The 55,907-nt window shown below is 59.2% G+C and carries 60 protein-coding genes and 1 pseudogene (2 of these 61 cut by a window edge); 33 read left to right on the plus strand and 28 right to left on the minus strand.

Annotated features, from left to right (window positions below; genetic code table 11):
• The 8 genes from JWQ24_RS23390 to JWQ24_RS23425 form a co-directional block, all read right to left on the minus strand.
• Positions 1 to 352, minus strand: the 5' portion of a protein-coding gene (locus JWQ24_RS23390; RefSeq protein ID WP_299813182.1) for a methylated-DNA--[protein]-cysteine S-methyltransferase. Its footprint begins 221 nt before the window's first position; only the first 352 of its 573 coding nucleotides appear in the window; its start codon is at positions 350 to 352; the stop codon falls past the left edge of the window.
• 150 nt (positions 353 to 502) lie between these two features.
• Positions 503 to 754 (minus strand): hypothetical protein, encoded by a 252-nt coding sequence (locus JWQ24_RS23395; RefSeq protein WP_299813185.1) that lies wholly within the window; start codon positions 752 to 754, stop codon positions 503 to 505.
• A gap of 153 nt (positions 755 to 907) precedes the next feature.
• Positions 908 to 1,558, minus strand: a complete 651-nt coding sequence (alkB, locus tag JWQ24_RS23400; RefSeq protein WP_299813188.1) for a DNA oxidative demethylase AlkB — start codon at positions 1,556 to 1,558, stop codon at positions 908 to 910.
• Positions 1,559 to 1,581: 23 nt separating this feature from the next.
• A complete protein-coding gene (locus JWQ24_RS23405; protein ID WP_299813191.1) occupies positions 1,582 to 2,388 on the minus strand; it encodes a DUF72 domain-containing protein in 807 nt (268 codons plus the stop codon).
• Between the two features lie 61 nt (positions 2,389 to 2,449).
• Positions 2,450 to 3,091 (minus strand): DNA-3-methyladenine glycosylase, encoded by a 642-nt coding sequence (locus JWQ24_RS23410; RefSeq protein WP_299813194.1) that lies wholly within the window; start codon positions 3,089 to 3,091, stop codon positions 2,450 to 2,452.
• The gene (locus tag JWQ24_RS23415) at positions 3,088 to 3,777 is read right to left on the minus strand and encodes a CDP-alcohol phosphatidyltransferase family protein (RefSeq protein WP_299813196.1); all 690 of its coding nucleotides are present in this window, start codon (positions 3,775 to 3,777) and stop codon (positions 3,088 to 3,090) included. Before JWQ24_RS23415 ends, JWQ24_RS23410 begins: the two co-directional genes overlap by 4 nt.
• Before the next feature lie 59 nt (positions 3,778 to 3,836).
• On the minus strand, positions 3,837 to 4,937 hold the full coding sequence (ada, locus tag JWQ24_RS23420; protein ID WP_299813357.1) for a bifunctional DNA-binding transcriptional regulator/O6-methylguanine-DNA methyltransferase Ada: 1,101 nt from the start codon (positions 4,935 to 4,937) through the stop codon (positions 3,837 to 3,839).
• A gap of 162 nt (positions 4,938 to 5,099) precedes the next feature.
• Positions 5,100 to 5,627, minus strand: a complete 528-nt coding sequence (locus tag JWQ24_RS23425) for an adenylyltransferase/cytidyltransferase family protein (protein ID WP_299813199.1) — start codon at positions 5,625 to 5,627, stop codon at positions 5,100 to 5,102.
• A gap of 201 nt (positions 5,628 to 5,828) precedes the next feature.
• Here JWQ24_RS23425 and JWQ24_RS23430 point away from each other — a divergent pair, with 201 nt between their 5' ends.
• The 5 genes from JWQ24_RS23430 to JWQ24_RS23450 all read left to right on the plus strand — a co-directional run bounded on the left by JWQ24_RS23430 (position 5,829) and on the right by JWQ24_RS23450 (position 11,820).
• The gene (locus JWQ24_RS23430; protein ID WP_299813202.1) at positions 5,829 to 6,839 is read left to right on the plus strand and encodes a hypothetical protein; all 1,011 of its coding nucleotides are present in this window, start codon (positions 5,829 to 5,831) and stop codon (positions 6,837 to 6,839) included.
• Between the two features lie 169 nt (positions 6,840 to 7,008).
• Positions 7,009 to 8,115, plus strand: a complete 1,107-nt coding sequence (locus JWQ24_RS23435) for a DUF3800 domain-containing protein (RefSeq protein ID WP_299813205.1) — start codon at positions 7,009 to 7,011, stop codon at positions 8,113 to 8,115.
• Between the two features lie 114 nt (positions 8,116 to 8,229).
• On the plus strand, positions 8,230 to 9,822 hold the full coding sequence (locus JWQ24_RS23440) for an AAA family ATPase (protein WP_299813208.1): 1,593 nt from the start codon (positions 8,230 to 8,232) through the stop codon (positions 9,820 to 9,822).
• Positions 9,809 to 10,894: a UvrD-helicase domain-containing protein gene (locus JWQ24_RS23445; protein WP_299813211.1), complete on the plus strand. Its 1,086-nt coding sequence runs from the start codon at positions 9,809 to 9,811 to the stop codon at positions 10,892 to 10,894. Before JWQ24_RS23440 ends, JWQ24_RS23445 begins: the two co-directional genes overlap by 14 nt.
• Before the next feature lie 104 nt (positions 10,895 to 10,998).
• Positions 10,999 to 11,820: a DUF4917 family protein gene (locus JWQ24_RS23450; RefSeq protein WP_299813213.1), complete on the plus strand. Its 822-nt coding sequence runs from the start codon at positions 10,999 to 11,001 to the stop codon at positions 11,818 to 11,820.
• Positions 11,821 to 12,059: 239 nt separating this feature from the next.
• Here the strand turns inward: JWQ24_RS23450 and JWQ24_RS23455 are convergent.
• The 5 genes and pseudogenes from JWQ24_RS23455 to JWQ24_RS23475 form a co-directional block, all read right to left on the minus strand.
• A pseudogene (locus JWQ24_RS23455) lies at positions 12,060 to 12,961 on the minus strand (SDR family oxidoreductase).
• A 55-nt stretch (positions 12,962 to 13,016) separates the two neighbouring features.
• Positions 13,017 to 13,757, minus strand: a complete 741-nt coding sequence (locus JWQ24_RS23460; protein ID WP_299813216.1) for an SDR family oxidoreductase — start codon at positions 13,755 to 13,757, stop codon at positions 13,017 to 13,019.
• 178 nt (positions 13,758 to 13,935) lie between these two features.
• A complete protein-coding gene (locus JWQ24_RS23465) occupies positions 13,936 to 14,385 on the minus strand; it encodes an ester cyclase (protein WP_299813218.1) in 450 nt (149 codons plus the stop codon).
• A gap of 417 nt (positions 14,386 to 14,802) precedes the next feature.
• A complete protein-coding gene (locus JWQ24_RS23470) occupies positions 14,803 to 15,189 on the minus strand; it encodes a hypothetical protein (RefSeq protein WP_299813221.1) in 387 nt (128 codons plus the stop codon).
• Positions 15,186 to 15,410: a hypothetical protein gene (locus JWQ24_RS23475; protein ID WP_299813224.1), complete on the minus strand. Its 225-nt coding sequence runs from the start codon at positions 15,408 to 15,410 to the stop codon at positions 15,186 to 15,188. Before JWQ24_RS23475 ends, JWQ24_RS23470 begins: the two co-directional genes overlap by 4 nt.
• 193 nt (positions 15,411 to 15,603) lie before the next feature.
• Here JWQ24_RS23475 and JWQ24_RS23480 point away from each other — a divergent pair, with 193 nt between their 5' ends.
• From JWQ24_RS23480 to JWQ24_RS23495, 4 genes are all read left to right on the plus strand, one after another.
• Positions 15,604 to 15,981 (plus strand): hypothetical protein, encoded by a 378-nt coding sequence (locus JWQ24_RS23480; protein WP_299813227.1) that lies wholly within the window; start codon positions 15,604 to 15,606, stop codon positions 15,979 to 15,981.
• A gap of 385 nt (positions 15,982 to 16,366) precedes the next feature.
• Positions 16,367 to 16,621 (plus strand): hypothetical protein, encoded by a 255-nt coding sequence (locus tag JWQ24_RS23485; protein WP_299813230.1) that lies wholly within the window; start codon positions 16,367 to 16,369, stop codon positions 16,619 to 16,621.
• Positions 16,622 to 16,832: 211 nt separating this feature from the next.
• Complete coding sequence (locus tag JWQ24_RS23490) at positions 16,833 to 18,254, plus strand: hypothetical protein (protein WP_299813233.1); 1,422 nt, start codon at positions 16,833 to 16,835, stop codon at positions 18,252 to 18,254.
• A gap of 18 nt (positions 18,255 to 18,272) precedes the next feature.
• A complete protein-coding gene (locus JWQ24_RS23495) occupies positions 18,273 to 19,535 on the plus strand; it encodes a DUF2235 domain-containing protein (RefSeq protein ID WP_299813236.1) in 1,263 nt (420 codons plus the stop codon).
• Between the two features lie 260 nt (positions 19,536 to 19,795).
• On the opposite strand, the gene JWQ24_RS23500 is transcribed toward JWQ24_RS23495, so the two are convergent.
• From JWQ24_RS23500 to JWQ24_RS23530, 7 genes are all read right to left on the minus strand, one after another.
• A complete protein-coding gene (locus tag JWQ24_RS23500) occupies positions 19,796 to 21,007 on the minus strand; it encodes an RES family NAD+ phosphorylase (protein ID WP_299813239.1) in 1,212 nt (403 codons plus the stop codon).
• Positions 21,008 to 21,015: 8 nt separating this feature from the next.
• The gene (locus JWQ24_RS23505; protein ID WP_299813360.1) at positions 21,016 to 21,735 is read right to left on the minus strand and encodes an SOS response-associated peptidase family protein; all 720 of its coding nucleotides are present in this window, start codon (positions 21,733 to 21,735) and stop codon (positions 21,016 to 21,018) included.
• A 5-nt stretch (positions 21,736 to 21,740) separates the two neighbouring features.
• On the minus strand, positions 21,741 to 22,181 hold the full coding sequence (locus tag JWQ24_RS23510) for a hypothetical protein (protein ID WP_299813242.1): 441 nt from the start codon (positions 22,179 to 22,181) through the stop codon (positions 21,741 to 21,743).
• Between the two features lie 44 nt (positions 22,182 to 22,225).
• The gene (locus JWQ24_RS23515) at positions 22,226 to 22,633 is read right to left on the minus strand and encodes a hypothetical protein (protein ID WP_299813245.1); all 408 of its coding nucleotides are present in this window, start codon (positions 22,631 to 22,633) and stop codon (positions 22,226 to 22,228) included.
• Positions 22,634 to 22,953: 320 nt separating this feature from the next.
• Complete coding sequence (locus tag JWQ24_RS23520) at positions 22,954 to 23,712, minus strand: ImmA/IrrE family metallo-endopeptidase (RefSeq protein WP_299813248.1); 759 nt, start codon at positions 23,710 to 23,712, stop codon at positions 22,954 to 22,956.
• 10 nt (positions 23,713 to 23,722) lie between these two features.
• Positions 23,723 to 24,127, minus strand: a complete 405-nt coding sequence (locus JWQ24_RS23525) for a hypothetical protein (protein ID WP_299813250.1) — start codon at positions 24,125 to 24,127, stop codon at positions 23,723 to 23,725.
• Positions 24,124 to 24,684: a hypothetical protein gene (locus JWQ24_RS23530; RefSeq protein ID WP_299813253.1), complete on the minus strand. Its 561-nt coding sequence runs from the start codon at positions 24,682 to 24,684 to the stop codon at positions 24,124 to 24,126. Before JWQ24_RS23530 ends, JWQ24_RS23525 begins: the two co-directional genes overlap by 4 nt.
• A 213-nt stretch (positions 24,685 to 24,897) precedes the next feature.
• Here JWQ24_RS23530 and JWQ24_RS23535 point away from each other — a divergent pair, with 213 nt between their 5' ends.
• The 3 genes from JWQ24_RS23535 to JWQ24_RS23545 are packed head-to-tail and all read left to right on the plus strand — an operon-like array spanning position 24,898 to position 29,156.
• Entirely contained in the window at positions 24,898 to 26,049 is a 1,152-nt protein-coding gene (locus JWQ24_RS23535; RefSeq protein ID WP_299813256.1) for a metallohydrolase, read from the plus strand.
• Between the two features lie 4 nt (positions 26,050 to 26,053).
• Positions 26,054 to 28,375 (plus strand): ThiF family adenylyltransferase, encoded by a 2,322-nt coding sequence (locus tag JWQ24_RS23540; protein ID WP_299813259.1) that lies wholly within the window; start codon positions 26,054 to 26,056, stop codon positions 28,373 to 28,375.
• Positions 28,359 to 29,156, plus strand: a complete 798-nt coding sequence (locus JWQ24_RS23545) for a hypothetical protein (RefSeq protein WP_299813262.1) — start codon at positions 28,359 to 28,361, stop codon at positions 29,154 to 29,156. The genes JWQ24_RS23540 and JWQ24_RS23545 overlap by 17 nt, the downstream gene beginning before the upstream one ends.
• 199 nt (positions 29,157 to 29,355) lie before the next feature.
• Here JWQ24_RS23545 and JWQ24_RS23550 read toward each other — a convergent pair whose 3' ends face one another.
• Together JWQ24_RS23550 and JWQ24_RS23555 are read right to left on the minus strand one after the other, a co-directional pair.
• The gene (locus JWQ24_RS23550; RefSeq protein WP_299813265.1) at positions 29,356 to 29,940 is read right to left on the minus strand and encodes a hypothetical protein; all 585 of its coding nucleotides are present in this window, start codon (positions 29,938 to 29,940) and stop codon (positions 29,356 to 29,358) included.
• A gap of 521 nt (positions 29,941 to 30,461) precedes the next feature.
• On the minus strand, positions 30,462 to 30,725 hold the full coding sequence (locus tag JWQ24_RS23555) for a hypothetical protein (RefSeq protein ID WP_299813268.1): 264 nt from the start codon (positions 30,723 to 30,725) through the stop codon (positions 30,462 to 30,464).
• Between the two features lie 1,317 nt (positions 30,726 to 32,042).
• Here JWQ24_RS23555 and JWQ24_RS23560 point away from each other — a divergent pair.
• From JWQ24_RS23560 to JWQ24_RS23575, 4 genes are all read left to right on the plus strand, one after another.
• Positions 32,043 to 33,788, plus strand: a complete 1,746-nt coding sequence (locus JWQ24_RS23560; protein ID WP_299813271.1) for an SIR2 family protein — start codon at positions 32,043 to 32,045, stop codon at positions 33,786 to 33,788.
• Positions 33,785 to 34,411: a hypothetical protein gene (locus JWQ24_RS23565; RefSeq protein ID WP_299813274.1), complete on the plus strand. Its 627-nt coding sequence runs from the start codon at positions 33,785 to 33,787 to the stop codon at positions 34,409 to 34,411. The genes JWQ24_RS23560 and JWQ24_RS23565 overlap by 4 nt, the downstream gene beginning before the upstream one ends.
• Entirely contained in the window at positions 34,408 to 36,849 is a 2,442-nt protein-coding gene (locus tag JWQ24_RS23570) for an AAA family ATPase (protein ID WP_299813277.1), read from the plus strand. Before JWQ24_RS23565 ends, JWQ24_RS23570 begins: the two co-directional genes overlap by 4 nt.
• 336 nt (positions 36,850 to 37,185) lie before the next feature.
• Positions 37,186 to 37,335 (plus strand): hypothetical protein, encoded by a 150-nt coding sequence (locus JWQ24_RS23575; RefSeq protein WP_299813280.1) that lies wholly within the window; start codon positions 37,186 to 37,188, stop codon positions 37,333 to 37,335.
• Positions 37,336 to 37,430: 95 nt separating this feature from the next.
• Here JWQ24_RS23575 and JWQ24_RS23580 read toward each other — a convergent pair whose 3' ends face one another.
• The 5 genes from JWQ24_RS23580 to JWQ24_RS23600 all read right to left on the minus strand — a co-directional run bounded on the left by JWQ24_RS23580 (position 37,431) and on the right by JWQ24_RS23600 (position 40,563).
• Entirely contained in the window at positions 37,431 to 37,913 is a 483-nt protein-coding gene (locus JWQ24_RS23580; RefSeq protein WP_299813283.1) for a hypothetical protein, read from the minus strand.
• A gap of 175 nt (positions 37,914 to 38,088) precedes the next feature.
• A complete protein-coding gene (locus tag JWQ24_RS23585) occupies positions 38,089 to 38,529 on the minus strand; it encodes a hypothetical protein (protein WP_299813286.1) in 441 nt (146 codons plus the stop codon).
• Positions 38,526 to 39,836 carry a recombinase family protein gene (locus JWQ24_RS23590; protein WP_299813362.1) on the minus strand — a complete coding sequence of 437 codons (1,311 nt, stop codon included), beginning with the start codon at positions 39,834 to 39,836 and terminating at the stop codon, positions 38,526 to 38,528. The genes JWQ24_RS23585 and JWQ24_RS23590 overlap by 4 nt, the downstream gene beginning before the upstream one ends.
• Positions 39,837 to 39,919: 83 nt before the next feature.
• Complete coding sequence (locus JWQ24_RS23595; protein WP_299813289.1) at positions 39,920 to 40,366, minus strand: DUF2924 domain-containing protein; 447 nt, start codon at positions 40,364 to 40,366, stop codon at positions 39,920 to 39,922.
• The gene (locus JWQ24_RS23600) at positions 40,363 to 40,563 is read right to left on the minus strand and encodes a hypothetical protein (protein WP_299813292.1); all 201 of its coding nucleotides are present in this window, start codon (positions 40,561 to 40,563) and stop codon (positions 40,363 to 40,365) included. The genes JWQ24_RS23595 and JWQ24_RS23600 overlap by 4 nt, the downstream gene beginning before the upstream one ends.
• A 402-nt stretch (positions 40,564 to 40,965) precedes the next feature.
• Here JWQ24_RS23600 and JWQ24_RS23605 point away from each other — a divergent pair, with 402 nt between their 5' ends.
• From JWQ24_RS23605 to JWQ24_RS23670, 14 genes are all read left to right on the plus strand, one after another.
• Positions 40,966 to 41,523 (plus strand): hypothetical protein, encoded by a 558-nt coding sequence (locus JWQ24_RS23605; RefSeq protein ID WP_299813295.1) that lies wholly within the window; start codon positions 40,966 to 40,968, stop codon positions 41,521 to 41,523.
• 81 nt (positions 41,524 to 41,604) lie between these two features.
• Positions 41,605 to 41,922 carry a hypothetical protein gene (locus tag JWQ24_RS23610; protein ID WP_299813298.1) on the plus strand — a complete coding sequence of 106 codons (318 nt, stop codon included), beginning with the start codon at positions 41,605 to 41,607 and terminating at the stop codon, positions 41,920 to 41,922.
• Complete coding sequence (locus JWQ24_RS23615; protein WP_299813301.1) at positions 41,919 to 42,566, plus strand: helix-turn-helix domain-containing protein; 648 nt, start codon at positions 41,919 to 41,921, stop codon at positions 42,564 to 42,566. The genes JWQ24_RS23610 and JWQ24_RS23615 overlap by 4 nt, the downstream gene beginning before the upstream one ends.
• Positions 42,567 to 42,574: 8 nt before the next feature.
• Entirely contained in the window at positions 42,575 to 42,832 is a 258-nt protein-coding gene (locus JWQ24_RS23620) for a hypothetical protein (RefSeq protein WP_299813304.1), read from the plus strand.
• Between the two features lie 424 nt (positions 42,833 to 43,256).
• Complete coding sequence (locus tag JWQ24_RS23625) at positions 43,257 to 43,592, plus strand: hypothetical protein (RefSeq protein ID WP_299813307.1); 336 nt, start codon at positions 43,257 to 43,259, stop codon at positions 43,590 to 43,592.
• Positions 43,593 to 43,600: 8 nt separating this feature from the next.
• Positions 43,601 to 43,795 (plus strand): hypothetical protein, encoded by a 195-nt coding sequence (locus JWQ24_RS23630; protein WP_299813309.1) that lies wholly within the window; start codon positions 43,601 to 43,603, stop codon positions 43,793 to 43,795.
• Positions 43,796 to 44,089: 294 nt separating this feature from the next.
• Positions 44,090 to 44,326: a hypothetical protein gene (locus tag JWQ24_RS23635; protein ID WP_299813312.1), complete on the plus strand. Its 237-nt coding sequence runs from the start codon at positions 44,090 to 44,092 to the stop codon at positions 44,324 to 44,326.
• A 241-nt stretch (positions 44,327 to 44,567) separates the two neighbouring features.
• Positions 44,568 to 46,076, plus strand: coding sequence for a glucan biosynthesis protein G (locus JWQ24_RS23640; protein WP_299813314.1), 1,509 nt, complete (start codon positions 44,568 to 44,570; stop codon positions 46,074 to 46,076).
• Positions 46,064 to 48,247 carry a glucans biosynthesis glucosyltransferase MdoH gene (gene mdoH / locus JWQ24_RS23645; RefSeq protein WP_299813317.1) on the plus strand — a complete coding sequence of 728 codons (2,184 nt, stop codon included), beginning with the start codon at positions 46,064 to 46,066 and terminating at the stop codon, positions 48,245 to 48,247. Before JWQ24_RS23640 ends, mdoH begins: the two co-directional genes overlap by 13 nt.
• A gap of 166 nt (positions 48,248 to 48,413) precedes the next feature.
• Entirely contained in the window at positions 48,414 to 48,737 is a 324-nt protein-coding gene (locus JWQ24_RS23650; RefSeq protein ID WP_299813320.1) for a hypothetical protein, read from the plus strand.
• A 16-nt stretch (positions 48,738 to 48,753) separates the two neighbouring features.
• The gene (locus tag JWQ24_RS23655; protein ID WP_299813323.1) at positions 48,754 to 49,362 is read left to right on the plus strand and encodes a general stress protein; all 609 of its coding nucleotides are present in this window, start codon (positions 48,754 to 48,756) and stop codon (positions 49,360 to 49,362) included.
• A gap of 189 nt (positions 49,363 to 49,551) precedes the next feature.
• Positions 49,552 to 49,959, plus strand: a complete 408-nt coding sequence (locus JWQ24_RS23660; protein ID WP_299813326.1) for a DUF1236 domain-containing protein — start codon at positions 49,552 to 49,554, stop codon at positions 49,957 to 49,959.
• Between the two features lie 72 nt (positions 49,960 to 50,031).
• Complete coding sequence (locus JWQ24_RS23665) at positions 50,032 to 50,613, plus strand: hypothetical protein (protein ID WP_299813329.1); 582 nt, start codon at positions 50,032 to 50,034, stop codon at positions 50,611 to 50,613.
• A gap of 542 nt (positions 50,614 to 51,155) precedes the next feature.
• Positions 51,156 to 51,359, plus strand: coding sequence for a hypothetical protein (locus JWQ24_RS23670; RefSeq protein WP_299813332.1), 204 nt, complete (start codon positions 51,156 to 51,158; stop codon positions 51,357 to 51,359).
• Here the strand turns inward: JWQ24_RS23670 and JWQ24_RS23675 are convergent.
• Positions 51,356 to 52,690 (minus strand): histidine kinase, encoded by a 1,335-nt coding sequence (locus tag JWQ24_RS23675; RefSeq protein WP_299813336.1) that lies wholly within the window; start codon positions 52,688 to 52,690, stop codon positions 51,356 to 51,358. The two genes, JWQ24_RS23670 and JWQ24_RS23675, sit on opposite strands and share 4 nt — an antisense overlap.
• A gap of 93 nt (positions 52,691 to 52,783) precedes the next feature.
• On the opposite strand from JWQ24_RS23675, the gene JWQ24_RS23680 reads away from it, so the two are divergent.
• From JWQ24_RS23680 to JWQ24_RS23690, 3 genes are all read left to right on the plus strand, one after another.
• The gene (locus JWQ24_RS23680) at positions 52,784 to 53,404 is read left to right on the plus strand and encodes a response regulator transcription factor (RefSeq protein WP_299813339.1); all 621 of its coding nucleotides are present in this window, start codon (positions 52,784 to 52,786) and stop codon (positions 53,402 to 53,404) included.
• Positions 53,405 to 54,597: 1,193 nt separating this feature from the next.
• Complete coding sequence (locus JWQ24_RS28625; RefSeq protein ID WP_366521463.1) at positions 54,598 to 55,041, plus strand: DUF1236 domain-containing protein; 444 nt, start codon at positions 54,598 to 54,600, stop codon at positions 55,039 to 55,041.
• An 828-nt stretch (positions 55,042 to 55,869) separates the two neighbouring features.
• Positions 55,870 to 55,907 carry part of the coding region annotated (locus JWQ24_RS23690) for a HAMP domain-containing protein (protein WP_299813345.1) on the plus strand (this coding region is incomplete at its 3' end). Its footprint extends 4,976 nt past the window's final position, so 38 of the 5,014 annotated nt are shown.

Here is a 55,907-nt window from a genome sequence, read left to right on the forward strand (position 1 = left end):
GCGCGTCCCATACGCGCCGCTGGAATAGCGTTCCGTGACGCATGTCGAGCGGGAGCGTGAATCCGTCGGTCGGATGCTCGAGATACTGCGCGACCTTCTCGAGCTCGTCGTTGAGTTGCGACCCGGTCCATGTCAATTTTCTGTCCGGAAAGCGCGCCTTGAGATCGCTCCGGAGTGCTTCTTCGTCCGCGCCGATCAGGACGGCGCAGATGCCGACGATGGTGCGTCCAATGAGGATCTTGCCCGCGCTGCTGTCTCCGATCGAGAAAACGATATCGTGCGAGGCGACTGCGTCTGGATTGGTCGCGGGCGGGAGGGATCGTGAAAGTGTGTCTGTATCAGCCATGTACATCTTCGTCACTCCTTGGTTCGTTGCTGTTTCGAACGTAGGGGCGATGTACGTGGCCTTCACTCCGGTCCTTGCTTTCAAAAAGATTTGCTCGCACGGACACTAGCTTCGTGCGCAGGGATTCGCGCATCGGCCATCTTGTGATCAGCCGTGTCACATGACGCGCGTGATCGTCGTCTCAGCGAGGAGAAATACCTCGCCCGACACGAAGCGCAGTTCGACTTCATCATTTGCGAGCATGCGCCATTCTGCGAAGCCGTCGCTGACGAGTTGGCTAAGATATTTCATCACCAGCGACTTCGCGGAGTCGTGGCGAAATCGCTTCGGAAGGCCGACGAGAGTCGCCGCCGTACCGCACGATTTTTCACGCCTTGTTTTGGCGTCCCGCTCGCCGATCGCAGACATCGAATGGAAACCTTCATTATATCGGCAGGATCGGCCTGAAATTGCTCTGCGGCTCCTAAGACACGCAACGCGGAAACCGCACAATTAATGAAAGGAACACGGCACCGGTTTTGCAGCACTCCGGATACTGTCTTCAAATCCGAAGCGCGCCGCTCACAATGCCCCACGAAAGGTAAGATTCAGCCGCATCCGCCCGACGGTCCCGTGCTCGCCGTCCTTCAATTTGGGAACTCCGTGGTAGCGGAGCCGGGACGGTCCTCCCCACACGGCGACATCGCCGTGCCGCAGCGCGAACTTCCGGACGGGATCATTCCGCTTCAAGCCTCCGAACTGGAAGGTCGCGGGAAGACCCAATGAAACCGAAACGATAGGATTCGCGAAATCGCGCTCGTTCTTGTCCTGGTGCAAAGAGAGCCGTGCTCCTGGTTCGTAGCGATTGATCAGGCAGGCATCAGGCATGAAATCCGGATATCCCGCCTCCGTAGCCGCGGAAACCGCGAGATCGAGGAAGCTGGCCGGCATCACCGGCCACGGCTGTCCGCTTTCCGGATCCAAGGCGTCGTATCGATATCCAGTCCGGTCCGTCACCCAGCCTGCGGCGCCGCAGTTGGTCATGGCGACGGACATGACGTAGCCGCCGGGCGTGACCATGTGCCGGAAGGGCGACCGGGTCGCGATCGTCTGGATCGCGGTCAAAATATCCGTTTCATACGGGAGGGCTGCACCGCGCAGGAGCATCGCACCGTCCGCCATGACCTCCCGGGGAGGGTTGGGAGGAATGATCAAGTCGAAGAGGTCGCTCATCAGCTATTCGTCCTGCATTGCCGTCACGCGACGCGCTTCGACAGCGACATCGCCGCTTCCGGATTGGCGACTTTGTGGCCACTGATGACGTAGAGGTAGACGTCGCGCGGGCTCCCGTCGTGTTGCACCGGCTCGACGCGGGCGAGGCCGTCGGGCGTGCCGCCCGATGCCCAGGTCCGGGCCCTCTCCGCCCACAAGTCCAAGGCCGACTCCGGATAGCCCAGCGGCTGTCCCTCCTGCGTCCCCATGATGCGGGCGTAGACGAACGGCGCGGTGACGTCGGCAATCAGGGGGTGCTGGGAGTCGGCAGCCAATACGACGGCAACGCCATACCTGCGGACGAGAGTTACGAACTCCGGCGACAGGAAGCTTTCGTGGCGAACCTCGACCGCGTGCCGCAGCGCGATGCCGCCGGCTTCATTCGGAAGCAGTTTCAGGAATTCCTCGAAGTCCTCGGGATCGAATTTCTTCGTCGGCATGAATTGCCAATTGGTAGCACCCAGCTTGTGCTTCAATTCCAAGACCCCGCCCGAGAAGAAGCGCTGGATCGTCTCGCCCGCATCCGCGAGGACCTTGCGGTTGGTCGCATATCGCGGCGCTTTCAGCGAAAAGACAAAATCGTCGGGCGTTTCTTCAAACCATTTTGCGAAGCTCTCGGGCTTCTGCGCGCCGTAGTACGTGCCGTTGATCTCGATCGAAGAGAGCCGGCGGCTCGCATACTCGAGCTCCCATTTTTGGGGGTGCTTCTCGGGGTAGAACACGCCGCGCCATGGCTCATAGGTCCATCCCCCGATGCCGGTCCGAATGATGCCGCTGCTTGTCTTCGCCATGTGCCTCTGAATCCTGCTGGAGTTGCCGTCGGAATGAGATCGTCCGTCTTGCGATATTGGGCTATTTGAGGACGTTGCCGCGATCCCGCGGCATCCGCCAAAGATACCAGGACGCGACGGTCCGATGCGGCGCCCACGCGTTGCTGATCTCGCGCAGCGCCTTGGGCTTCGGCTGCTCTTCCAGCGACTTGAGAGCACGATAGCCCTCGCGAACGCCGAAATCGTCGACCGGCAGAATGTCCATCCGCTCCAGCGAATACATCAGCAGCATCTCGACGGTCCATCGTCCGATGCCCTTGATGGCGACGATCCGCTCGATGAGCTCTTCGTCGCCCATATCGACGGCAATTTCCCTGCGCGGAACGAGGCCCGAAAGCGCTCCTTCGGAGATGGCCTTGATGGTCGCGATCTTGCTGCCTGAAAAGCCGCAGGCGCGCAGCGCGTCGAAATCGGCGGCGACAATATGCTCGGGCGCCGGGAACGGCACGTCGGGGTGCAGCGCCTTAAGCCGGGCGATGATGGCGTCCCCAGCCTTGGCCGTGAGTTGCTGATACCCGATCGCCCTGACCAGCGCTTCGTAGGGCTCGCGTGCGGCCTTCGGATCATGAAGACACGGACCGACAAGCTTGATCAGTGCCGCCCAGTCGCGGTCGAGCTTGCGCAGGAAAGCTACGGATTTTTCGTAACGCGTGAAAGTCTTCATGATTCCCCGTGGAAGACGGCCGACGCCGCGGCGAAGCGCAGCCGGTTGCCAATCGTGAGCAGAAGCAGGATTGCGAAGAGCGGGAGAAGAATGCTGGCGCTATCCGGCAAGGGACCGAGGCAGGCAAGCCAGACGCCGATCGCCCCGACGGCAAGGGCCCGGTCCACTTTCCCGAAAGGGCCTTCGAGACGCCGGGAGCCGCCGAAGGCGTGTCCGACGATTCCGGCAATCTCCGTCACCGCCGTCAGCAGGACCACAGCAGCGATCCATGCTCCCGAGAACGGCGGCAGCCAGACCAGAGGCAAGAACATCGCGATGTCCGAAACGACGTCGCCGACCTCGTTCAGGATGCCTCCCAGTCTGCTCTTCTGACCGAAATCAATCGCGAGTGTGCCGTCGATGGTGGCGAACGCCATGCGGGCCAGCGTCCAGGCCGGAAGTAGTCCCCAGATGGCTTTCCCGTCGGTGTGGACCGAAAGCCAGGAGCCGACAGCGACCGATCCGGCCAGGGATGTAATGGTGACCTGATTCGCGGTGACCCCGACCCGTGCCAGCTTTTCGACGACCGGGTAGAGGGCGCGCTTGAGCAGAGGCTTTAGGGGATCGAGCAAGGTGGCCGCCAGTAACGCCGCGCCCGGCCGGGAACGGCGCTCCGGAGCGAGTGTGATCGATGAGAGCAACGTCATGAATTCCAGTGGACAGAGATAAATACGGGAGCGACAGAGCGCAAGATCGACCTTCGACGTCAGGCGGCGATCATGGTATTGGCGGCCTCCCGATCCAACAGCGTGCGCTTGCGTTCGACGCCCCATGCGTATCCGGAAAGCGAGCCGTCGTTTCTCACGACGCGGTGGCAAGGAATCGCGACCGCCAGATGGTTGGCGGCACAGGCGCCTGCAACGGCACGGACCGCCTTCGGGGATCCGATGCGCTGCGCCACTTCCGCATACGATACGGTCTGGCCGACCGGAATCTGCTGGAGTGCCTGCCAGACGCGCTGCTGGAACGCGGTCCCGCGAACGTCCAAAGGCAGGTCGAGGCCGAGACCGGGCGCTTCGATGAACCCGACGACGCGCGCCACAAGCGCTTCGTAATCGCTGTCGGCCCCGATCAGATGGGCCTTCGGGAAGCGGTCCTGGAGATTTCGCACCAGTTCTTCAGGGTCGTCGCCCAGAAGGATGGACGCCACTCCCTTCTTGCTCGATGCCACCAGAATGGCGCCGAGCGACGTCTGTCCCACCGCGAACAGGATCTGCTCGTTGGCGCCGCCGGCGCGATACTGGGTCGGCGTCATGCCAAGCATGTCCGTCGACTTGGCGTAGAACCGGCCGCTGGAATTGAAACCTGCGTCGTACATCGCTTCGGTCACGCTGTTGCCGGATTCTAGCCCTTGGCGGACCTTCGCGGCCCGGTGCGCCGCGGCGTAGTCCTTGGGGGTGAGACCGGTGGCAGCCTTGAACATCCGATGAAAATAGCTGGCGCTTCGTCCGACCGCGTGGGCAAGGTCGTTCAGCGATGGCTCTTCTTCGCGCTCCTCGATCAAGCGGCACGCCTTCGCGACCAGAGCGGCGTTTTCGCAATCGAGCGACAGTCCGTCCGGATTGCAGCGCTTGCAGGACCTGAAGCCGGTCGCCTTCGCGCTCTCGATCGTGTCGTGTAGCTGGACGTTCTTGGGATTGGCGGTCCGCGAAGGGCAGGACGGACGGCAGTATACGCCGGTCGTTGCTACCGAGTACCACAAATGGCCATCGGCGGTCTTGTCGCGAGAAAGAATGCGGGCCCATCGCGGATCATCTACCACGCTCAAGCGGGCTTTCTTCGGAGTAAGTGATTGGATTGGGGCCATGTCATTTCGATTCATCATCAGTGATGTGGAATTAGGATGCCGCGAAGGGTGGAAAATGGCACTCCGGTCCTTGCTTTCAAACCGAGACCGATTGGACTCGTCCCGAATCCTGATGGGCCACAGTGGCGGCTGGGACGGCGGCGAGCCACCCGATTTCCGTTTTCATTCCCGCGCCGAACGACTTAGGCGCGCGCCGACATTGGGGGCAGCCTGCGTGAGTCGTCGGGAGGCGTGGATTCCTGCCTGAATGCTCGGCGACAGACCGTCCGCCATCGCGTCGATGTTGTGCAGCGTGCGCCGCAGCTTCTTGCTCGACGTTGAAGATGTGTATCGGAAGTAGACGACGTCCACGCCGACGGCGGCGAAATCCCGTTCCAGGCGGTCGCCCTTGTTCGAGCCGCGCCAGTCGTCTCCCTTGAAGAGCACGTTGAAGCGGAGGTCGCGCCAAATCTCGATCTTGTCGTTCGTCATCGCGGGGTGCGCGGCATCGACAAAGCGGACGTTGCGCACGATTTCAAGGCGTTCAGAGAGAGGGACGACGGGGGTGACGCCCTTGTGCATGGTCAGAACCTCGTCCGAGACCACTCCAGCGATGAGGAAATCGCACATGAGCTTGGCCTCACGGAGAAGATTGAGATGCCCTACGTGAAATAAATCGAAAGCGCCTGGCGCATAGCCGATGCGGATCATGTGGGTCGCCTTCCGGATTTTGTCAGCAATTCGATGAGGCAGACAATCGCAGTTCGGATAGGCAGCAGCGCTCCGCTTCATATTCCGGAATCGCATTGACTTTTGATAGAGCGGCAAACGATCGTTGGCGGAGCCAATTCAACCGTTGACATGCAATACCCGCCATAGTTGAGTTTCCGGACAGGCAACGGGGGTTGGCAAATGAAACGCCGTGATTTTCTCGGATTTTTTGGTGCGGCGCTCGTTGCATCGCCCAATATCTCGTTCGGTCAGGCCGCGGCGCCCTTCTCCGGAACGAAACCGCTCCGAATCGTCGTCATAGCGAACACCTACTATGAGGGAGACGGCCTCATGACAGCCCTGTGCAATAGGATGGCTCGAAACCCCAAACTCGATGTTCCGCGTGATTTAGCATGGCCGCGCAAGGTGCCCCAAGCCGATGCCGACGTCATGCCTAGACCGCGATGTTTGATCGACGCTCATGCCCAAACCGCAAACGCTGCCGCCGTTGTCGAGATTTGGTGCCTTGATGACCTGATGTCGGCCGCAATCTCGCACGGGGCCAGTGACAACAAGGCGAAGGCTATGAAACTGATTACCGATTACGGTGCCACACCAGATGGCGTGGTCGCGTTCGGGACGGCTGGGTATCCCGGAGATATATCCTACGATGGATGCGCCACCATCGGCGGAACGATCTTTATTCGAGATGCGGCGAATGATGGCGGACCTATCCATAGCAACTGGACCTGGCCAGGCCATGTGGGAGTTCTTGTGCCGAGCAGCACGCCCGCGTCATTTTTTTCGAACGTGCTCGCGGACCCCCAAACCGTGACGAAAATCAATTCCCAAATGCTGGAAGTTCCCGTCAATCCGGCGTCTAAACCTCGCCTTGTGATCTCATCGGACGCCGTCGCCATCAGTTCGGTCAATATTCCGAAAGATACCGAGTTCGCGCCCGTCGACCTGAAGGCGATTGCTGCCGCGCAAGCGGCAGGTGCTACAAATATCGCTTCAGTGGAAACGACGCACGGGGTAATCCGTGCGCAATGGCCCGATGCACCGTTCATATATGTAACCGCAATACCCAATCGGGTCGGTCACTTTCAGGACGAGGCGCGAAACAATTACCCCCAAGAGTTTGGCTCGACTCACAACGCCGGAATCGCGCTGAATCACATTATGCCCCATTTCGTAGAAGCCATCGCATAAACGAAATGGCAACTCGTTCTCGCGCCGCAAATCGACGGCCGCGATCTCATTACAACAATAGTGTTGGTCCAGCGAGAATGCACTGTGCGGGCTTTTCGATTTCTGAACCATGCGTAACTTCAGGCTTGGACCCACGTGTCGGTGTGAAAGATGCCTTCGATGTGCACCCATGATAGACGTCAATCAGATACGGGATGCGAACATCGCACTTCATGGGCTAACGAGGGCCGACGAGACATACACTTTCTATTACGACGAGACGAACAACATCCGCCGTCTTCATGTCCGAGCGGACGGCTTGAACGTCAGCGATCCCAAATGCTTCGTGATCGCCGGAGTGGCTCACCGCGGCCCCGTCCGAGACCTTGATCTGGAGGCGCTTCGTGGTCTTCTTCGCATCCAGAAGACCACCAAAGAAATCAAACTCGAGCATGTTGCGAAGGGAGATTTCCTCGAACTTCTGAAGGCCCGCAAGATTGAGATATTTCTGACATGGCTGCTCGACACAGGGCTTTTCATCCATTTCTCGGCACTCGATCCGCTTTATTGGTCCACAGTTGACATCGTCGACTCTATTCTGACGGAGCACGGTGAAAAGAATCTGCTCATGGCCAACCGCATGCTTAAGAATGCACTCTATTCGGTGCTGCGGCAGAATCAGGAAGATACCGTTGAGCTATTCCGGCGATATTCGTATCCGGATGTCGGACGCGAGCGTCGCCGTGCGTTCATCGCGGAGCTACGCCAGCGGCTCGACGTGCGCTACCAGTCGCTCGACGACTTCAGCGCCATGATGCTCAAAGGAGTCCTTCAGATAGCAGAAAAACTCGACGCGCTTCCCTATCTCGAGGAGGAGGCCCCAAACGTGCTGATCGACGGATTTGGGCTCTTTTTCATCGTGCGGATTTGCCTCTTCAAGAACTCGTTCCACATCCTGGATGTCGAAAAGGTTGTTGAAGATTACATCGGCGACCAAGCTTTCGTCGACCGGGATCGTACGCTAAACATTTATCGTTTCGCGATGTCGCATGACGAACCAGGCATACAGATCTCGGATGTGATCGCGGGCCTCTTGGGAAAGTTCTTCTCAATGCTTCAGCGCAACGACATAGAGGATTTGTCCGAGGTCCGCCGCACACTAAGTCCGCAGCAAGTGCGGAATCTCAATCTCTTGAGGCGCCTGCTGGATCGATCCTTCGAGGAAAATCCGGCATTCCTCAATTACGTGATCAGCGAAGAAGACCAGAAGCGCGGTGCGTTCTTCATGGCCGAGTAACCCTTCCGTCGCGCCATTACCGCGAAAGACATACACGGCGGATATATATCGCCGAAGTGCTTGAAACCTCTCGTTGTGGGCGCCACTGTAAGGCCCATCCGGGGGGGGCGATTCGTGTCGATCGAGCGTGTTATTGTTCGCAACTATCGAGCTTTGCGGAACGTGGACGTCACGTTTGGGCCAGGCACCAACATCGTGGTCGGCAACAACGAGACCGGAAAGTCGACGTTGCTCGAGGCGATCAACCTCGCACTCAAGTGCCAGCTCGGTCGCCGGCCAGCAGCTTATGAGCTTCATCCCTTCCTTTTCAACGTAGAAACAGTCGCTGAATTTGTCGCCGCCCACAAGGCGAGGAAGCGATCTCCCCCTCCGGAGATAATGATCGAGCTTTATCTGAAGGAAAGCGACGCTCTCGCCGAACTTCAAGGATCGATCAATACCCTCTCGTTGGATCAGCCCGGCATTAGCCTCTCCATCCGACTCGATGAAAACTTCAAGGCGGAGTATCGGGAATACATCTCTGACCCCGAACATCTGAATAGTATTCCAGTCGAATTCTACGAAATCGTCTGGTTAAGTTTTGCTGGCGATCCCCTCAAGGCGCGAGCGATTCCGTTGAAGTCGGTCCTCATCGATCCAAGTTCGATCTCAAACACGAATGCCGCGAACCGGTACATCCTGGAGATCGTCAGGGACTATCTGGACAAGGCGCAGGCAGTAGATCTCGCGCTGTCCTACCGAAAGATGCGCGATGACTTTGTCAGTGATGGCAGGATCGCCGCTATCAACGAGGATCTCGCAGCCAAGACCGGCATCGTCTCCGACAAGACGTTGTCGGTCGCGATGGACATGACATCCAAAGCCGGGTGGGAATCCGGTGTGCTTCCCCATCTCGACAACATCCCGCTGACGCTTATTGGCAAGGGAGAGCAGAACGCCGTCAAGGTGAAGCTGGCGATGGAGGCCTCGGAGAGATGCGACATTTTCCTCATGGAAGAGCCGGAAAATCATCTTTCGCATACGAACCTCAATCGCCTTATCAACAAGATCATCGAAAAGTCGGCAGGACGGCAGATCATCATTACCACGCACAGCAGCTTCGTGCTCAATAAGCTCGGCGTCGAAAACACTCTGATGTTCAACGGTAAAAATTCCTTCCGACTGAATGACCTTCCCAAGTCGACCGAGTCCTATTTCCGGAAGCTGCCCGGATACGACACGCTGCGCATGATTCTGGCCTCCAAGACGCTGCTCGTCGAGGGGCCTTCCGACGAGCTTATCGTCCAAAAGGCGTTCCTGCAGACCCACGGCCGGCTACCGCTCGAGGCTGGTGTAGAGGTCATTTCCGTGAATTCTCTCGCATTCAAACGGTTTTTGGATATTGCCAGGCTGCTCAAGCTAGAAGTGCGCGTGATTGGCGACAACGACGGAAAATCCGCTGCGAGGGCGCTGTCCTACGCACCATATGCCGCGGACGAGACCATCCAGATCCATATCGGTCAGGACGACTTGCTGCCGACGCTCGAACCTCAGCTTGTCCGAGTAAACGGCCTGGAGAAACTCAATCGCATCCTCGGAAAGCATTTCGCAAACGTGGACGATCTCACCGAATATATGAAGGCTCACAAATCTGAAACCGCTCTAAGACTGTTTGATAGCGATGAACCGATCGACATCCCTGGATACATCCGCAATGCCATCGCCTAATCGCGTGATTCTGGCTTGTGCTGGATCTGGAAAGACCACCAGCATTGTTCGAGACGCCTGTGACGAGGCCGTCATGCGCTCCGTCCTAGTGACCTATACCATCAACGGTGCGGGAGAGCTGTCGAAGGCGGCATATGCGCATGTCGACTCGATACCGCCTGAGATCACGATCAGCACTTGGTACAGCTTTCTCCTTCGCCATTTCGTCCGGCCTTACCAGAACCACCTGTATTCGCCACGCGTCTCGCGAATCAATTTCAAGCGCGGTGTTTCCGCGCGCTATTCGAACGCCAGGGACATTCGTCAGCATTATTTCTCGCGCGAAGGCACGATATATCTGGACAAGGTGTCGAAATTCGCATGTGAGGTAATCAGGCGCACTGGCGGGCTTCCAATCCGCCGCTTCGAGCGCATCTTTGGCCGCTTGTACATCGATGAAAGTCAGGATCTGCAAGGCTTCGATCTTGAGCTTGTAGAGGCGTTGCTCGAATCGAAGGTCGAGATCGTATTGGTCGGCGACCACAGGCAATCAACCTACTCGACGAACGACTCAAGGAAGAATTCAAAATTCTCGCGCGCGAAAATAGTCGATAAATTCTCGGACTGGGAAAAACGCGGGCTTTGCAGCATCGAATATCAGACGGAAAGCCGTAGGTGTGTGCAGGCGATTTGCGATCTCGCCGACAGCTTCTATCCTACGTTTCCGACGACGACTTCGCGCAATTGCGAAGTCACCGGACATGACGGCGTGTTTGCGGTCCAGGAAAGCGACGTCGAACGGTATTTCGCACGCTTCGCTCCCCAGACGCTGCGGTACAACCGGACTCATATCGGCCTTCTCGGGGCGCCGATAAATTTCGGCATCGCGAAAGGCATGACTTTCCACAGGACGCTTATCTATCCACACGGTCCGCTACGGCAATTCCTGAGAACAGGCGATCTTGGCGATGCAGGAGCCCAAATACCGTTGCTCTATGTCGCGGTCACCCGGGCACGTCAGAGTGTTGCGTTTGTCGTGCCCGACGGCTTTCGAGCAAAGGGCATTCCGATCTACCGGCCAGTCGAGGACTGAAAGAAAGTGGTTCGATTGTCGGCAAGTAAACCTCAGCTGATCACTCCAATCCGCCAGATATAATGCAGTCAGGCTGCGTCGGAGCTGGAGATGAGTGTAACAGTATGCCAGAAGTGATCGATTTCAAAACGGCTCTGAACAGTATCGGCGCAGAATCCTGCTCCATTCTGCTCGGCAATGGCTTTTCTCACGACTACTGTGGCTACAGTACGCTGCTTGAGAAAGCAGGACTGGATGCCGGCGAGCCCTGTAGGCGCCTCTTCGATCAGTTGGACACCCCGAACTTCGAGAGAGTCGTTCGCGCGCTCGAAGATGCGAGTACGGTCGAAGCGACTTACGGGCACACACAGCATGCCGCCCGGCTTCTGGCGGATGCCGGGGTTGTAAGAAGAGCTCTAATCAGCGCGATTCAGGCCGCCCATCCGACCCACCTTGACAAAATGAAGGGAGCAATTCCGGCGTGCCTGGAATTCTTGAACCCGTTTCGGAAGATATTCACGACCAATTACGACTTGCTCCTCTATTGGGTCATCATCAAATCCAATGGGAAATTCGGAGACGGGTTCTTCAAGGCAAGAGACGCGGACGGTTTCCGCGGACCGTTCGCGGAGGATCGTCTTTGCAACGTCTACAATATCCACGGCGGCCTTCATCTCTTCAGGCGCAAGGATGGCGAGATCGAAAAAAGGTTGGCGGGAAACGACGGCGGCCTCGAGGCGATTGGGCAAACTATTGCGGACGACCATCGGTATCCCATCTACGTTGCGGAAGGCAGTGCGGAATCGAAACAAAAGCGGATCTGGGACGTCCCCTTATCTCAAGCTCTGTTTTCAACGACTGCAGGAGACCTCGGGCTGCTTCTTCGTCTACGGTTCGTCCGCGAACGAGAACGACGCGCACATCTACAATGCGCTCTTCCGTTCTAGGATCAGCCATCTCTATTTTTGCGTATACGATCAGGCCGATCTGGCTATTTTCGACGGCAGACTTGCAAACTTCCAGAAATCTAACCGTTCCGATGTGCAGTACACCTTCGTGGATGCCAAGAGCGCAGGCGCATGGGGGTAACCCACCTTTACTGGACTTCGTGCGCTTCCCGTGCTGCGCTCCCGGGTAAGCCTCGACTGGCGACGGCCTTACGGCGTTTCCGACACGACCTTCAGGTTCACCCGATATCTGCCGGATGAAGCAAGTTCTCTAGGCCAATGTTGCGATACATCTCCCGACGCATGCGGTCGGCGACACCGTTGACGATCTCGGCTCCATCCTGCGAGGGATCGACATGTACGCGGAACGGTCGCTTCCCGAACGGTGTGTCCACAACCCGGACGATCTCTCGAGCGACGTCGGCTGGATCCGCATCGGCGGGCTCCAGGCGGGCAAGGCCCTTGAGCGCCATATCGGCGATCCCGGCATACGGGCCGTCTTCGTACTCGAACGCGCGGGCCCTATCCGACGGCTTTCCGGAATGGGCAAAATGATTGGTGCCCTTTGTGAAGGCCCCCGGCACCACGATGGTGGTCTCGATGCCCCAGAGAGCCAGTTCGGTCGAATAGGACACCGCCAACGCATCCATCGCCGCTTTGGCGGCGAAGTATGGCGCCAGGAATGGGGGGGCCCGCCGCGCGTCGAGCTCGACCCGACCCAGACCAGCAGGCCTTTGCGCTGCTCGCGCAGGTGGGGAAGCGCCGCCCGGTTGACCCGTTGGGCGCCGAGTACGTTGACGTCATACTGCTGAATGAACTGGTCGGGCATGAACGCCTCGGCGGGGCCGAAAACCATGTGTCCCGCATTATGGACGATGACATCGAGTCGTCCACTGTCCGCGACGATTTGCGCGACACCGGCTTCGGCCGACGCATCGGATTGAACGTCCAGTTCGACCGTACGCAGATCGGCCCCAACCTTGGCGGCCCACGCCGCAGCGGTTGCCACCTGCGGCGCATTGCGCCCTACGGTCTCCCGCATGGAGGCGTATACGATGTAACCAGCCTGGGCCAATGCCTTTGCGGTCATGAGACCGAAGCCCGAGGAGGCGCCGGTGACTAGAATAACTTGCTTGGGCATGACAGGGACCTCTTTGAATTCGCATTTTGGACTGTGGGGCAGGCCTAGGCGGGCGTCAGACGATTCCGCCGTTTGCGCGCAGCGTCTGACCGTTGATCCAGCCACCGTCAGGCCCCGCTAGGAAAGCGACGGCATCCGCGATATCGTCGGGCTGACCGAGGCGTTCCAGGGGCGGTAGTTTCGATAGGCGGTCGATCACTTCCTGTGGCTTTCCATCGAGGAAGAGATTGGTCGCTGTCGGGCCGGGCGCGACGGCGTTCACCGTGATGTCACGACCCCGCAGTTCTTTGGCGAGAATGCTGGTCATGGCTTCCACCGCCGCCTTGGTCGCGGCGTAGACACCGTAGGTCGGCTGCAGCAGGCCGACGACGCTGGACGACAGGTTTACGATCCGGCCGCCGTCGCGCAGCCGCTTCGACGCCTCGCGTAGCGTATTGAACGTGCCCTTGAGGTTGACGGCGACCTGGCGATCGAACAGGACGTCGTCGCTGTCGGCGATGCTCGCGAGCGTCATGATGCCGGCATTGTTGACGAGGACGTCGATACCTCCGAAGTCGCCTTCCGCCACGTCGAACATGCGCCGGACAGCGGCGGGGTCCGAAACATTGGCCTGGATAGCGACTCCTCTGCCGCCAGCCGCTTCTATCTGGGCGACAATGGCCGCGGCGGGCGCGGCGTTGCCCGCATAGTTCACCACTACGGCGAACCCGTCTGCAGAGAGACGCCGAGCGACCGCAGCGCCGATGCCGCCGGATGCCCCAGTCACGATGGCGACTTTGCTTGATGTATAGGTCATGAAACTTGCGCCTTACTTTCCGCCGAGATGGAAAATGAATGTCTGAACTGTCTGGCAGGATTTCTTCGGTGATCGAACGTCAACGATCGAAGTTGAGGCCCGCAGGTCGCTCTGCGGGCCTCAACTATGATCGAGAGTTCGCCGTCGCTTAAGGCAAGCGGGCGGCGGCGCCTCTCGATCAGGCGGCCTTGAACAGGCCGAGCTGCGTGAGGGCTGTGACGCCATCATCGAGGCCGATTTCCTCGACGATCTTTCCATTCACGACCTTCAGGACGGTCGTGCCGGTGAAGCGCATCTTGCGGCCGGTCGCTGCGGGCAACGCACCGATCAGGAAATCGCTGAACGCCGCTCCCGTATGGGTGCCGCCACCTTCCCACTGGCCGACGACGTAGTCGCCTTCCGCGATGAGGTCGGCCGTGGCTCCGAACTGCAAATCCGGAAACGCCGCACGGAAGTCGGTCATGAACGCCTTGATGTCGGAATGGCCGCGGCGCGGTTCATGAAGCGAATACTTCAGCAGCATGTCCGGTGCTGCGATGTCGTCGACGACGTTGAGGTCCACTTTCTCGCCCCAGAAATCGGTGAACCACCGAACGACCACGGCCTTGTTGTCTTCTTCTTTGCTCATTGTTTTTGTCCTGAGTTGATCTCGTTAAGACCATCGACATGAGATCGATGATCCGCGCAGAGACGTAGGCTCCCCGCCATGGTCCAAAACTCCGGTTCTTACCCCGCAATCAAAACCGCACGATCGGCAGCTCGAACCAGAAGAAAAGGGCTCGGAGTGTGTGCGGGCGGAATGCACGAAGCACTCATGAAGCTAGATTGTTCGAATGGATTTCTTCGCGAAACGTCAAAGAAACGGCGGGGGCTCGGACGAGGCGGACGTCACATCCGAACCGACATTTCTAATTGAGGCAGATGCTTTGCCGGGGCGCAGCGTTTGCGATGTGGGAAGTCGGATCGGACCGCTGTCCGGTCGCGGTGACATGCGCGTCCGATAATCGGCCGGCGCCGATCGGTTGTCGCTTCGCAGAACGTTCGGCTACGGGCCGTGCACCAAGCCATCGTCGAGGAGCCGAAAGAAGGGCATCATGGGTCCGACAGGCAAGATTTCAAAGCGGATCGCATTCGTTTTCGCGAACGGCAGGCCACGCAGGAGTGAGGCGGCCTCGTCTAGCGACTCCGCGGCCATCAGCAAGACGACGCCCTTGCCGTCCTTCCGGAACCAGAACTGCTCGACCTTGCCGTTGAGGTACATTTTCATTGTCTCTCGCTCTTCGCTAAGAGCCAACGAGGCCTCCGGCACGGCGGTCGGCTCGGCATATGTCCCGACGGCCATGAACTTGGATGTGTCGCCCGCTTGGGCGCCGGTGCTATGTATAAGCGTCGCGACGATCAAAGCGACGATGCGCCGTGTCGTGCCTCTCATCGTGCGATTTTTCCGAGCTTTTCGGGCTGCGCATTAGCCACGCCGACACGTAAATTCGCTTCAGAAGCCGGATCTGGCCCGGCCTGCAGCATGCCGTCGAGACGGACGGTCAGTTCCGCCCGCGGGGAGGCCGCCGTTCGATCAAGCAACGATCGCAGCTTTGGATGAAGCCCCTCTCCGCGAGCGGCGGCGAAGGCATCGAACTGACGAAAAGAGCTCATGAAATGTCTCCCGCATCTACCAATTTCCGGAGCAGCGTGGCGGACGTTGGAGCGACCGGCACTCCGAATCTTGCGGTCAAACACACATGAGCGGGACAGGCGGCACAGATCTGCAATTTGAGGTCAGGAAACGGAGTGATGTCTTGGGCGGGAGCCAACCTATGTGACTCCGGCAACGAGTAGGAGCACTCACGTGGCAGCAGATCTTCAGGTTCGGCGTCTTTTGAATTTCGAAACCGCCACGGACGGCAGCGCCGTCAGACTCATCGTCGAAGATCTTGCCAGCCAACGGGTCGGCATTGTCTTCACGATCGAGACGGTCACCGCACTGCTGATGACGTTGCCTAAGATGGCCTCCAGCGCCGTGCAGCAGGCTCACGGAGATCCGGCAATGCGAGTCACCTACCCCTTGAGCCAGTTTCAGATCGAACTAAGTCCCGTGGGCACACGGATCCTGACGATCGGAACGCCCGACGGGTTCACCGTCTCGTTCAGCCTCACTGATGAGATCTCCCGAGAACTCGGTGAGGCGCACCTCAAGCAGCCTGATCGGCGGTCGACGAAACATTGATAGCTTTCGTGGCGCATTGCCGGATCATGGTTTCCCGGCCCGTTGGATCGACGGACGCCGCAGCGAATTGGCGGGCCATAACCTCACGGCCGGTCGGGTCGGCCCCCTGGGTTGAGTTCGCGGAAACTCCGCCCGTTGCCTGAGTTCGCTCCATCCGTCAGTTCCTCACATGGGGTCATGATGCCGGCATTATGGACTACTGGCCGCTAGGCCGATCCTCGGTTCTTGTCGTCAAATCGAAGTCACCGCAGGCCAACTTATGGAGCGCTCCTCGTCCGCGCCGCTTCGAACGTGACGACGCGGCTTGCAGCATGGAGCCAGCTGCAGCAGCGTTGGAAAAGGCTGTAAGGCGGAGTCATAGCTGTGATCCGAACCGACTGCTTAGATGAGGAAGATCGAGGGCGCCGCTTCATCGCTCGAGATACCTAATTGCGGTGTCGAGCCCGTCCCGTTCCTCATGCCGCCGATGATCTTTTCTGACAAGCGTCCAATGGCCCTGAGGCCAGTTTCCGTCCAGGACGGTCTGGTACTCCGGTTCGCGCAAGCGCTTAGGCGCTTCGTCGTAAGCACGGTCGCCGAACTTCTCCATGAACACGTCGGCCTCGGCTTCCGCCAGCTTCAAGCCCGCACCGGCGTCTGATTCAACGGAAGATCATCGCCATCACTCCACCGAAAGGCGGAGCATAAAAAGCAATCAGGACACATCTTCGCTATCCCCGGCAAAGATCTACGTTGCGCCTCGGTTGACTTGCAATGCTGCGACAACCATGGGTAAGTCCCAGGCCGCTCTTCCTGACACCGTAGGATCAATGATGTTCAGACCGCTGATTTGTGCCACTAGCGTCGTGGTAATGTCAGTATCCGTGCTGGCTTCGCCGTCGAAATCCCAAGAGCGGCCCAATCCGGTCCAGGTTGAAGCGCAGCAGCCGCAACCTGCACTGGCTCCCGCGGCTCCGACCGCCGCAGCGTCGGGGACGGAAACCAAGACGGGCGCTGCGTCGGCTGTCCGCAGCAACGATCCTCAGAAGCAGTGCGTCAAGACCGGGGAGTTCGCAGTCGAACTGAAATCCGGACGAAATCCGGTCGGCGGCACGATCGTGTTCGCGACCAACTTCCTGCCGACGAACCAGCGAGTGGATGTCGGCGTGCGTGCGCCGTTCGTGGACGGAGTGCGATATTTCGCGGGCATCGACTACGGCGACGAGACCTATCTTTTCAAAAGGCAGGATGTCGTCACCCGCCGCGCCGTCGATTCTGACCCGCTCGTCAAGAAGCACTTTCTTGAGCCGGATCAGGCCATCGTAACCCTAAACATGGGGGACGATTTCGCCTCGATGTGGAATAGGGTCGACCTCTATCTGTACACCTGCAACAGCGCCGTCGGAGAATCCCCTGGGCGTGTCTCCCTCACGACCGTGCGCCTGAGCCCGTATTGGCTGAGCATCGGGATAACCGTAGCTGAGGTGTTCCTGCTCTACGTCTGGATTGCCTTTGCGCTCCGCACGCGGGACCACACCTTGGCGTCCTTCGTCCGCACCCTCGATCCGGCACGGCTCACGGCGGGCCCGGACGGGAAAGGAAGCCTATCCACCTTCCAGACTCTTTCGTTTTCCCTGGTCGTCGTCGGGCTGATCTCGCTGTTGTTGCTGCAGACGGGGATGCTGACGGACATCTCTGGAACGATCCTCACGCTGCTCGGGATCAGCGGGATCGGCGCCACGGTGGCCAAGGGTGCCGACGCCCAACGCAACACTCTCTCAGCCGACAACAGGGCGTGGCTGCTGCGGCGAGGCTGGATTCCGATGGCCAAGACGCCAGTCGATCCGTCCAACGCATCGTGGCGTGACTTCTTCTCCACCGACGGGGTTTTCGACGTCTATCGGTATCAGAGCTTCATCTTCGCGCTGGTCGTGATCGGCGCGTTGATCGCGGCAGGCGTGACGCAACTTTCCACCTTCGTCATTCCGGACACCATCCTGGGCATCGTCGGGCTAAGTCAGGTCGTCTACATCGGCGGAAAGCTCGTCACGCCGACGAACATGTCCGACCTGAACGCCGCCATCGCCGGGCTGCGGACTGAAGAGGCCAAGTTCAAGGACGCTGCGACGGCCGCGAAACAGGGGCCTGTGGCAAGCCTAGCGGACGCGATCAATTCAGCAGGCCCAGGCGCCTATGCCGCATATAGGGAAAAAGCCAAGGACGTAGCGGCGATCTTCACCGCGGAGACCGGAATCGTCGTCGGCGACGCCTCGCTCGATCCGGCTTTGGCATAAAGCCACAAGGAGCATCACGTGACCAAGAACATCCTCATCTTCGCGGACGGCACCGGAAACGAAGGCGGTCTGCTGCCGGACGAGAGCCGCACGAACGTCTACAAGCTCTACCGCGCAACGCGGACCGGGCCGGAGTCGGTCGTCGATCCCAGCAAGCAACTCGCCTTCTACGTGCCCGGCATAGGAACGCCGACGCCTCGGCACAATAGCTGGATCGCCCAGACCAAAGAGAAAGTTCGCCAAATGTTCGGCATGGGCCTCACCGAGAAGATCATGGACTGCTACGTCGCGATTATCGGTGTGTGGCAGCCCGGCGACCGCATCTACCTGTTCGGCTTCAGCCGCGGGGCCTACACGGCCAGGTGCCTGTCCCACGTCCTCGAAGTCTGCGGCGTCCCCACTAAGCAGCCTGGCCTACCGACGCTGAGCCTCGAACCCAAGTCTCTGCGGGGGGTCGCGAAGGAAGCGGTGGCATGCCTCTACAAGTTCGGTATGCCGATTACCGACGAGAAGACCCTAGCCGAGAGGCAGTCGAAGTTTCGGGCTGACTACGGCTCCCAGTTCGGCTTGGCGGCTGGGGCCTCGGCATATTTCATTGGGATCTGGGATGCTGTCGCGGCAATCGGATGGCAACGCTTTTTCCCGGATTGGACGTACGACCGGCACTTTTCGTCGGACGTCCAATATGCTCGGCACCTGCAGTCGATCGACGAAGGACGTAAGGACTTCAAGCGCGTGCCGTGGGGAGGTCACGGAACGGTCAAGTGGCCCGACAGGAAGAACGAGCCGGAGCAGTTCGACCAGATCTGGTTCGCCGGTAATCACGCGGACATCGGAGGAAGCTATCCCGAAAACGAATCCCGCCTGTCCGACATCACCCTGACGTGGATGGTCGACTTCATCACCAAGAAGATTCCCGAGCCGAACTGCGTCATCGTCGATAAAGGCCTGCTGAAGCTCTATCCGTCCAGCGACGGGATGATGCACGACGAGTGCATGGTCGGCGTAGGCGGCACCTTCCTCAAGTGGTCCAAGGACATCCGCGACGTCTCCGACACGGCCCAGCTTCATGAGACCGTCTATGAACGTCTAGCAATGAAGTCGGTGCGAAACTTCACAAGCTTCGGGCCCTACCGGCCGGTAGCGCTGGAACACCATCTGAAGGCGAAGAAATACTTCGAGGCCGACAGCGCCGCGGCTGCAGAGCTGGCAATCACCTCTGCCTCATCTGGTCCGATCGTCGCAAGCACTGCGGACTCTCCGCCCGGCGCAGTAATGTAATCTCTATCTGACGAAATTCGACGTTGGGCATTTCTGTTGCGGTGGCTCTTACTGCCCATGTTCGATTTGCGTTTTCCGAAAATGGTGAGACTGCATGCGATGGATCAACGCCAATGAGCTTGAAAGCTGGACTCCGGCCAGGTGTCGAGGTCGGCGATATCGTGACCCGACGTTCGTAGCGGCTCGGCGCCGAACGAAGCGTTGGCCCGGAAGCCAGACGGGCGAAAGGACTGCGCGCTGCCGGAGCAAATCCATCGCTTCTAGAACGCCATCCCGTCCACCGTTGTGTACCGCACGTCGGTCACGTCTTCCATCGACCACCCCGCGTACGAAAGCACGTAAGGATCCGCTTCGCCCACGAAGCCGCCGCGATTGAGTATAACGATGTTGCGATTATCCTGTTCTTCGTCGCGCTGCATGGAAGATCGATATATGATCGCATCGCAACCAAAGAACGACTTGAGATACTCGGCAACGATTTGCGTGGCAATATATTCACGCTGACGTTCATGGGGGCGGACCGGCCTGCTGATTTCGGCCTGCAACTGAGTGATGAAATCCCATCGGCTGTGCTCGACGAAGTGTCGACGATCTGCCGCTCGTCGATCGAAGGCTGTGAAGTCGAAGACCTTCAGCGGCACGCGTGTTCTGAATGTGCCGATCGCAATGGAATCGCCGATGCTGGGACGCAGTTCGCCCACGACCGTCGTCTTCGAAAATGCGGCGTAGAACACCGGAATGAATTCGACGTTCATCCTGCCGCCCTGAGTCCGCTCCGACGGGGGAGGCCCCAGCTTTGCCGCTCCGCTCGCGTTGAGGACCTCTTCGGTCAGATCGTCGCGCATCAGGCGAGCCCGGTAGAGGGTTTGGGATGCCGCAAGGTCGTACAGCGGCTTCACGGGGCCCTCACCATACTCGGCGGGCTCGCCGAAAAGCTCGTCGAGCTTCTGCTTGATGCCGAAGAAGCGTGACGAGAACTGTACCTGTCTGCAGAACTCCTGCCATTCGAAGGCGTACCTGTTGGAAAACCAGTATTCGTCCTGATCGGCCTTCTCGCGGGACCGCGCCGTCTCTATGAGCTCGAAATTATGCGCGTCAGTGTAGTAGGGCTCGGCTCCCTTGGAGATGTCCCTGTCCGAGACGTCCGGAAGGGAGTCGATCACCGCCTCTGCCACCTCATCGGAAGCTCCGAGCTCGTCCGAGAATATCTCTTCGAAGGGTTGTCCTTCGGTGCCGTGATAGACGCGATCGCTGTCGGGGCCCGTGTCCACCTCGAAAGTCTCGGCTCCAGGCTGGTAATTCTCCTGAAACCACCGATCGGCCTCTTCCGCCAATTCGTCGACCGTCACGCAAGTGGCCGAGACGTGATCCGAGTCGAAATCGCAGTCGTCGGGCGTGCCAATCTCTTCGACCCAGACCCGAAGCTTCCCATCGGAGAGGCAAAGCGCACAGATGTTTCGATCGTCGGCCATGTGTCGAACTACCCGTCCTGCGCCCCGTCGAGCTTCTCGCCCCGCGCGACGATCTTCAGCGCGCCGTCCGGCAGGGGACGCTGTAGCATGCTTGCTTCTTCCCAGGGAGCGTTCATCCAGACGTCGATGGCATCCGAGTTCGCGAGGATGACGGGCATCGCTTTGGGATGGACCGCGTGGATTTCGGCGTTGGCGTCGGTCGTCAGGAAGGCGAACAGATCGTTCGTGGTCTCGCCTTCCTTGATCATCCGGACGGAGGTCCAGTTCGTCCACAGACCAGCAATGCAGACCAGGGGCTGGCTCCCGTCGAGAGCGAACCAGATATCTCCGCCGGCGTTCTTGTTGAATTCACTGAAAGACGTGAACGGCACGACGCATCGATGTTCCGGCCCGGTCCATCGCTTCCAGTGCTCGAGGCGGCGGATGTTGGTCGTGCCCTTGTCCGGCTCTTTCCGGAGCAATTCCTTGAAGTCGACCGGCTTACCCTTGGCTCCGGGCTTTTCGGCGCGCGTCTGCGCCTTCTTGAAGAGAGTTTGGGACGACCACGGCATGCCCCAGCGCAGCATGGCGAGCTCGCGTCCGCCCCCTGCGCCGTTGCGCACCACCGGTGCCATCTTGTCCGGAAAGGTGCCCGGCATGGATGGCAGGTTGCCGGCGCTATCCTTGTCGACCCTAACGAGATTCTGGATCGCGGCCTGGTTTTTTGTCATGGAGTATAGATTGCACATGATCATCACGTCTCCGGAACGGCCTGTCGCGGGCGCTGCAGCAGGGTCGCCGCCGGGCGTCGCCCCGCTTGGGCGCATTTCCGGCATCGTAGCCTGCCGGCGAGATCATGGACAAACGTAGTCGGCTCTTGCCGCAGCGCCGCGAGATCGACGTCGCTCGGCGTCTTGCAGCGGAAGCACTCGATCTGCAGCCAAGGATATCCGCCGTTGGCGGCCTGCTCGATAGTCAGCGACGGGTCGATCGGCTCGCCGTCGGCCCACATCATCTCGTTCCAGCTTTCGCAGAGTAGCCGGTCCGCTCGTCTAATCAGGGCGTCACCCTTGGACCGCATCTCGTCCGACTGGGCCGCGAGGATGCCCGTCATCGCGCGCGCCGCGGGGAGCTCTTTCCTCAATGCCTTCCGCTGCCCTCCGGAAAGGGGCGTGGGGTGATACTTCGGAGCCATCCGGACATCCAGCGGAGACAGGTCGGATCGGCGACGGCCGAGGTTCAGGGCGTCTCGAAATTGGGCCAGCAGCCATCGTCCTCGCGGCTGCCGGTCCGTTGTCGGCAGCCATCGTCGAGGAGACGCATCCCGGCCTCCTTCCACGTCGTATGCCGGCCGTACAGCCGGACCGCGTCAGCCGTCTGTATATCGATGACACGGTCGCAACGTCGGCAACTGACGCGCAGTACGTGGCGCGAGATCTCCGACAGGCGTTGTTGCTGGATCGGCAATCCGGCTGGTCTAAAGTCGGCATAAGGGTCGTTCAGCACCGATTCCCAGTATTCGGGCGGCATATCGGCCGCATCGATTTCGGCGAAGCCTGCAGCGGGCTTTCTCCGGACTGCCTCTATGGCCAGCTTTTCCATCTGTTTGGGTGTCGGCATGCGCCAGCTCGCAGGATGATCCTTCATTTTTTTAAAAATAGAACATAAGAAGAACAAAAGTCGAGTCGAATTGTCGCCCGGTCAAAACTCACCGATAGATCGCCGAACCCATAGCTTATTCTCGGTCACCGCTGTTGACGTCAGGGCATGTGAACGGAATATGGCGACTCGGGCCAATTGCCGCAGGCGACCTCCCTTCTGCGCTCGGGGAGGGGAGGTTAACAGCCATAGGGAAGCTTAATGGCCATAACTTCCCTTCCCTGCAGACTCGGTCCGGCCCCGTTGTCGGAGCGGTCTGGCTATACTAGATGCCGGACGAGAGGTCGCTTTTGAAGCGAGTCGCCTGTTTATTCTGAAACAAGCATCCGCTTGTCATCGACCATAACCAGGCTGAGCGTCTCGTCGCGAGAGATCCGGATCGTCTGTTCTCGGACATCGAAGCGAGCGGCGTCGTGGCGACCTAGCCAGGCGCCAGCCTCGATCTTACGTGGCGTGGCGTTATCCGGACGTCCACCGAACTGAATGCCGAAAGCCGAACTCTTGGGGTCGAGATCCTCCCGAGGGAACCAGTCCCTACTCACGCTAGGCGACCGCGCAAACCACTTCCGTCCGCGGGACGTGTGGCAGATCACGAACCCGCGCAGCCGATCAAGCTCGATAAGCCGGATGGAGGTCGCCGTCAAACTCGACTTAAAGGCATCCGCCAGGCCTCTGATCGACGCGAAGTCGAATTTTTCGATCTGTCGCGCCATCGGCTCGAAGATGTAGCGGGGCATCAAAAGGTCGGCAGCATATGCATCGGCAACCTTTTCCGGGGAGCGACCTTCGCGGGGCTGATACTCGTCGACCCTGCAGACTAGCGTCTGACCTCGATGGAAACGCCAGTGCCCCAATTCGTGCGCGATCGAAAACCGCTTCCGTCGGCCCGAGCTTTCGGCCTTCACGGTTATCAAAGCGTGCCCATTGCAGCCCAGAATGTGTGCCTCGCAGCCGGTTAGGGGGCGGAAGCGCACGCGTGCGCCGACGTGGTGGGCGATGGCCTCCAGATCGATTTCGCAGGGTTCGGTGATGCCAAGTTCCTGGAGGAGGGCTTCGGCCGGCGTCACTGCAACAATCTCATTTCAGAATGCCGAGTTCGTGCATGGCTTGGAGCATATCGAGAACATCGGCGTCCGAGAGTTCCGTCTCCTTGCGCGCCGCGAGGGTGAAGCTGGTGTCGCTGGCGTGATCGGCGAGCGCCAGACGCAATTTCTCCCGCGCTTTTTCGATAGGAATTACAGGCAGAGCCGTTGCCGCTCGGCTGGCCGTGGCGCCCGCCCGGGCGGCAGCCAGCCGACCCTTGTTGGCCAACAGAACAGTTTTCTCGAACATCGCGCGCATGCGTTCTGCGTTCGCGTCCGGGGACCCGACGTCTTCCGCGTATTGGGATAGTATCTCCTGGTCGGAAGCCTGCAGGATCTCGTCAGCTAGTTGAAGTCTTAGGCTTCGAAAGCCCATCTGTTTCTCACTTCCGCGGGTCATGCGATCACTCCCTTCGGACGAAGTTTGACAAGTCGGCGCCGTATCAAGGTTCGTTTGCTTGCATATCCAGTGCCGTCGAGACCGGTAAGCTCCTTGAGCTGATCCGTGTCGAACCCCTCCAACAGGCCTTCCACGAGGTCCCTGGCGGTCTGATCGTCGTCGAAAATCGCCAAGATTTCACTTCTTTGAGCCTGGTAAAAGTGTTTTTCCTCGGCATTCCAATCTGGGGAGGCCGGGTCGACGGCATCTTCGATGTCCGGCTGCATGGTGGGCAGATGGACAATGGAACTGCGCGGTTTCTTCCGCTCACCGTCCGCAATGCTGCTCATGGTATCGATAAGGTGCTTCATCAGGTCGACGTCGGTAGGACAGTTGCGCTTACCCTGCAACGTTCGCAGGATCGCTTCCTGGGAAAGGTCGTCGGGATCCCAGCCAGTTCCGTACATGAACGATAATGCAACGGAATGGATCCTTGACCAATCGGCCGCGGTGAAGGCGCGAATCGTGCCTTCAATCTCCTCGCGTGGCCTGGCAGCCTTATTGTCCCGGTCTAGCAAGCGTGCCCCTCCCAACGCCTATGCGGCGCGCGGCAGCGCCGACGGACACCATCGTCAATTTTTTTTATTGAGATGTCCGCGAGGCCGGTTCGGCCCCGCATAGGTAAATGAAGCCCGTTTTTGCAGCAACCCACGGGCGAATACAACCTGCGTTATGTCGTGATTGCGGCGGCGCAACCGTCTTTCTCGGGTGGCTGGCGAGTGAGGGACACAATGGCAGTCAAGGCATCACATTTCAAAGTTGGGAACGGCGACATGACGTTGCTGGAGTGCGAGTCGGGCCGCCGCATCCTGGTGGACATCAACATCCGGAGCGCTGCGGACGACGAGGCGGACGAGACGCCGGACGTTGCTAAGCAGCTTAAAAAGAAGCTGGACCGCGACGGCAAGGATCGGCTGTACATCGACGCGTTCCTCAACACGCATCCTGATGCGGACCACATCCGTGGCCTGAAGGAGCATTTCCATCTCGGTGACCCGTCGACATGGTCGAAGGTCGACGACAAAATCATCATCCGTGAGATGTGGTCGTCGCCGATCGTATTCCGTCGAGCGAAGGCCAAGGATGAGGACCATGTCCTCTGCGAGGATGCCGAGGCTTGGCGCGACGAAGCGCGCCGACGAGCCAACAAGTTCAAGAAGGAAGGCACTGCCGAAGACGGAAACCGCATCTTGATCCTTGGAGAGGACGTCGACGGAAAGACTGACGACATCGCCGCGATCGTGGTGAAAGTGGACGAGGTCTTCTCCAAAATATGCGGCACGAAGGATACCTCGTTCGAAGCCAGGCTGCTGGCGCCGATGCCCGCGGCGGACGACACGGAAGAAGAAATTCTGACCAAGAACAACTCCAGCGTAATCATCCGGATCGATCTGAAGGTCTCGAAGGTCACCAAGGCCCGCTACTTGATCGGTGGGGACGCGGAAGTGGCGATCTGGGAGCGGATCTGGGAGCGCAACAAGAAGGTGCCAGAGCGCCTCGCATACGACGTGCTAATCGCTCCGCATCACTGTTCGTGGCATAGCCTTTCTTACGATAGCTGGTCAGAGAAGGCTGAAAAAGCCAAAGTCTCCGAACCTGCGCGCTGCGCTCTCGGCCAACCCCTCGACGGTGCGCTGATCGTGGCCAGCAGCAAAACCATCGAAGATGATGAGAGCGATCCGCCGTGCATCCGCGCCAAGCGCGAATACATCGACATCCTCGATCCGGTGAAAGGCGAATTCAAATGTGTGGCCGAGAGTCCGGGTGACGATCCGCTGGTGATCGAGGTCTCCTCAGTTGGGCCGCGTATCAAGCGCGCGGCGTTCGCGGTGAGCGTCGCCGCCGGCACCGGCATCGGCAGCCAGCCGCTCGCTCACGGATAGGCCGATGAAGCCTGTTACCACCGCGACCCACGACATTCCGGTGCCCGTTCGAAGGGCGCTTCGTCTGATCGAGGCGCATCCGTCAGTTGAACGGGTGACCGCGGACCGCGTCGAAGATGGCGACGTGACCGTCGCGATAGTCGAGATCCGGACCGAGCTTCCTAACGCCTGGAGGGCCGCAGGTCGCAGTCCCTCCGGTGTCCGGGCCGTCGAGCCGGTGATGTTCGCATTCACGGCTGGATATCCGCTTGGACCACCGCGTATTCGCCTGCGAGCGGACTTCAATCGCGGTCACCCCCACATCCAGCCATCGAGAGACGGCGGACCACCGGAACCGTGCCTGGTTGCGGGCTCACCTCGGGAAGTGCTGCGCGTCCGGGGGATGGGCGGACTCTTGGAGCAACTCGTCGACTGGCTCGACAAGGCGGCGATGGCGCAACTTATAGATCCGCAAAACGGCTGGGAGCCGGTGCGGCGGGATGGCATCGACGACGTCATCGTCGCAGACGCGACTTGGCTCACCAACCTACCGACGCGCGACGGGGGCTGCTCGGTCTTTCCCGCCTGGTATTTTGCCTCACGGCGAGCGAATGTTGTTACGTATCGGATCGGTCTGCCACAAGCTTCTCCGGTGCCTCTGGGACCGAAATTTGCTGCCGAGTGGCGCTACTCGCCCGTCGGCGACCAAGGGTGGACGGGCAATACGCATGCGCTGGTCGCGTGGTCCGGGAAACTGCCCACAGGATGGCCATTCGTCGCCGATCGTTATCTTCCCGAGACCGTCACGACGATCGATGAACTCCTTATACGCGCGGACGAATTGGGGTGCCGCGAGTTCTTGGAGCCGAAACTTGGCATTCTTCAGAGTCGCATTGCGGCATCGAAACTCAGGGACGGACAGCCAGTCGCGGTCCTTATGCTGGCGCGGCGCCCGTTCGACGTGATCGGCACGGCTTCGGCGATCGAGATATGCCCGTATGTGGTCGAATTGCGCGGGGGCGAGGCGCTCACGTCCGGAAGCGGTTTGGTGGTCAGGACGGCCATGCACCGGGCAGAGATCTCACCCGAGTTGCTGAGGCGCGCTGCGGGCGACGACGGGATGGCGCTGCTCCCTTGGACCTTGATCGGCTGCGGAAGCCTGGGATCGAAACTTGCCGTTTATCTGGCCAGGTCTGGACGCGGGCCCGCGGCCGTCATCGACGACGGCAGCATGCAACCCCACAATTTTGCTCGATACGGCACACTCCCTTCGGAGAACAAGGTTGAAAGCTTCTGGTCCATCCCGAAGGCATATTATCTCGCGGACGCGCTGGCCCCTCTTAAGCAGCCCATAGTGCCGCACGACGTCGATATCGTCGCGCACGCATTCGGAGAAAAATCGATCGCCTCGCTGGTCGCGCCGAACAGCTTCGTCGTCGTCAATACCACCGGCTCCGCGAGCGTGCGAGAAGCGCTGGCCATGGCAGGTGTTGCCGCGAACCGTCCGCGGTCCATCGAAGCTTGCATGCTAGGGATCGGTAGCGTCGGCCTGATGGCGGTGGAAGGACCCGGGGCCAATCCGTCTGCAACAGATCTGATGTGCGAGGCGTACCGGCTCATCCACGCGGACCAGGGTCTGAGGCGCGAGGTATTCAACACTCACGCCGAGGCGATCGCGATAGGGCAGGGGTGCTCGGCCATGACGATGCCGCTGTCCGACGGCCGCCTCTCGTCATTCGCGGCGCCGATGTCCGAGCACATTCGCCGGCTGCAGCGGGAAGGCCTCAAGGACCTTGGCGAAATTCTGCTCGGCAGCCTGGCGTCCGACGGATTGGATCTGCATTGGCAGCGCACCGAGATCAGACCGCGCATCATCGTGGGGGACGGAAACGGAAGCGTAGTGCGGCTGAGTCCCGAGGTCGATGAAACGATACGCCGCGAAATCGCAGCGCGCCCTGGCTCCGAGACCGGCGGCATCATCGTCGGCCGATATTCGGACGTCGCCGACGTCTTCCACGTCGTCGCCGCCATGCCGGCACCGCCCGACAGCAAATTTTCCCGCGACGAATTCGTGCTCGGCACCGAGGGGCTGCGCCCAATGTTGGAGGACCTGATCGAGGGGTCGGGTGGAGCGCTCTACGCTCTGGGCACCTGGCACAATCATCTCGTTCCGAGCGGGCCCTCCGGGACGGATATAGGGACCGCTGCGCTTCTTTCCATCAGCCAGTATTTTCCGCTTCTGATGCTCATCCACACGCCGAGGGGATATGTGCACCTAACTGCAGAAGCATTTTCAGTCAGATCGAAAGCTGCGCCAGGGGAGGCAAACGATGAAAAATCCAGTTGACGCGTACACCGTTCAGGCACGCGTCGCTCCGGCGATCATTGCCGGCGCGCCGGCGTTTGCGTTCGCGGCGATCTTTCTATCGTTCGGAAAGATCGGCTTGCCGCATTTGATCGCTGGTACCGCGCTCGTCGTACTCTTCGGTGTGTTCTCAGACGTCGCCCGGCGACGTGGACGCGCGATCGAACCGTCGATTGTCGATAAGATGGGCGGCTTGCCGACGACCGTGACGCTGCGCCACCGAGATACCACACACGACGCAACAACGAAGGCAGGCTTCCATAAGTTTTTCGAAGCGAAACTCGGGCAGCCCGCACCGTCGCTGGACGACGAAAAGATCGATCCGATAGCCGCCGATGCCTATTACGCCCGCGGCGCCGCTTGGCTGCGTGAAAACACACGGAATGCGAAGAAATTCGACCTGCTATTCAATGAGAACGTTAGCTACGGATTCCGACGCAATCTCCTCGGTCTCAAGACGCCGGGCTTTCTGCTCAATGCCATCATCGTAATCGTCTGCCTTGCGATATTCTGGCGCCGTTGGCCCGTCGATCTATCGAATGGCTTCGACGGGAAGCTTCTGGCCGTCATCGTGATCGCGGTACTGCACGCGGCCTATCTCGCGTTTTTCGTGACGGAGGAGGGTGTATTCGAAGCTGCACGGATCTACGCGCGTCAGCTCCTCCTGAGTACTCAATCGCCGCACCTGAATAAGCCGGAAAAATCTTCTCCTGCGCCGCGGCGCGACGCAAGTCGATCGCGAGCCGCAGCCAAGGCAAAGTGAGTTCGAGTAAAGGTTCTCGTCAATTCTCTGATAGCGGAGATGGAGCCGCTTCGAGCGGCCTTGAAGGCGGGCATCGAAGATATCGGTCGTGCGCGCTGACGGCGGAGCACTTCGTGGCGAGCCCAAAGCCACCCAGGCCGTGTGCCTCTCGCGCCTGCGCGAGGCGGGAGAGAGCGCCGAGGCGGGTATCGTTTGGTGATTAAGACGGCAATCGGAGACGCGGATTGGATCCGTATTTCTTCTCGGCCCAATTGCAAACCCGATTCGTTATCTTACTCACGTTCTCGGTGCAGTCTCCGATGACATCGGCACCCGAGTTCCAATTGATGATATAAATCCAGGCGATATGTTCGCGCTTGCCTACCTGATGGACGTACATGTCGATTTCATCGACGTCGTCGAGCATCGATAACAACTTCTCGCGTCCGCCCTTGCGGCTGACGTAGTCTTCGACTCCGCTATCAGATAGCGAGATTTCGTAACCTGCTGCGAGCAGATCGTCGACGAGTCGCGCGCGGACTTCGCAATTGACCCGCAAGCGCCAGTCCTTGACGACCGGAACGGGCTTGCCGTTGCCGCGGATATCGTAGGCGGAGCCGTCGAGCCAGACAACGTGCTCTTTGTCGCCGCCGTGGGTGCGGAAAATTGCAGGGAAGGGTTTGTTATCAAACGCCTTCTGATTTTTGATGACCTGATCGGGGATGATCACGACATGCTCTTCCTTGCTGTTGTGGGCAATGTACCTCGCCGGCGCCTTATATTCGAATGTGAATCCCTGCTTCATGTCTCGAGTCCTTCGGGCGTAGTGGTTTCTATTGCAAAGCCAGCAATCCATGCCTCAGGCATTCCAGCGCGCGGATGTTTGCTCATTCTTCGTTCCATTTAAAGACCAACAGCGTAAGACCATTAAGCCAAGGATGGTAAGCAGTTTGCAAACTAACATTTGAGTTGCTCGGCACTCTCCTCATCTTTTTCGGAAAGCTTCAGCTTGTTAACGCAGAAGGGAAGCTAACTCGACTTAACTTCCCTCGGACACGAATTTACAGACCACCCGAAACGATCGTCGTTGAATACATTTTCTTCAGGATTCGATGGATTGCCAAAATCAACGAAGGCGTTGACGTCGCCCCCCTAAAGAGTGGAGAAATTTGGTTCCGTTGCCAGCGCCTGAACATGCGCCTTACCACTGTCGATCATGACTGACTTCTACGTTTCTTTTACGATTCCACTACCAGTGGTGCAAATGGGGCGCACGGCACAGCTAATGTCAGCACTGCACACGCCTTTGCAAGACTAGCCCGCATATCACGACAACAACTTCCTGGCACGGAGATCCAAGGCGATTGCCTGCTCAGCCATGACACGCAGCGCCGCGGCCATGGCGCGGGGGCCGCCGAATTTCTCGGCGCGTCCGTTTGCAAAACCATGCCGATAGCTCCAAGACCTCTTTCCGTCAGGCTCAGGATTACTGAGGTTGCGACCCTCCAGGCAACCCTGCGTCATCTCATCAAGTAGTCCAACTAGGACGGGGTCATTACCATCGTTATCGAAAATGGCGTTAGGATCCATGAATACCTCGGTAGTTGGAATAGTTACGACCAAGGCTTTATAATAGCAGTTGAATGCTGATCCTCTAAATCCCAGTGGGAAGTTAACTCCGCTTCCAGCTTATTTTCGGCGTTGTCCCCGTATTTTTTTGAAAAACACGTCGATGGATGTGAGGCGCCATAAATCAGGCTTGACGAGTATAGTTAACGGAATCGGCTTGGGGTGTTCACGCCGATCGAAAGCCCTCGATCCGTTTGGTGCTGGCGGGTCAAGCTTTGGCGGCGGCTCACGCCTAACTGGTCGAGATATCCCTCCGTCGGAACAGCTTGATGAATAAGAGAGCGCGCTTCAATTGCGCCAGAAACTAAGCGATCACGGCAGTGCGGTCGGCATGACAGAAATTTCGAGTTTCGGAGCATTGCACAACTAATAGTTCGACTCTCGAAACGTTGACGGGCCAGACATTCCAAGTCTCGCAACATTCGAACACCGAATAATTCGAGTCTCGGAGCATTAAGCCGGCTGGTCGACCGTCGGGGGGGAGGGAAGGCACGGGAGCTTCAACACATTGACCGTCAACCGGGCTCAGGGTACACAACATGGTATCCGAAATGGGTTGCGGATCTCTAGAATTGTCGCGATCTCAGTGGGTTAACTACGGGAATGGGGTTCGCTCCCACTCTCTCCGCCAATGCCGCTGCGCTCCCGGTGTCACCCGTCGCCAAAGCCTCAAAAAAACCCAATAAAAACAACCTCCCCTTGAAGTCTTGCCGTACGCGAGAACTTGGGATTTCGGAGATTTGACGCTGGAGACGGCGTTTTTCTCCAAAGCTTCGTACTGCGGCGATTTGGTACGGTTTTCAAAGGCAGCAATTTACGGCGTTTGCGGCTGTGGTCTTGATGACGGTTCGAATCCCTGTCGGTCGGGCACTGCCTGTTAGCTATATCACCCTCCGAATCCTCCATTTCAGCCAGGCACTCCGGGCATTCGGCCGGGAGAGCTGATTAATCGAAATGGCCTGAAATTATCTGGCTCGCATTCGGGAAAATCTGTGACTGGCCAACTTTGCTCTGAACGAGTGTGAAATTCTCGAAAGTCTCCGGCGGGAATCCGCGAATTTCCCTTATCCAGAGACCTTCAGCGAAGACAAAGTTGATCTTTACCAATAACGGCGGGAGCGGCGCGGCTGCCGTCTTTGGTTCCAAAAAAGAGCGGATTGGGGGCCAGGCGTGCCGGCGATCGCCGCAACGCACTTGCCAATGTACTCGATGGACAACTACCGCGTGACCGATAGAAGTGACATGCGCGGGCGGCTTGCCTCGCGTTGGGGGAGACGCATGAAGCCACGACCGAGCGCAAGCGACATCACGGTGCTTGAAACCCTTGAGCGGCTTGATACCGATTTCGCAGCCGTAGTCGATGGCATCGAACGTGGTGAGTTCGCCCTATGGGTGGGGTCAGGCATTTCCCGCTGCGCGCCGAGCCTTGGTGGGCTAATTAGCCGGGCAATCGAGTTCATCCGCCTTAAGGCGGTCGATCCGGCCACCCAGGCAAAGTTCGAGCCCGTCTTTGTGGCCGCCCTCACGCTGGCTGTGGATGATCCAGAAACGCTGCGCGCGAATTTCGCCAGTGCATTCGAAACCTGGACGCAACGTGAAAAAATCGTCAAGGCGCTGTGGAAGCAATATTCCAAGTTCCTCGATATTCCTGTCGATGGAGAACAGCCAGACTATCTGCTTTGGGAAGCCGTCGACATCCGCCGGGCGTTCGAGAGTCCCGCTCCCCCGGCCGCCGAACACCTGTGCATTGCCATCCTCATTCTAGAGGGCGCCGTGCGAGAGGTCGCGTCGGGCAATTGGGACGGCTTCATCGAGGCGGCGGTGGAGCGCCTGAGTCCTGGCGTGCCCGGTCTGCTACAAGTCGTCGTCGATCCCAACCATTTGCGCGATGCGGCGGGCAAGGCCCGTCTGCTCAAGTTTCATGGCTGTATTATCCATGCGACCCAAGCACCTAACGACTATCGCAAATATCTGACCGCCACCGAAATCCAGATTATCGATTGGCCGAATAAGCAGGAGTTAGCCCCGATGAAGGCGGCTATCACTGCCGTCGCCACAAACTACAAGACGCTGATGTTCGGGCTCTCTGTGCAAGACGCCAATCTGCATGGCGTTTTCTCCGCAGCGCGGCAGACAAATCCGTGGCCGTGGCCCTGCGCGCCCAACGCCCAGGGACATGTCTTCTGTGAAGACACGCTGCAGCCTGGCCAGAAGACCATGCTGCGGGCGGTCTACGGCGCTGGGTACAATGTCAATATCAACGCCATCGAAACTAGCGCGCACCTGCGGGCGTGGGGCGAGCAGGCCCTTCTGGCCCTCGTGCTGAAGATCCTGACTCACAAGCTATGCGTCCTGGCGACTGCGCGCCTGGAGGCCACGGGGTTGGCGGCCGACGCCGGCGCGGTCAACTCTGGCATCTCTAGCCTTCGCGACGCTGTCGCGAGCCAAGCAGTTGGTGATCGCACGGCTTTCGTGAACGAAGCGATCGGTGCTTGGTCGCGGACCCTTCGCCTATTCCGCAAGGGGGACCTTCCGCTGCAGCCCGACGCTTATGAAGTGCTCAGCGCCTCGTCGCCTGCTCAACTCGCTGCCGACCAGAACGCTCAGGCATCCGGGCTGGGTGAACTTGCGATCGCGCTCGCTATGCTTGACCACGGTGCAGGAGAAAAGCTCTGGACGCTCAAATCGACCTCATCGAGCGCTCTGGCAGATGGAGCCTTCACGGCAGTAGCTTCGTGGAATGGAGCGACGGAACGGCCGGTGTTCATCGTGCGATCCGCCGGCATTGCCATCGAACTGGAAAAGCAGGGCGCGTTCGCTAATGACAACGCCATCGTCATTCACGGTGACGACCTCTGGCACATGATGAGGGACGCGTCAGGAGGTAGCGCGCGTGGGCCCAAGCGCGCGCCGGGTCGAACGGGCATGCCGGGCACACGCCACGTGAGCATTGCGCGAATGATCGAATCCGAGCCGGATATCGCTAGTCTGCAGAAACGCTTCATCGGAGAGGTAACGCTATGAGCGACGCCCTTCTCGTTCAGGCGCTGGTATCTCGCCTCAAGGTCATGGGCTACGAGAGCTTAGTGACCCCATTTCGGGTTGCAACCGTCGAGTTCCAGTTCACGGCAGCGTTGCGCGGCAGGCAAGGCCGTGCCCTCGATCTGGTTCTTGTCGTAGACACCTCTATAGGTGACCATGGCGATCGCGAACCCGAACGGGTTAAGCGACGCGTGGAGGCGTTAAGCCGCGCGTTGGATGTGACCGGATCGCGCTACGTCCTCACCGTCATTCTTGCTGGCGCGGCTCTGGCCGGCAACGTCGATGCCCTGTCGGAGACGTGTCGAGTTCTGAACGTCGAAGGGATCCGTCTTAACGACAAGGGCCAACCGGAAAACGCTGAAGCGGCCGAGGCCTTAGACGATCAGATCCGCGTGCTGTTGCCTTTGGACCTCAAGGGCACCGGAAGCGAGCCAGCTCCAACGAGCCTCAACGCGATGGCGATGCTGGGCGCTGCGCTGCCCGCCGACTTTGATCCTGAGCTTCTCAACATGCTCGTCTTAGCATCGGCGGCCGGCGAGGACGCAGTCGAGACCGCGATCGGCGGCGCCATCGATGCAGCCTTGGCAACGGGTGAAAAGCCATGACCAAAAGCCAGCTCAAAGACATCGAGATCACCAACTTCCGCAGTATCCGCGGGCGTATGCTGGTTCCGCTCGACGCTCAGGTCGTGTTGATCCACGGTGAGAACGGCGCTGGAAAGACTAGCCTGTTGTCCGCGATCGAAATGGCGTTGACCGGGCGCATGGTTGCTATCCAGCGAGCCGACCCGAACTATGATAAGCAATTGTTGCATCGCGGCTCCCAATCTGGAAAGATTTTGTTGAAGGCTTGCCTGAACGGGGCTGACGTCGAGTTCGAGACCCAGCTCAAAACAGCAGGGGCAGACACTCTGACCTGCTTGCCGACGGGCATGGCCGCGTTTCTCAGCGAGCGATGCTATCTGCCGCAAACACTGCTGGGCCAACTTCTGCAAATTTATCAGGACTCGGGCTCCGGATTGGATTCTCCGTTGTCGCGCTTTGTCGGCGAACTCTTAGGTCTGGACCCTCTTGACGCAGTCGAGTCGGGCCTTAAGGCGCTAGGCGATGTCAGAAACGTTCGAAAGATCTCGAGCCAGTACGGGGTGACTGAGTCAGAGAAGGCGCGGCTCGAACGTCAGCTGTTCGACCATCAGAGAAGCGCCGCCGCGATCGTTACCACTTTGTCGGAGGCATTAGCGGAGGTCGATGACGCCGCCCGGGCGCTCGGTGCCGCCACGCCCATTCCGGTGGAGGAGCTTGCGCTAGCAGAAGGTCTATTTCTAGACGCACCTGAAGAAAAATCGCTGGCCAACCTCAATGATCACAAGCGTCAACTTGAGGCGATTTCGCGCCAGATCGCCCAGTCGGCCTCTCCGACCGAGAACAACGACGAAGCGACGCTGGCAAGCGCGCACCACCAGGCTGAGACAGTCTTGAAGGCCTGGCAGGACCTCTACCGCGAAAATTTCGCGAGCCTGCGGCAGGCGTTCCAGATTCAGTTCCCAAGTCATTCTTTATCGCCATCGATGGGCGAGTTCAGGAGCGACGCTCTTCGCCTTGTGATTAGCGAACGCAACCGCATCGGCGAGCGGGCAGTGCAAACCTCCGCCGATCGGACCCGCCAGGCCAGCGTATTTGCGGAAATCGAGACCGCCCGCAAGCAGCTTGAGACGATCGATAGTGAGCTGTCACGGATTTCTAGCGACGCCGGCGGCCTTGGCGCGGCGCTTGCTGAGCTGTCCACCTTTATCACCGGTGACAACTGCCCAGTCTGTGATCGCGATTTCACCGAAACAAAACGGGGCAGTCTCTCCGATCATGTGCACGCCAAGGTTCGCGCGCTGTCCACCTCCGCGCAGCGGTTGCTGGATCTTAGCGGAACGAGGAGCGAACAACAGGCGTTAATCGATAGCCTCGATAGAGAGCTTCATTCGCTGGCTGCCAGGGTCCTGCCGGACGAGGTCGTGACCGATATTTCACGCTTGACCGCCTTGCTTGATGGGCTGATGGCTCAACTTCAGCCTCTGGAAGTTGTTGCTGCCGACGGCGATCGCTTGGTCGCACTTGAGACGGCTGCCCGGCGGGCGTTGGAGGAGCATCAGTCGCGCAGTCGCGTCCGAACTTCTGCGATGGCGACCTTGACCGAATTCGTCAGCGGTCTAACCGAGCTGGAGATGGATGCGCCGGGCGCGACAGAAGCGCCTTCGGCCGTCGTAGCACGCTATGTCCAAGGCTTCGACGCCAGAGCCAAGATTTTGGAGGGAGGGCTTGTAGCGCGGAGACGCGGGATGGAAGGTGTGCGAAAGGCGAGGGCGGAAATCGCACGTCGGGATGAGATGGTGGCGCTTGTCGATATTGATCTACTAGAACTGGCCAAGGTGGACGAGGCCATCAAGCGGGCACAGCTAGTTCGGTCGCAAGGCCAGCAGGTGCGTTCGGCCGTCGAAAGCGTAAGATCGACGATTATCCGCCGCGAATTCAATGATCGGCTCAATCGGCTTTGGCGTGACCTCTTTATTCGCCTAGCTCCGAACGAGCCCTTCGTGCCTGAGTTCAAGGTTCCTGAAACATCCACGCAGCGCCTTCAGCCCCAGCTAATCACTCGGCACCGCAGCGGTGGAACGGGCGGTACGCCAGGTGCCATGCTTAGCGCCGGGAATCTCAACACGGCCGCCCTGACCTTGTTCACGGCTCTTCACCTGACGGTTCCACCTCAGCTGCCGTGGTTGATACTGGACGATCCCGTGCAATCGATGGACGATGTGCACATCGCGCACTTCGCAGCCCTATTGCGGACGCTATCCAAAGAGCACGGACGCCAGGTGATGATCGCCGTGCACGACCGCCAGCTGTTCGAATATCTCAGACTTGAACTCAGCCCAGCCTTCGTCGGCGACAGCCTGCTTACGCTGGAGCTGACGCGCGGAACGAGCCGCGACACTTATTGTCTGCCTGAACGTTTGCAGTTCCAGGAGGAGATGGCTCTGCAGACGGCGGCCTAGGATAGGTTTTGAACCTATGACTTTCAGCTATGCGCCTGCCGATTGGGTCCAGAAGTATGTGTTCCATAACATTCGATCAGCGATCGAGCTCTTTTCGGCAGGATGTCGCATCTGACCAAAATGCGATCAGCGACGCCGAAATGGTAGTACTCTTCCAGTCGCCTTAGAGCGATTTGGAGAAGGTTGCCCATGCGTAGGAATTGGAGACCAGCCTGTCTTTTCACTCATAAACAGCAGGCGCAACCAATCATGGGTGATTGACGCCTCCGCCCAGGGCATCGGGTCTGGCTCCGATCCGTCGTCGTGTTCAGGCGGACCGAGTGGCACAGCGACGGCATGGCCCTCCCACATAATGCCGCCTGGACCCATAAATACATACTCGCAGTCCTCCGGCTCGGAGCATTCGTCAACGAGCGCCGCCAGTTGGCGCTCGTCATGGGCGACGAATATTCCGACGAGGTCTTCACCGTTCTTCGTTCGAACTAGGTATATTTGCATTTGGACGTCAAAATCTCATGCGAGATGTTTGGGAACGCCGCGCGGTCGCGCATCTCAATATGCCGAAGCCAAGGCGTAGGCCATCAACCTCGGCGAAAGGTGCTGGTCTTGGCTGAAATGCTCGATGTCGGTTTCGCGGAACGCGGCGATGGCGATCCCCGGGGACGACGCCTTGCGTCACCCAGGTTGACCTGCTTGGTCTTGCGTGATCCGAGCTGATTCTGCCGCATCTTAGTCGCCAGAGCGGCTTTACTGGTAATCATTCCTCCCACGTCGCCCATAAACAGCCAATTTAGACACTGGCCGTGCGCGTGGAAAAATTCGACCACGGGCTGGAACTGTGCGTCGGTGGTGCGCTTGCCGTCTGCGCGTCGGCGGCAAAACTGTATAACGAGTGCTGCTGCCGGTTCAGAAAGTTGCCAGCCGTCGCAGACGTAGCTGGTTCGCAAAACATCCATCATATGTTCGGCGCGGACTAAAGCTGCTGCGGGACTCTCGCGATCCACGACTATTTGCTCAGACGTGTTGGATGTTCCAGCGGTGGCATGGACGACTTGCAGAGTCATGAGATGCTCCTGAAATCAGAATGGCACCGCACATCCGGCGGCTTAGCAAGTTGAGACCAAATTTCGCATCGAGAGTCGATCTATCGCCGCTGATTGCTCTGTTTCGCCTATTAAGGTTTCTTTTGAAAACGCTCGATTTAGATAGGCTCTAGCACCTGTTATACTCAGGTAGTTGCTATTGCGCGATCAGTTGAGCGTGTTGCTGGGCCCAATTGAGCGGAAGGGGTCCAAGCAACCCATCAAGCTCCAGTTCCGCGTGCTGGTGTCCTTCGAGAATCGATTGGATAATCGCTGGCGCCAATAATGTCAGGCGCAACACACGGCTGAGATACGACTCGTTGATGCATTCGGCTTTTGCCAAATCGCGGACCGTAGCGTGTCGGCCTGACTCCAGCATGTCCCGCCACCGATGGGCACGAACGACCGCTTTGACGAGAGTGCTGTCGATTCGACTGGCGCGCGGGATCCAAGGCGCTGCATCGGCCGGCGTCACGACCTGCTTGCGGCCCCCTTGGTGGCGCAGCGTGATGGGAATGTGGACCGAGATCGTCCGGCCGTCGCGGCTGAGCGTTGGGCGGCGGGATTTGCCGACGATGAGGTTTTGCTGAGCGGTCATGCGGCCTCTTGCTGCGGAGCCGTGGCGCCGCGGAGATCGCTGCAAAGCGAGGTCAGGCCATCGACCCGCAGGCGGAGATCGATTCCAGTCTGGCTAATGTCGACCCGCTCTACCAGCAGCTCGATGATGCGGGCCTGCTCGACGGGGAATAGTTCAGCCCACAGTGGCTCGAATTCCACCAGCGCACTGCGGACATCGTTCTCGCCAAGGGAGGTGCCGGCTTTCTGTGCTGCGCGCCAGGTGGCGACAATGACCTCCGGCGACAGTAACAGCGATCGGATCTGTTCAATGACGATCCGCTCGATCTCGGCGGCAGGGACTTGGCGGACTGGGCAGGCGTCCGTCCCCCGCTTCATGACGCTTTGGCTGATGTAATAGCGGTAGAGCTTGCCGGCCTTTCGGGTGTGGGTTGGCGACATGGCCGCGCCGTCAGGTCCGAATAGCAGCCCTTTCAGGATCGCCGGGGTCTGTGCCCTGGCGCCGGCAGCCCGCTTTCGGGGGCTGTCTTTCATGAGGGCGTGGACCTGGTCCCAGAGCTTGCGGTCGATGATTGCCTGGTGCTCGCCGGGGTATGACGTGCCCTTGTGGACAGCCTCGCCAACGTAAACCCGGTTGTTGAGCAGCTTGTACAGCACGCCTTTATCCAGGAGGTGGCCATACCTGTTCTTTGCGCCCTTCGCCACCAGCTCCCGCGCCAGCAAGGTCGCGGACTTCAGAACCAGGAAGCGCTTGAATATGCCCCGCACCGTCTCAGCGTCGGCATCATGAATAATGAGCTTGCGATCCTGGACCTCGTAGCCGAGCGGCGTCCAGCCGCCCATCCACATGCCCTTCTTGCGGGAGGCCGCGACCTTGTCGCGGATCCGTTCGCCGGTGACCTCGCGCTCGAACTGGCCAAACGACAGCAGCACATTGAGCATCAACCGGCCCATCGGGCTACGGGTGTCGAACGACTGGGTGATGGAGACGAAGGTGACGTCGCGGCCGTCGAAGGTCTCGACCAGTTTCAAGAAGTCCAGCATAGACCGGGAGAGCCGGTCGATCTTGTAAACCAGGACCACGTCCAACTTGCCGGCTTCGATGTCGGCAAGCAGCCGCTTCAGCGCAGGCCGCTCCAAGGTCCCGCCCGAGATGCCACCATCGTCGTAACGGTCGGGCACCAGCGTCCAGCCCTCGGCACGCTGGCTGACGATGTAGGCCTCGCAGGCCTCCCGCTGCGCCTCCAGCGAGTTGAACTCCATGTCGAGGCCTTCCTCGCTGGATTTGCGGGTGTAGACCGCGCAGCGCAGTTTCCGGAGCGGAGGCATGGCAACGCCGCGGCTTGTCGACCGGTGATTTCCATTGCCGTTCGACGTAGATTTCGATGCGCCAGAGCTGCTGCGGCGAGTTGTCATGATTTGACCTGATGATTCTTGAGGCCGAAGAAGACCCAGCCATTCCATTTCGTGCCGGTGATTTCCTGGGCGACGGACGACAGCGACTTGTACGGGCGACCGAGATATTCGAAGTCATCGATCCGGACCGTCACGCAATGTAAGATGCCCTGCCATTCCCGGATCAGCTGGGTGCCGGCGATCGGGCGGTGAACAGGGCGAGCTTTCCGCTCGGCGGCGGTCTTGGTGTCGTACTGCTTGGCCATGGATCGGAGGCGGTCGAGGGTCTCGCGGCCCAGCCCGCCGTAAGCCAGCTCCTGGATCCGGTAAGCCAGCCGGCTCTCCAGAAAACGCCGATTGTATTGGGGCGGCTCGCTGTTAAACAGCTCCCGCCACTTTGCCTTCAAAACCGGTGCAGATGCGCCCTTCAAGGCCGCCAATTGGCTCAAAACCGTATTATTCACGTGCCGATATCCTCGCGTTCACGCTGGACATGACCGTGTGACTCGGGCGTGAAGTCGAGCGGAGAATCTCGATTTGCCGGCGAAATGCGACTGGACTTGCGGGCATTAAGACGCTGGAGCCCGAGCGCCAGTATCTCGGCCAATTCGCTCAAGATGGAGCCTGTCGTATGATCAATGTGGCGAATCGAATCTTTCATCGCCTGACAAGCCACCAAGGCATGCTTGGCGTCAGGCCGGGTAGATGAAGTATTTTAGGGGCCCTTGTCGGCCCAGAGGTTTGATGGGTAATGCTGAACGCGATTAGGCCGCCCATACAAAGTGCTCCTAAGGGCAGTAAGGTATTCCTTCAAAATGCGGTTGAGTGTCTTGGGCCATTTTCGGACGCTGTCGAGCAACTGTCAAAATTAGAGGCTCGTCGACGTATTGATCGACTTGCGAGATCGCTAAATTACAATTTCGCGTGCGAGCTCAAGTCACCTCGGTTGGGAGAGACGATTGACCAGTTCCGAAAGTCGGTCGCGCTTGCCGAGGGACTTGAACGGCATTTGTCCTCGCTTAACGATGTGACGCGGTTCCTCCTCGAAACAGGAGGGGATGGCATGCCAGGTTTTATGGCCTTTGTCGGTCGACACGCCGAGAAGAAGGCAAAAAAAGCAAGCGATGACCTCGATAAGTTTATCGTCGATCTCGAAGTGTTTACGAGTCGCCTCGCACTTACGACCGCGATCGTCGAAACAAGATTCGAGGGCGTTGGACGCAATACCAATATGCACAACAGGCTGATTGGCATAGTTCGGATTAAGTTCATCCAAGACGGCCTGGCGATCTATGAGTTGTTTAGACCGGGAAAAATATCCGGGTCGGTCGGCGGGCCTTTTCACAAATTTCTGTTGCAGATTTTCCAGTACGCCCGAGGAAGCGATCCGGACGAAAAAAAATCCAAACTCGGCACGCACCTCAAAGAGCTTGTTGGTGGGTATAAGGCGCGAAAGCGAGAAGAGGCCAAGTATCAGGTAATATACGAGCGGCGAGAACTCATGCTAGCAAATCCGAAAACCAAACCTGAGGCGCTACAAAAGATAGATAAGGAATTCGCTCAAAGCGGCGCGCTAATGCGGAAGCACTGGCGAACGTATATGCCGCAGCTCCGCTATTAGGCTGACGAGGTGCATATCTAAAGCTATGTGGTCGGCCTGTGTTGAGCGCGAATAGCCTCTAGGAGCGTCTGTCATCCATGGATGGCGTCCCGTCATCCCTTGATGACGGAGGCTGATTTGTTGAACTTTCAGGCTATCGAGCACATTCCAGATGGAAGACGGCGCCGGAGCGCAAAAGAACGCCTCCACCAGAAGCGCGTACCGACCACCAAGCGCACGGCGGGCTACGCTCCTAAGGAGTTTTCGCTCTATATCGGCCGTCAACGACTAGGGATGGTGACGCAAATTGCTCCGCGGTCATTCGAAGCGTTCGATGTGCATGGAGACGTGATCGGTATTTTCAGAACCCGGGTCCAAGCGATAGCTTCGATTCCGAAAGCGTCTGAGGAACGGCTGTGAGCTACCAGGCAACTGAATGGGCGCGTCGCCAAGTCACAGGGGGAAAATCGCGAAAGGTGCTGCTGTTCGCTATCGCAACCTATGCAGACGCAGACGGGTTTTGCTGGCCGTCACAGGAGACCCTGGCCAAAGATGCTGAGATGTCCGTCGACACGGTTCAGCGCCAACTGAAGCTGTTGGAAAAACAGAAACTACTTACGCGCGAACACATGCCGAAGCGGCGGGGTAAATGGCGCGGCCACTGCTATCGCCTCAATATAGGATCAGCCGTGCTTGGCTCAGCCCCGGGAGCCAAGACCACGGCGCTCGATTTGCGGCCTAACCACACCGCATCTGGCACCGAAACCAGGCCGCATAGCTTGCGGCATAAACCTTCAAGAGAAACTTCATCTGAAAATCTACCAGGTAGAACACCGACCAGCGTTGAGAAGCGCCAGATTGCTTTCCAGAAGCAGTATGAGGGAATTGAAATCATCCAACACCGGATCGCCGTGCGCATCGGGGGTACAGGTTGGCTCATCTTAGGAGAAATGAGTGAAAGTGAGCTGGCTCGAGTGTCCGCACTTGAACGGCAGGGCAGGCTGGACGACGAGAGCTTGCTAGAAGCCGTCGCGAAGGTCCAACTGACGAAGCTGAGGGAATAATCACGTCCGTGCTGGCTGCTATCTTGCAAGGCGAGCTCAGCGAGGACAGCTCAGTTCTCGTTCGCACCGCTCGTCGTCAAGGGCTGATGGGCGATGGCCGCGCGATTGCTCGGCGCAATGACGCAGCAATTGTCCGGTTTCTCGCCAGACCTTGGATACAGGGAAAGATCCGTGCGATTCTAAATGCGCCCGGATTTTACTCTATGAAGTGCGGATATGGGACCGGTTTAGAGTGGTTTGTGCAGAAAGAGCATCAGCTCGATTGAGAAAACCAACAGTGTGCCGCGAGGCAACGGTTCTTCATTTTCTGGCTTTTTATTCACAAAAGCCAGATCTAATAGCCGCGGCGTTAGCCCTGGCAGTTTGCTAGGGCTAACGAGGAATGTGAGCCATCCGAAATATCTTACGTTGGCCTGTTTGGGGGAAAGGCAGAGAGTGTCCAGCCTCGATTGTCCACTTCCTTCAAAGGCCACTTCGCGTCGGCATGTCGGTCGCGAGACAGCCAAAAACTCATTTGACACGATTAGCCCTGGCAATTTGCTAGGGCTAACGAGGACCGTCGGCACGCTGCCCCATCGAGGCTTAATTGATGAGCGATGCGCTAACCGGCCTGACGCGCGGCCCGGAAGGCGTCGGAGCTGACTACTTTAGCTTCGCGGCACGTCCCGGCTGGGGTGGAAGGGCCTGACCGTGTTGCGCGCTCAACAGGCGGGGGGGGGCGTCAAAACTCTGGAAGGTAGGGGCATGGGACCGGTTAGGGTGTCTCACACGCAAAAAGTTGGTTTTTTAAAACTAAAAGCCCACCTGCGTTTGGTCTCTGGCGCGGCCGATGCCACTCAGCATTTTGCGGATTTAATAGAGAAAGCCACTCTTGCAGTAGATAGCTTCTGGCGCTGCGCGCTCGCACGCTTAAGCTACAAGACGAAGACGTATCTAAGCGCGCCGCTCACGCTGCAATCGAGAAGGGATTTCGTTCATTCCATGGATCATTTGCCGACAATTTGGATGAAGTGGCAGGTGACATAAAGGCAGCGTTGACGAAAAATCATGAGTACGTCAGCTTAGCGACTTTAGATGCCGCTATCGTCATGCTCAAGAATATCGGGCGAGAGGATGATGCCAAGGCTCTTCTGAAATCCTTCGAAAGCAGCCAAGATGCAGAGTTCAGGCAGCCCGAGCGTGATCCCTTTGGCAGATCGATTGGCGATTCGGATGCTCAAATAATCTAGCAATCTCTAGCTTGGATAGCGCTTCGGAGTTGTAGCGCACCGGTTATTCCTCCCATGCACACCAAAAGACGGGGTCTTAATCGCGAGCATCGAAGCTTAATTGACGACCTCGGACGCGCAAAAGTAATCGACAAAATTGGCTCCAGCGCTCTCGCCTAAGTCGAGCATGCGATGCATCTACGCCGTCGACAAATCGGGAGATAGTGGCAATTGTATCGGGAACCTTCGGCATCGTCCTGAGTTCTATTTTTCGCATCGGGCACCCTGCATCCTATGCAAACTGGAGGAATTACGATGAGGAAGTTTTTGATGGCCAGTGCCATCGGCGCGTTCGCAGTGACCTCGGCTTTCGCCCAGACCACGACCGTCTCCACCGAATATTACGTGGTGCGGGATCCCGCTACGAAGAAGTGCACTGTCGTGGACAAGAAGCCGACGACCACCACGACAATCGTTGATAACGGCACATACAAGACGAAGACTGAAGCCGAAACCGGCATGAAGACTACAAAGGTCTGCACCGAGAACTAAAGTTTCGGAGCTTTCGCCGTCGTGGCGGCGAAGGCTCCGTTACTCGGACACGACTTATTTGGCGTCACTCTTTGCTGGGAATGCTGCGTTCAAAATTACTCATTGTGACTGGCCGACTTGCCCAGCCTTGGCCGGGACCGCCGGTGCCGGCGGGACCCTCAAGATGAAGCTTGTTCCGCTTTAGGAACTGGAGCGTCCTGCGGGGTTATAGGCTGTAGCTTTTCGAACCGTTGGAGGCACCTTGAACCGACGACAACTTCTTGGGGCCTCGGCCGCGCTTCCGCTGCTGACAATATTGCCACGTAGCCCTGCAGCGGCGGCTGGACCGACACCATTCGACGCCTCCTTGGTGCGGCAGATGGCGCGCGACGCCGCCGCAAGGCCGTTCAAGGGTGCCGACAACAAGTTGCCGGACTCTCTGAAGGATCTCGACTACGACCAGTACCGCGCGCTTCGCTTCAATCCGGAGAAGGCGCTCTGGCGCGGCGAGAAGTTGCCCTTCGAGGTGCAATTCTTTCACCGAGGCTCGTTCTACACCAACCGTGTCGATATCTACGAAGTCGCTAATGGGCAGGCGGCCCGGGTTCCCTATCAACCCGAGAACTTTTCATTTGGCGCTACGCCGCCGCCTCCGGCCGGTACCGATCTCGGCTTCGGCGGTTTCCGGCTGCATGCGCCGATCAACAAACCCGATTATTACGACGAGGTCTGTGTATTTCTCGGCGCCAGCTACTTTCGTGCGGTTGCCAAAGGTCAGGTTTACGGTCTGTCTGCGCGTGGTCTATCGATCAACACCGGCGAGGCGGCAGGCGAAGAGTTTCCCCAATTCAAAGCGTTCTGGATCGAGAAACCGGCGTCCAACGCCAACTCGATCGTGGTGCACGCGCTGCTGGACAGCGAAAGTGCCGCAGCTGCCTATCGCTTCACCATCCGGCCGGGCGAAACCACGATTTTCGATGTGGAAGTGGCGATCTATCCGCGGGTTGAATTGAAGAATGCCGGCCTCGCCCCGATCACCAGCATGTTTTTCTTCGGGCCCAACGACCGCAAGGAAGTCGATGACTTTCGCCCTGCCGTGCACGATTCCGACGGCATGGCGATCTACAACGGACGCGGCGAGCAGCTGTGGCGCCCCCTGAACAATCCTCGCGACTTGCAGATCAGTTCGTTCGGTGATCTCAATCCCCGCGGCTTCGGGCTGATGCAGAGACAGAAGAGTTATCTCGACTACCAGGATCTCGAATCCAGCTTCGAACGGCGCCCCAGCCTGTGGGTCGAGCCTATCGGCGACTGGGGCGAGGGTTCGGTGCAGCTGCTCGAAATCCCCACCAAGGAAGAGATTCACGACAATATCGCTGGCTTCTGGCGCCCGAAAGGTCCACTGCCGGCCAAGGGCGAGCACACCTATGCCTACCGCCTGCATTGGGGACCGGACCATCCGAAGCCCTCGGCGCTTGCGATCTTCTCGCGCAGCGGCATAGGCGCGCGCGGCGATGACACTAAGCTTTTCGTGCTTGAGCTGATCGGCGATAAGCTGAAATCCATCGCCCCCGACAAGATCAAGGGCGTCGTTACCGCCGAAAAGGCCGAAATCCGCAACGTCGTCACGCAGCCGAACCCGCAAAGCGGCGGCTGGCGGCTGAGCTTCGAAATGCCGATCAAGGGCAAGGCGCCGGTCGAACTGCGCGCGTTGCTGATGCAGGATGATCAAGCAATTTCCGAAGTCTGGGTCTATCGATGGACGCCGTGAGCCCGAAGAAACCAGAACCTCCGACCGTTTCCGCAATCGACTCGTCGTCTCCGGTTGATGCAAGCGGCGCGTTTCTCCCGCCGGAGATGCCGACTGCAATGGCACCGCAGAAGCTGGCGGGGGTGATGAAATCGGAACGGCGCGCTCAATTCAAGCCGATGCCAACCGTGCTGCGGCGCGCCTATATCCTGATCGGCACCGCCGCGATGACCTTGGCCGGCGGCTACGAAATGTTTGAGGTCTTGCAGGTCGGCGGAGTCACGATCCTCGAAGGTTTGGTACTGGCGCTGTTCGTGTTGCTGTTCGCCTGGGTGGCGTTCTCGTTCATGTCGGCGCTGGCCGGCTTTGCGATGTTGCTGGTGCGCGGGCGGGATCCGCTCGGGATGGAGCCTCACGCGCCGCTCCCGGCGATCTCGAGCCGTAATGCGATGCTGTTGCCGACCTATAATGAAGATCCCTATCGGATCATGGCTCGTTTACGGGCGATCTTCGAATCCGCCGGGGAAACCGGCTATGCCTCGCAATTCGACTGGTTCGTGCTCAGCGACACCACCGACCCGGCGATCTGGGTCGCTGAGGAAAAGGCTTTGCTACAACTACGCCACGAGGCGAGCGCCAGCCGCATCTTCTACCGCCACCGGCCACGCAACACCGCGCGCAAATCGGGCAATATCGAAGACTGGGTCAAACGGTTCGGCGCCGGATATGATCACATGATCATCCTTGACGCCGACAGCCTGATGACCGGCGATACCATCGTGCGCCTGGTCGCCGGCATGGAGCAGCATCCCGGCGTCGGCCTGATTCAGACGCTGCCGATCGTAGTCAATGCGCGCTCGCTGTTCGCGCGGATGCAGCAGTTCGCGGGCCGGCTCTACGGCCCGGTAATCGCGTCAGGTATCGCGTGGTGGCACGGCTCCGAAGGCAACTACTGGGGCCATAATGCGATTATCCGCGTCCGCGCCTTTGCGGAGGACGCCGGCCTGCCAGAACTGTCCGGGCGGAAGCCGTTCGGCGGCCACATCCTCAGCCACGATTTCATTGAAGCGGCATTCATGCGGCGGGCCGGATGGGCGATCCACATGGCGCCGAAGCTGGCCGGCAGCTTTGAGGAATGCCCGCCGTCGCTGCTCGATTTTGCTGCCCGCGACCGACGTTGGTGCCAAGGCAATCTGCAGCATCTCGCGGTGCTGCCCGCGCGCCGGCTGCACTGGGTGTCGCGGCTGCATCTTATGACCGGAATCGGCTCTTATCTGACCGCACCGCTTTGGCTGATGTTTCTCGTGCTCGGCATCCTGATCTCGCTACAGGCGCAGTTCGTGCGGCCGGAGTACTTCCCGAAGGGCTTTTCGCTGTTCCCTCAGTGGCCGGCGCAGGATCCAGTCCGCGCGGCTTGGGTGTTCGCCGGCACCATGGGGCTGCTGATCGTGCCGAAACTGCTCGCCTACGCCTTGCTGCTCACACAAGGGGACACCCGCAAACGCTTCGGCGGCGGCTTTTTGGTCCTTCTCGGCATTATGGTCGAGACCGTGCTCTCCGGCCTCATCGCGCCGGTCATGATGATCTTCCAATCATCGGCGGTCGGCGAAATACTGCTTGGTCGCGACGCCGGCTGGCAGGTACAGCGCCGCGACGATAGCGGCGTTCCGTTGCGCGAGGTCGTGAGAGAATATGCGGTGCCAACGCTAATCGGGGTACTGATGGCCATCAGCGCCTACGCGGTATCGCTCCCGTTGTTCCTGTGGATGACGCCGGTGATCGTCGGTCTGCTGCTTTCGGCACCGGTGGCGATGCTGTCATCGCGCCTATTGCAGGCGGGCCAACGCGCCGGCCTGTTCGGTACTCCCGAACAGAATACGCCGCCGAAGGTGCTCGACCGCGCCAACGAGCTGGCGCTAACGGCGCCGACCTACGGCACCAGCCCGCTGCACGAGCTCCGCGGCGACGCTGAGCTGCGGGAGGCGCACCTGCGAACGCTGGCTGATCAGCCGCGAACCCGCGGCCAGATCGATACCGACCTCGCCATCGCCCGTGCAAAAATCGAGGACGCCGGGGGGTTCGATGAAGCCGTCAGCTACCTCAGTACCCGTGAAACGTTTGCCGTCCTGAATAGTCGGATTGCGCTCGAGCTGCTGGCACGATTGCCCGACGAGGCGCCAGTCGCGGACTAATGACGGCTTCTTGGCCGCGCTAATCAGGAAATCGGCGAACCACCCTCTCCCGCACCAGGACGAGCCGTCGATCGTAACGCGCAGGAAGTGCCACTTTTCCCGATGCTGGGGAACGGTGTGCAAAGTCGAAAGTTAGAAGCGCCCTGCCACTTGCGAGGATCTAGACATGAAACACCTTCGCCTTCCAATCTTCGGCCTTTGCGTTGCCGCCGCCCTGTCGTGTGCTGCTTATGCTCAGGCGCCGGCGGCCAAGAGCGGTCCGGGAAACAACGCCATTAACAGCGAGCAGAAGAACTCGACAGCGCCGGTAGCGGGACGGAACTCGTTTACCGAAGGCCAAGCCAAAAGCGCAATCGAAAAAGCCGGTTACACCAGCGTCACCGAGCTGAAGAAGGACGACAACGGCATCTGGCGCGGCAAAGCCAGCAAGGGCGGGTCGGCCAGCGCGGTCACCGTCGATTTCCAGGGCAACGTCAACGCCGCCAAATAATCAAAAGGACACGAACATGACCGCAACCATTTCTCGCTTATACGATTCGTACGCAGACGCTCAGAAGGCCGTTCAGCGCCTGGAAACCGCTGGTGTCCCTCACTCCGACATCAGCATTGTCGCCAACAATTCTAATGGTTGGTACGACGGAAAGAAAGATCGCGATGGTGACGGCGTGGACGATCGCGCCGAAGCGGCGGGCACCGGCGCTGGTGTTGGCGCCGGTCTGGGTGGCGCGGCCGGCCTGCTGGCCGGCCTCGGGCTGCTCGCCATTCCGGGTCTCGGCCCTGTGGTTGCCGCAGGTTGGCTCGCTGCCACTGCCGTCGGTGCGGCAGCCGGAGCCGCCACCGGTGGACTTGTCGGCGCATTGACGGAAGCTGGCGTATCGAAAGATGACGCACCGCTTTATGCCGAGGGAGTCCGCCGCGGCGGCACGCTTGTGTCGGCCAAAGTAGCCGATGCGGAACGCGCCCGCCTGGACGCCCTGCTAAGCCCTTCTTCGGTCAATCTGAGCGACCGCAAGGCCGCTTGGACGAAGTCCGGCTGGGCCGGTTATGATCCGGCAGGTCAGCCCTACGGCGCGGACCAGGTTCGCAAAGAGCGCGCTCTTCACGGCACCCGCTAAATAAAATGGCCCGCTTCGGCGGGCCATTTTTTATTGGCGGTCGCCGGACGGCCCGGCTGCGCAGTCGCTCCGATAGCTACACAACTGCCGAAGGCCTCGTTCCCGTATAGGGATAAAGTGGCAATTTTTTTGGAACGGATCTTTTCCTTGTTGGTTTCTCATGTCCTTAACAGCACAGGAGGATGGACGATGAAGAACACTATGTTGGCAGGTGCGTTTGTTTTGGCAGCGCTTTCGGTTCCGATCCTCGCTCAGGCGCAGAACGGCGTGGCGGCTGGTGCGACCACCGGTGCGGTCACGGGCGCTGTCGTGGGCGGCCCGGTTGGCGCGGCGGTAGGTGCCGGGGTCGGTGCCGTTGCTGGCGGCATTGCCGACGATACGCGCCCGCGCTTCCGAAGCTACGTGTCGGAGCGCCGCGTGCCGTCCTATCGGTACGAGCGCGAAGTGCGCGTCGGTGCGGACCTGCCAGAAAGCGGCGTCACATACTACGAAGTGCCGAAGGAATACGGCGTGACCAAGTACCGCTACACGGTGGTCAACGATCGTACCGTCTTGGTCGATCCCGGCACCCATCGCATCGTCCAGATCGTCGAATAACGACTTCAACGGAGCGGCCCCACACGGGTGGGGCCGCATTTCCCTGTGTGATGGGGCAACAGGAGATTGGCCATGTCGTTCAATCCGAGTTCGTTTTTTGCCGGCGTCGGGACGGTCTTTGTGGCAATCGCCGTCGGCTTCGGCGGTGGCGCGATGATGACGGCGACGACGCAGAAGAAGCCCGACGGGCCGAACCGCCTCGAACGCATAGCTTCGACATCCGCAGCCGCTCCCCCTGCCGCAATGGGACCGGAGAGCGCGATTGCACCGCTGGTCGCGGCCCCACCTACTCCGGCGGAGAACATGCCACAACGGGTCGATCAAACGCCAGCACCGCCGTCGGTTTCGACAGACACTTCGGGATCTCAACGGCCTCAAGCTCCGCCTACAGCGCCGGCATCGGCGTCGCCCGAGGCGATACACGAAACGCAGACGGCTCCCGCCTCCGGACAGGTGAGCGAAAGCGCGAAGAGCAGCGAGCGCAATCGACGCGCGGAACGACGTACGAACGAGCCACGCAAATGGACCGAACGCAAACGTCCACGGCTAGAATCTGTCGATGTGGCAGTGGCGCGACGCGAGCCAGTGGTCATGCGTGAGGTTGTCGAGGAAGAGGAGCGTACGCCGCGCTTCGGGCTTTTTGGTCGGGACTAGTTACTCGTTTTCGGTATCGGAAACTAACGGTAGTTCACCCGGTTTTCGCCGCGTCGATGCGGTACCGCAATGAAGCAGGAAAGCGCCTTGCCCCTTTTTCGATACCTTTGCCTAGTCGGCTCCGTTCTTGTCGGCGCGCTTTGGCTGTTCGGTTCACACGAGAACGGCCTGCGCTCGGCCCAGACCGAGCGGTGGACGTCGCTCGATACGCTTCGCGCCATGGCACATCACGGAGAGCCTCCGCGTCCGAAGGCGGTCTTCGCTGATGACGCGGCCCCGATCCGCGTGGCGGTCACGGAAGCCGCGCCGCTGCCCCCTACGCGCCCTCTCGTTTCGCCTGCCGTTAACTCGCCTGCGCTCAACGACTCCTTCAATGATGCGCAGGCCCGCTACCGCTCCAGGGGAATTGCTCGCGCCAACATGTCCCGAAAACCGCGACGGCAGGCGGTTGCTGCGCGGGCAGTAAAGCCTCGAACCGCCGGAGCTACCACCGTTGCTACCGCCGACCGGATGTCTCCCATCGACGTTTTCGGATCAGCGTGGTGACCGGGCCGGCAAAGGGCCCGCTGGCTGATCAGTTCCAGCTGACGTCCATCATCGCGGCCGCTATACGCGCCTGTCACGAAAGCACGAAGCAGCCTGCCGTCGAACAACTGAGTACCGAGGACGCCAACTGTATTGCGAAAGCCGTGCTGTCGGCGCTCGCGGAAGCCGGGCTCACGATTGTGCCAACGAAGAACGATTAGGCTACGTCCGAAGCCGGCAGCTTGCAGCAGATTGACGTCCAGCCATCTCGCCGCGACAGTTCGAAGCTCCCAGCCAACGCCCGCAAGCGCTCCCGCATGCCTGTTAGGCCCCGCCCGAACACGGGTTCTGTCGACCAGCCGATTCCGTTATCCGAGACTTCTACAACAACGGAGCCGTGGTGCAGCGCCGCTTTCACTCTCATCTGGCTGGCCCCAGCGTGCTTCGAGACGTTGGTAATACCTTCCTGTATGACCCGATAGATTGTCTGGGTGACAACACTGTCCATGCCGTCCAGATCGGGGCCGATGTCACAGGCCACTTTGAGGCCGGGAAGTTGGGCATGGACGTCACGAAGTAACTTTTTGACGCTCGATTGCAGTCCGAGCTCTTCGATATAGAGAGGTCGTAGGCGATCCAGTATCCGACGATTAGCCATCTGCAGGGCTTCCACAGATTGTATCGCCCGGTGCGGCGCGGAGTCCGGATCGTCCTCACTGATGTTACTGGTGTCGGCCATGGCTATGACGTTGGCCCGGATGGCGAAAAGAAGTGGCCCGAGTTCGTCATGGAGTTCACGCGAAATGTCGCGCCGCTCTTCATCCTGAATCAGGATCATCCGACGGAGCAGAGTCCGATTTTCGGAGTTGAGGCTTGAAAGCGTGCTGGCCAGTTCGTTTACGGCCAAACAGCTCTGGCGTATTTCCGGGGGCCCCGAGCAAGCGATCCTGGCCTCATAATGGCCGTCTTGCAGCTTTGCCAGCCCGTTCCCGAGATCGCTCAGCGGCTTCAAGGCAGCCCCTACGGTCCAGAATGCGATAAGAATGGTAAGAAAGGCCAATCCTACGCCGGAAGCGACGATCGAGAGAAAGCCCACCCATTTTTCATAGATGTTTGCCCGAATGTCGGGCTCGTAGACGAGGTCTCCAACGCGCCGATCCCCGACCAGAATTGGAATACGCCGTGACAGATCCGGCAAGTTGAGAAAGCTCACGAACCAGTGCGGCACGTGAGAATAACTTAGCGCAACGGCAGGGTCAGTTTTCGTCGTCGATATTGCGCCGACCGGCCGGAACTGCAGGGCATCGGGACTGGTGGAGGCTAGGCCGGAGACAAAGGCCACCAGGACGGCGTTCGGGTCGTACGTCACCTTCAATGCATTGTTGAGGGCGCCCGCAACCAGGACGGCCGAGCGCTCGGCGGGTTCGTTCTCGTCGACAAGCTGGTCAGCCGAGAACAGCCGCAATAGCGAGGCGCCGGCAACTAAAGCCACAAGGAAAACGGCGCACAAAAACAGCGATAGACGAGTTCGAAGTGAGTATGTTTTCCACATTGGAAGGATTCCAAGCTATGAACAGAACAATCCCTGTTCAAAGGCCGCTGACCTCCTATCTATAGACAGGTCACAACTTACAGAAAATATATCATGAGATTGTTGATCGTTGATGATCATCCCGTGGTCGCCTCCGGATGCCGGTCGCTATTCGCTTCCGATGCTTCGGTGAAAATCGACGAAGCGGCGGATGAGAAATCTGGTCACCGTGCTTATCTGAGTAAGCGCCCGGATGTGACGATTATCGACATCAATCTGCCCGACCTTTCCGGTTTCGAACTGATGCGTCGGATCCGGAAAGAAGACCCCGATGCCCGCATTATCATGTTTAGTATGAACGACGATCCAGCGTTCGTTGCGCGCGCTATCGAGCTGGGAGCTCAGGGGTACGTTTCCAAGGGAGATGATCCGCGCTTATTGGTCAAGGCCGTGCGAAAGGTGGCGGCAGGGGAAAATTTCATCACGCCGCGCCTCGCCGAATCCGTCACCTTCTCTGCAGCGGCGATTCGCTCGAGCCCGACGTCTCAGATGAAGCCGCGTGAACTTGAGATCCTGCGACTGTTGGCACGAGGCGACAAAATCAGTGAGATCGCTGACGCTCTGGACATTTCCTACAAGACGGTCGCCAATACGACGTCGCTGCTCAAGCAGAAGCTTGGTGCAAAGAGCCACTCCGATTTGATCCGCATTGCGGTCGAGACTGAGTTGAGCTGAGCCGCAAGACCAGTTCCCAGTTTTCCGATTTTCGCTTCGCGATGTGGCTGGCTGCAGCCTGAAGGGCCCATTCATGCTGCCTTCATTTGGAGGGTGGCAAGAAACGCCTGCATCACAGCTGGGGCGCAATGGCAGGAAATGAACATGGCCCAGGTTGACCCTATCGCACGCGCCATCGACTGGTTGGACGCCTGCAAGGCAAACGACCTGGAAACGGTTTGTTCGCTATACGCGCCAGACGCAACGAGCACGATTCCGTCGGTGCCGGTTTCCGGCCCCGGGATTCTCCTGTCAGGCGCGGAGCAGCATCGTCGGTACTAGATGGACGCCTTTCAAAGCGGCACCACCGAGGTCTTTGAGCTGGTCGAGATCTACCCGGGTCGCGACAGCGCAGTACTCATCTATTATGACAGGTACTATCGGCGTGTCTGCGAATACCTGCAGTTCAACAATGCAGGCCTCGTTTCAACCGCAGCGCGACATCTCATTCCGCGGCGACGGAGGTGTTTCCGATGCCTGCCAGCGCCGCTGCGGGGGACGACGCGAATTCGTCAGTCTCTGAGCTTTTGCGCTGCGAGGCGCGGCAAAATCTAGGGGAAGCGCAGCAGCTTCCGGTAGGACCTGCACGCAACAGCTTGCGCCAGCGCGCCATTGCACTCAGCGAGCTGTCCAAGCGCGACGCCAATTCCGCCTGAAGGTGGATACTCGGATTTACAGGCACGCAAGCGGTGTGAAATTGCCACAAACTCCCGGTCAATATGGTTCCGTTGAACTGGGTAGCGGCTACGAGACCAGGTCTCTCAAGACGCTTCGATGCACGCGTTGCCGATTTTTCCCGAATACCTCTCGCTGAACGGAACTTTACATCTCGATTCCGCTTGTGACGTGTGACCGCTTGCCGGTCTTGAAACCTGGGAGTATGCGCAATGAGACGTTCGTTTTTAGGATCTGCAGCGGCCCTCGCTCTGGTTGCCAGCACGGCGCTGGTGTCGGCTCAAATTTCCGGCGGTACGACGGCTCCGGCCGGCGGAGGCGCGAAGGGAAGTGAGGCTCCGGCTGCGACGCAGCCGCGCGAAGGCGGTTCGGTCAACGTCCAACCGGCCGCAAAGGGATCGGCTGCGGAGAGTACAGCTGCACCGCCGGCAAAGACTGGCGCTGCCAACCCTGACCATGCCGGCACCAAGTCCGGCGACATGAAGGCCGATTCAACGTCGAAGCCGGCGTCCGGCGCCGCGACATCGCCGACTGCTGCTTCCAAGGACGCTCCAGCCGCGTCAAAGGATGCAAAAAACCCCACCGCCGACACCAAGGCAGCGAATCCAACCGCGGACAACAAAGCCGCGGACGGCAAGACCACGGGCAATGCCGCAACATCGGTGGCCGCAGCACCGCCGGCTGAAAAGCGTAGCGAGATCACGACAGCGATCAAGCAGGAGAAGGTTGAGGAAGTGACAAATGTCAACTTCAACATCTCTATCGGAACTGCTGTGCCCGCTTCGGTCCGCTATCATCCGCTTCCTCCACGTATCGTGGAGATTTACCCGGAATGGCGCGGCTACGACTTCATCGTCGTGCGAGGGAAATACATCATTCTGCGTCCGCAGACTCGCGAGATCGTCTACATTATTGAGGGCTAGGCCCAGCCATGGCCGGGGGGTTGACTAACTGAGCTGGAGACCCCACTCGCCTCCCAAAACTAGGTCCTGCTCGCGGTCGTTCCCCGCAGGCAGGACGCTCTTTGTTCTGATGCTTTCAAAGGTGCGCGTAGGTGTTGTCACCGATCGGCAACGTCAGCATCGTGCGTAAGATCCAGCGAGGCGAGCATGCGAGCTCCACACGACGCGTGCACGTCGTGCTTACCTACTTCATCCGAGGGTTGCTCAAGTGTCAGGGCCGCGTGCTGGTATGACTGTTCCGCCAGATGCGCAAAGATGCATCCCTGCTGTTAGCAACGCCGTCAGGAAGTCGGTCCTAACGACAAGGTATCGGCACCTCGCCGGCGAGCATCGGGTACAAAAATCTCTGGAAGGCCAAGCTTTTGAACGCCGTTTCAATTTGCTCTACCGTTACTTCGAGCGGGGCTGAGCCGGTACGTTCACGCGCTCACTTTGTTCGGGGCACACCCGATAAGCTGCAGGGGCTGATGTTCCACCAAATTTAAGAATGATAGGCAATCTCGATGGCGCGCTGCAGAATTCCCAAGCGGTGGCATTACAATTTTCGGCCGGGACTTCGAATAGCGGAAATCTGCGTTGCATGCAGAAATACCCAATGTAAATTTAGCATGATACAATCTAATTTTGAGTGTTTGCTACCTCGACTGAGGAACGAACTTTGAAACCCAATGTCTCCCACATGACGCTACGGGATGCCCGGGGAAAGACTGGAAATCTTTGTGGCAGAGAAGCAGTCGTGCGCTATCGTCTTGCAGCCACGGCGGTTCTCAGTATTTTTCTAGGTGCTTCATGAGCGAAACGACGACCTCTCGCGCCCGCAAGAAGAC

It is taken from the genome of Tardiphaga sp., assembly GCF_028290495.1.
Taxonomy (GTDB): domain Bacteria; phylum Pseudomonadota; class Alphaproteobacteria; order Rhizobiales; family Xanthobacteraceae; genus Tardiphaga.

Bases quoted from the DNA above. Each gene is read 5' to 3' on its own strand.
- JWQ24_RS23535 (WP_299813256.1), top strand. From the start codon at position 24,898: ATGGCAGTCAAGGCATCACATTTCAAAGTTGGGAACGGCGACATGACG.
- JWQ24_RS23550 (WP_299813265.1), bottom strand. From the start codon at position 29,940: ATGAAGCAGGGATTCACATTCGAATATAAGGCGCCGGCGAGGTACATT.
- JWQ24_RS23565 (WP_299813274.1), top strand. From the start codon at position 33,785: ATGAGCGACGCCCTTCTCGTTCAGGCGCTGGTATCTCGCCTCAAGGTC.
- JWQ24_RS23570 (WP_299813277.1), top strand. From the start codon at position 34,408: ATGACCAAAAGCCAGCTCAAAGACATCGAGATCACCAACTTCCGCAGT.
- JWQ24_RS23575 (WP_299813280.1), top strand. From the start codon at position 37,186: ATGGCCCTCCCACATAATGCCGCCTGGACCCATAAATACATACTCGCA.
- JWQ24_RS23635 (WP_299813312.1), top strand. From the start codon at position 44,090: ATGAGGAAGTTTTTGATGGCCAGTGCCATCGGCGCGTTCGCAGTGACC.
- JWQ24_RS23605 (WP_299813295.1), top strand. From the start codon at position 40,966: ATGCCAGGTTTTATGGCCTTTGTCGGTCGACACGCCGAGAAGAAGGCA.
- JWQ24_RS23470 (WP_299813221.1), bottom strand. From the start codon at position 15,189: ATGAGAGGCACGACACGGCGCATCGTCGCTTTGATCGTCGCGACGCTT.
- JWQ24_RS23445 (WP_299813211.1), top strand. From the start codon at position 9,809: ATGCCATCGCCTAATCGCGTGATTCTGGCTTGTGCTGGATCTGGAAAG.
- JWQ24_RS23580 (WP_299813283.1), bottom strand. From the start codon at position 37,913: ATGACTCTGCAAGTCGTCCATGCCACCGCTGGAACATCCAACACGTCT.
- JWQ24_RS23460 (WP_299813216.1), bottom strand. From the start codon at position 13,757: ATGACCTATACATCAAGCAAAGTCGCCATCGTGACTGGGGCATCCGGC.
- JWQ24_RS23510 (WP_299813242.1), bottom strand. From the start codon at position 22,181: ATGGCTCCGAAGTATCACCCCACGCCCCTTTCCGGAGGGCAGCGGAAG.
- JWQ24_RS23585 (WP_299813286.1), bottom strand. From the start codon at position 38,529: ATGACCGCTCAGCAAAACCTCATCGTCGGCAAATCCCGCCGCCCAACG.
- JWQ24_RS23435 (WP_299813205.1), top strand. From the start codon at position 7,009: ATGATAGACGTCAATCAGATACGGGATGCGAACATCGCACTTCATGGG.
- JWQ24_RS23515 (WP_299813245.1), bottom strand. From the start codon at position 22,633: ATGAAGGATCATCCTGCGAGCTGGCGCATGCCGACACCCAAACAGATG.
- JWQ24_RS23395 (WP_299813185.1), bottom strand. From the start codon at position 754: ATGTCTGCGATCGGCGAGCGGGACGCCAAAACAAGGCGTGAAAAATCG.
- JWQ24_RS23415 (WP_299813196.1), bottom strand. From the start codon at position 3,777: ATGACGTTGCTCTCATCGATCACACTCGCTCCGGAGCGCCGTTCCCGG.
- JWQ24_RS23660 (WP_299813326.1), top strand. From the start codon at position 49,552: ATGAAGAACACTATGTTGGCAGGTGCGTTTGTTTTGGCAGCGCTTTCG.
- JWQ24_RS23430 (WP_299813202.1), top strand. From the start codon at position 5,829: ATGAAACGCCGTGATTTTCTCGGATTTTTTGGTGCGGCGCTCGTTGCA.
- JWQ24_RS23600 (WP_299813292.1), bottom strand. From the start codon at position 40,563: ATGAAAGATTCGATTCGCCACATTGATCATACGACAGGCTCCATCTTG.
- JWQ24_RS23485 (WP_299813230.1), top strand. From the start codon at position 16,367: ATGAGGAAGATCGAGGGCGCCGCTTCATCGCTCGAGATACCTAATTGC.
- JWQ24_RS23465 (WP_299813218.1), bottom strand. From the start codon at position 14,385: ATGAGCAAAGAAGAAGACAACAAGGCCGTGGTCGTTCGGTGGTTCACC.
- JWQ24_RS23655 (WP_299813323.1), top strand. From the start codon at position 48,754: ATGACCGCAACCATTTCTCGCTTATACGATTCGTACGCAGACGCTCAG.
- JWQ24_RS23560 (WP_299813271.1), top strand. From the start codon at position 32,043: ATGAAGCCACGACCGAGCGCAAGCGACATCACGGTGCTTGAAACCCTT.
- JWQ24_RS23545 (WP_299813262.1), top strand. From the start codon at position 28,359: ATGAAAAATCCAGTTGACGCGTACACCGTTCAGGCACGCGTCGCTCCG.
- JWQ24_RS23505 (WP_299813360.1), bottom strand. From the start codon at position 21,735: ATGTGCAATCTATACTCCATGACAAAAAACCAGGCCGCGATCCAGAAT.
- JWQ24_RS23680 (WP_299813339.1), top strand. From the start codon at position 52,784: ATGAGATTGTTGATCGTTGATGATCATCCCGTGGTCGCCTCCGGATGC.
- JWQ24_RS23425 (WP_299813199.1), bottom strand. From the start codon at position 5,627: ATGATCCGCATCGGCTATGCGCCAGGCGCTTTCGATTTATTTCACGTA.
- JWQ24_RS23665 (WP_299813329.1), top strand. From the start codon at position 50,032: ATGTCGTTCAATCCGAGTTCGTTTTTTGCCGGCGTCGGGACGGTCTTT.
- ada (WP_299813357.1), bottom strand. From the start codon at position 4,937: ATGGCCCCAATCCAATCACTTACTCCGAAGAAAGCCCGCTTGAGCGTG.
- JWQ24_RS23540 (WP_299813259.1), top strand. From the start codon at position 26,054: ATGAAGCCTGTTACCACCGCGACCCACGACATTCCGGTGCCCGTTCGA.
- JWQ24_RS23450 (WP_299813213.1), top strand. From the start codon at position 10,999: ATGCCAGAAGTGATCGATTTCAAAACGGCTCTGAACAGTATCGGCGCA.
- mdoH (WP_299813317.1), top strand. From the start codon at position 46,064: ATGGACGCCGTGAGCCCGAAGAAACCAGAACCTCCGACCGTTTCCGCA.
- alkB (WP_299813188.1), bottom strand. From the start codon at position 1,558: ATGAGCGACCTCTTCGACTTGATCATTCCTCCCAACCCTCCCCGGGAG.
- JWQ24_RS23590 (WP_299813362.1), bottom strand. From the start codon at position 39,836: ATGCCTCCGCTCCGGAAACTGCGCTGCGCGGTCTACACCCGCAAATCC.
- JWQ24_RS23650 (WP_299813320.1), top strand. From the start codon at position 48,414: ATGAAACACCTTCGCCTTCCAATCTTCGGCCTTTGCGTTGCCGCCGCC.
- JWQ24_RS23500 (WP_299813239.1), bottom strand. From the start codon at position 21,007: ATGGCCGACGATCGAAACATCTGTGCGCTTTGCCTCTCCGATGGGAAG.
- JWQ24_RS23555 (WP_299813268.1), bottom strand. From the start codon at position 30,725: ATGGATCCTAACGCCATTTTCGATAACGATGGTAATGACCCCGTCCTA.
- JWQ24_RS23475 (WP_299813224.1), bottom strand. From the start codon at position 15,410: ATGAGCTCTTTTCGTCAGTTCGATGCCTTCGCCGCCGCTCGCGGAGAG.
- JWQ24_RS23405 (WP_299813191.1), bottom strand. From the start codon at position 2,388: ATGGCGAAGACAAGCAGCGGCATCATTCGGACCGGCATCGGGGGATGG.
- JWQ24_RS23610 (WP_299813298.1), top strand. From the start codon at position 41,605: ATGGCGTCCCGTCATCCCTTGATGACGGAGGCTGATTTGTTGAACTTT.
- JWQ24_RS28625 (WP_366521463.1), top strand. From the start codon at position 54,598: ATGAAGGCCGATTCAACGTCGAAGCCGGCGTCCGGCGCCGCGACATCG.
- JWQ24_RS23410 (WP_299813194.1), bottom strand. From the start codon at position 3,091: ATGAAGACTTTCACGCGTTACGAAAAATCCGTAGCTTTCCTGCGCAAG.
- JWQ24_RS23525 (WP_299813250.1), bottom strand. From the start codon at position 24,127: ATGACCCGCGGAAGTGAGAAACAGATGGGCTTTCGAAGCCTAAGACTT.
- JWQ24_RS23675 (WP_299813336.1), bottom strand. From the start codon at position 52,690: ATGTGGAAAACATACTCACTTCGAACTCGTCTATCGCTGTTTTTGTGC.
- JWQ24_RS23490 (WP_299813233.1), top strand. From the start codon at position 16,833: ATGTCAGTATCCGTGCTGGCTTCGCCGTCGAAATCCCAAGAGCGGCCC.